Annotated in this window: 45 protein-coding genes; 16 read left to right on the top strand and 29 right to left on the bottom strand. The window is 73.2% G+C overall.

What is annotated here, in order from left to right; genetic code table 11:
- Positions 1–94: 94 nt before the first annotated feature.
- Positions 95–1,201, bottom strand: coding sequence for a Gfo/Idh/MocA family protein (locus tag ACFU5G_RS08465; protein ID WP_377242689.1), 1,107 nt, complete (start codon positions 1,199–1,201; stop codon positions 95–97).
- The gene (locus ACFU5G_RS08460) at positions 1,198–1,944 is read right to left on the bottom strand and encodes a sugar phosphate isomerase/epimerase family protein (RefSeq protein WP_377242687.1); all 747 of its coding nucleotides are present in this window, start codon (positions 1,942–1,944) and stop codon (positions 1,198–1,200) included. The genes ACFU5G_RS08465 and ACFU5G_RS08460 overlap by 4 nt, the downstream gene beginning before the upstream one ends.
- Positions 1,945–2,051: 107 nt before the next feature.
- Here ACFU5G_RS08460 and ACFU5G_RS08455 point away from each other — a divergent pair, with 107 nt between their 5' ends.
- Positions 2,052–2,693 carry a GNAT family N-acetyltransferase gene (locus ACFU5G_RS08455; RefSeq protein ID WP_377242685.1) on the top strand — a complete coding sequence of 214 codons (642 nt, stop codon included), beginning with the start codon at positions 2,052–2,054 and terminating at the stop codon, positions 2,691–2,693.
- A gap of 680 nt (positions 2,694–3,373) precedes the next feature.
- On the opposite strand, the gene ACFU5G_RS08450 is transcribed toward ACFU5G_RS08455, so the two are convergent.
- From ACFU5G_RS08450 to ACFU5G_RS08420, 7 genes are all read right to left on the bottom strand, one after another.
- Entirely contained in the window at positions 3,374–3,601 is a 228-nt protein-coding gene (locus tag ACFU5G_RS08450) for a hypothetical protein (RefSeq protein ID WP_377242683.1), read from the bottom strand.
- 81 nt (positions 3,602–3,682) lie between these two features.
- Complete coding sequence (locus ACFU5G_RS08445; RefSeq protein WP_377242681.1) at positions 3,683–4,492, bottom strand: hypothetical protein; 810 nt, start codon at positions 4,490–4,492, stop codon at positions 3,683–3,685.
- 11 nt (positions 4,493–4,503) lie between these two features.
- Complete coding sequence (locus tag ACFU5G_RS08440; protein ID WP_377242680.1) at positions 4,504–6,591, bottom strand: alpha-galactosidase; 2,088 nt, start codon at positions 6,589–6,591, stop codon at positions 4,504–4,506.
- Complete coding sequence (locus ACFU5G_RS08435; protein WP_377242678.1) at positions 6,588–7,484, bottom strand: carbohydrate ABC transporter permease; 897 nt, start codon at positions 7,482–7,484, stop codon at positions 6,588–6,590. Before ACFU5G_RS08435 ends, ACFU5G_RS08440 begins: the two co-directional genes overlap by 4 nt.
- A gap of 1 nt (position 7,485) precedes the next feature.
- On the bottom strand, positions 7,486–8,391 hold the full coding sequence (locus ACFU5G_RS08430; protein WP_377242676.1) for a carbohydrate ABC transporter permease: 906 nt from the start codon (positions 8,389–8,391) through the stop codon (positions 7,486–7,488).
- Positions 8,388–9,701, bottom strand: a complete 1,314-nt coding sequence (locus tag ACFU5G_RS08425) for an ABC transporter substrate-binding protein (protein ID WP_377242674.1) — start codon at positions 9,699–9,701, stop codon at positions 8,388–8,390. The genes ACFU5G_RS08430 and ACFU5G_RS08425 overlap by 4 nt, the downstream gene beginning before the upstream one ends.
- Before the next feature lie 77 nt (positions 9,702–9,778).
- A complete protein-coding gene (locus ACFU5G_RS08420) occupies positions 9,779–13,327 on the bottom strand; it encodes a DUF5107 domain-containing protein (protein WP_377242672.1) in 3,549 nt (1,182 codons plus the stop codon).
- Positions 13,328–13,457: 130 nt separating this feature from the next.
- Here ACFU5G_RS08420 and ACFU5G_RS08415 point away from each other — a divergent pair, with 130 nt between their 5' ends.
- On the top strand, positions 13,458–14,339 hold the full coding sequence (locus ACFU5G_RS08415; protein ID WP_377242669.1) for a helix-turn-helix domain-containing protein: 882 nt from the start codon (positions 13,458–13,460) through the stop codon (positions 14,337–14,339).
- Positions 14,340–14,594: 255 nt separating this feature from the next.
- Entirely contained in the window at positions 14,595–16,739 is a 2,145-nt protein-coding gene (locus tag ACFU5G_RS08410) for an NPCBM/NEW2 domain-containing protein (protein WP_377242667.1), read from the top strand.
- 117 nt (positions 16,740–16,856) lie between these two features.
- On the opposite strand, the gene ACFU5G_RS08405 is transcribed toward ACFU5G_RS08410, so the two are convergent.
- The gene (locus ACFU5G_RS08405) at positions 16,857–17,741 is read right to left on the bottom strand and encodes a LysR family transcriptional regulator (protein ID WP_377242665.1); all 885 of its coding nucleotides are present in this window, start codon (positions 17,739–17,741) and stop codon (positions 16,857–16,859) included.
- Positions 17,742–17,843: 102 nt separating this feature from the next.
- On the opposite strand from ACFU5G_RS08405, the gene ACFU5G_RS08400 reads away from it, so the two are divergent.
- Entirely contained in the window at positions 17,844–18,710 is an 867-nt protein-coding gene (locus tag ACFU5G_RS08400; RefSeq protein WP_377242663.1) for an aldo/keto reductase, read from the top strand.
- 33 nt (positions 18,711–18,743) lie between these two features.
- Positions 18,744–19,676 carry an aldo/keto reductase family oxidoreductase gene (locus ACFU5G_RS08395; RefSeq protein WP_377221733.1) on the top strand — a complete coding sequence of 311 codons (933 nt, stop codon included), beginning with the start codon at positions 18,744–18,746 and terminating at the stop codon, positions 19,674–19,676.
- A gap of 49 nt (positions 19,677–19,725) precedes the next feature.
- On the opposite strand, the gene ACFU5G_RS08390 is transcribed toward ACFU5G_RS08395, so the two are convergent.
- Both ACFU5G_RS08390 and ACFU5G_RS08385 read right to left on the bottom strand, forming a co-directional pair.
- Entirely contained in the window at positions 19,726–20,133 is a 408-nt protein-coding gene (locus ACFU5G_RS08390; protein WP_377242661.1) for a hypothetical protein, read from the bottom strand.
- A 28-nt stretch (positions 20,134–20,161) separates the two neighbouring features.
- Positions 20,162–21,580, bottom strand: coding sequence for an FAD-binding oxidoreductase (locus ACFU5G_RS08385; protein ID WP_377242659.1), 1,419 nt, complete (start codon positions 21,578–21,580; stop codon positions 20,162–20,164).
- A gap of 104 nt (positions 21,581–21,684) precedes the next feature.
- Between ACFU5G_RS08385 and ACFU5G_RS08380 the strand changes: the two genes are divergently transcribed.
- Complete coding sequence (locus ACFU5G_RS08380) at positions 21,685–22,224, top strand: MarR family winged helix-turn-helix transcriptional regulator (protein ID WP_377242657.1); 540 nt, start codon at positions 21,685–21,687, stop codon at positions 22,222–22,224.
- Positions 22,225–22,322: 98 nt separating this feature from the next.
- Positions 22,323–23,759 (top strand): MDR family MFS transporter, encoded by a 1,437-nt coding sequence (locus tag ACFU5G_RS08375; protein ID WP_377242655.1) that lies wholly within the window; start codon positions 22,323–22,325, stop codon positions 23,757–23,759.
- 103 nt (positions 23,760–23,862) lie between these two features.
- On the opposite strand, the gene ACFU5G_RS08370 is transcribed toward ACFU5G_RS08375, so the two are convergent.
- Positions 23,863–24,291: a MerR family transcriptional regulator gene (locus ACFU5G_RS08370; protein ID WP_377242653.1), complete on the bottom strand. Its 429-nt coding sequence runs from the start codon at positions 24,289–24,291 to the stop codon at positions 23,863–23,865.
- 62 nt (positions 24,292–24,353) lie between these two features.
- Between ACFU5G_RS08370 and ACFU5G_RS08365 the strand changes: the two genes are divergently transcribed.
- Positions 24,354–25,298, top strand: a complete 945-nt coding sequence (locus ACFU5G_RS08365; RefSeq protein ID WP_377242651.1) for an NAD(P)/FAD-dependent oxidoreductase — start codon at positions 24,354–24,356, stop codon at positions 25,296–25,298.
- 517 nt (positions 25,299–25,815) lie between these two features.
- On the opposite strand, the gene dnaG is transcribed toward ACFU5G_RS08365, so the two are convergent.
- Together dnaG and ACFU5G_RS08355 are read right to left on the bottom strand one after the other, a co-directional pair.
- Positions 25,816–27,771 carry a DNA primase gene (gene dnaG / locus ACFU5G_RS08360; protein ID WP_377242649.1) on the bottom strand — a complete coding sequence of 652 codons (1,956 nt, stop codon included), beginning with the start codon at positions 27,769–27,771 and terminating at the stop codon, positions 25,816–25,818.
- A 9-nt stretch (positions 27,772–27,780) separates the two neighbouring features.
- Positions 27,781–28,638, bottom strand: a complete 858-nt coding sequence (locus tag ACFU5G_RS08355) for a helix-turn-helix domain-containing protein (protein WP_377242646.1) — start codon at positions 28,636–28,638, stop codon at positions 27,781–27,783.
- Positions 28,639–28,681: 43 nt separating this feature from the next.
- Here ACFU5G_RS08355 and ACFU5G_RS08350 point away from each other — a divergent pair, with 43 nt between their 5' ends.
- From ACFU5G_RS08350 to ACFU5G_RS08340, 3 genes are all read left to right on the top strand, one after another.
- Positions 28,682–29,134 (top strand): VOC family protein, encoded by a 453-nt coding sequence (locus ACFU5G_RS08350; RefSeq protein WP_377242644.1) that lies wholly within the window; start codon positions 28,682–28,684, stop codon positions 29,132–29,134.
- Between the two features lie 132 nt (positions 29,135–29,266).
- Positions 29,267–29,440, top strand: coding sequence for a DUF4236 domain-containing protein (locus tag ACFU5G_RS08345; protein WP_020014001.1), 174 nt, complete (start codon positions 29,267–29,269; stop codon positions 29,438–29,440).
- A 101-nt stretch (positions 29,441–29,541) separates the two neighbouring features.
- On the top strand, positions 29,542–30,843 hold the full coding sequence (locus tag ACFU5G_RS08340; protein WP_377242691.1) for a deoxyguanosinetriphosphate triphosphohydrolase: 1,302 nt from the start codon (positions 29,542–29,544) through the stop codon (positions 30,841–30,843).
- A gap of 9 nt (positions 30,844–30,852) precedes the next feature.
- Here the strand turns inward: ACFU5G_RS08340 and ACFU5G_RS08335 are convergent, their stop codons facing one another.
- The 3 genes from ACFU5G_RS08335 to ACFU5G_RS08325 are packed head-to-tail and all read right to left on the bottom strand — an operon-like array spanning position 30,853 to position 34,528.
- Positions 30,853–31,737 carry a sugar ABC transporter permease gene (locus ACFU5G_RS08335; protein WP_377242642.1) on the bottom strand — a complete coding sequence of 295 codons (885 nt, stop codon included), beginning with the start codon at positions 31,735–31,737 and terminating at the stop codon, positions 30,853–30,855.
- Complete coding sequence (locus ACFU5G_RS08330; protein WP_377242640.1) at positions 31,737–33,305, bottom strand: ABC transporter permease subunit; 1,569 nt, start codon at positions 33,303–33,305, stop codon at positions 31,737–31,739. Before ACFU5G_RS08330 ends, ACFU5G_RS08335 begins: the two co-directional genes overlap by 1 nt.
- Positions 33,305–34,528: an extracellular solute-binding protein gene (locus tag ACFU5G_RS08325; protein ID WP_377242638.1), complete on the bottom strand. Its 1,224-nt coding sequence runs from the start codon at positions 34,526–34,528 to the stop codon at positions 33,305–33,307. The genes ACFU5G_RS08330 and ACFU5G_RS08325 overlap by 1 nt, the downstream gene beginning before the upstream one ends.
- Positions 34,529–34,723: 195 nt before the next feature.
- On the opposite strand from ACFU5G_RS08325, the gene ACFU5G_RS08320 reads away from it, so the two are divergent.
- Together ACFU5G_RS08320 and ACFU5G_RS08315 are read left to right on the top strand one after the other, a co-directional pair.
- Positions 34,724–35,773: a LacI family DNA-binding transcriptional regulator gene (locus ACFU5G_RS08320; RefSeq protein WP_377242636.1), complete on the top strand. Its 1,050-nt coding sequence runs from the start codon at positions 34,724–34,726 to the stop codon at positions 35,771–35,773.
- 101 nt (positions 35,774–35,874) lie between these two features.
- Entirely contained in the window at positions 35,875–37,656 is a 1,782-nt protein-coding gene (locus ACFU5G_RS08315) for a glycoside hydrolase family 13 protein (RefSeq protein ID WP_377242634.1), read from the top strand.
- Between the two features lie 102 nt (positions 37,657–37,758).
- Here ACFU5G_RS08315 and ACFU5G_RS08310 read toward each other — a convergent pair whose 3' ends face one another.
- From ACFU5G_RS08310 to ACFU5G_RS08285, 6 genes are all read right to left on the bottom strand, one after another.
- A complete protein-coding gene (locus ACFU5G_RS08310) occupies positions 37,759–38,175 on the bottom strand; it encodes a hypothetical protein (protein WP_377242632.1) in 417 nt (138 codons plus the stop codon).
- Positions 38,172–38,609, bottom strand: coding sequence for a hypothetical protein (locus ACFU5G_RS08305; RefSeq protein WP_377242630.1), 438 nt, complete (start codon positions 38,607–38,609; stop codon positions 38,172–38,174). Before ACFU5G_RS08305 ends, ACFU5G_RS08310 begins: the two co-directional genes overlap by 4 nt.
- The gene (locus tag ACFU5G_RS08300; protein ID WP_377242628.1) at positions 38,609–40,150 is read right to left on the bottom strand and encodes a hypothetical protein; all 1,542 of its coding nucleotides are present in this window, start codon (positions 40,148–40,150) and stop codon (positions 38,609–38,611) included. The genes ACFU5G_RS08305 and ACFU5G_RS08300 overlap by 1 nt, the downstream gene beginning before the upstream one ends.
- Positions 40,147–40,776 carry a hypothetical protein gene (locus ACFU5G_RS08295; RefSeq protein ID WP_377242626.1) on the bottom strand — a complete coding sequence of 210 codons (630 nt, stop codon included), beginning with the start codon at positions 40,774–40,776 and terminating at the stop codon, positions 40,147–40,149. Before ACFU5G_RS08295 ends, ACFU5G_RS08300 begins: the two co-directional genes overlap by 4 nt.
- A 210-nt stretch (positions 40,777–40,986) precedes the next feature.
- The gene (locus tag ACFU5G_RS08290) at positions 40,987–42,249 is read right to left on the bottom strand and encodes an arginine deiminase (RefSeq protein ID WP_377242624.1); all 1,263 of its coding nucleotides are present in this window, start codon (positions 42,247–42,249) and stop codon (positions 40,987–40,989) included.
- Positions 42,250–42,295: 46 nt separating this feature from the next.
- A complete protein-coding gene (locus ACFU5G_RS08285; RefSeq protein WP_377242622.1) occupies positions 42,296–43,738 on the bottom strand; it encodes a basic amino acid/polyamine antiporter in 1,443 nt (480 codons plus the stop codon).
- Between the two features lie 231 nt (positions 43,739–43,969).
- Here ACFU5G_RS08285 and dusB point away from each other — a divergent pair, with 231 nt between their 5' ends.
- Positions 43,970–45,142, top strand: a complete 1,173-nt coding sequence (gene dusB / locus ACFU5G_RS08280) for a tRNA dihydrouridine synthase DusB (protein ID WP_377242620.1) — start codon at positions 43,970–43,972, stop codon at positions 45,140–45,142.
- 54 nt (positions 45,143–45,196) lie between these two features.
- Positions 45,197–47,041 carry a serine/threonine-protein kinase gene (locus tag ACFU5G_RS08275; RefSeq protein ID WP_377242618.1) on the top strand — a complete coding sequence of 615 codons (1,845 nt, stop codon included), beginning with the start codon at positions 45,197–45,199 and terminating at the stop codon, positions 47,039–47,041.
- A 22-nt stretch (positions 47,042–47,063) separates the two neighbouring features.
- On the opposite strand, the gene ACFU5G_RS08270 is transcribed toward ACFU5G_RS08275, so the two are convergent.
- From ACFU5G_RS08270 to ACFU5G_RS08250, 5 genes are read right to left on the bottom strand one after another with little or no spacing between them, the layout of a single operon-like run.
- The gene (locus ACFU5G_RS08270; RefSeq protein ID WP_377242616.1) at positions 47,064–47,669 is read right to left on the bottom strand and encodes a response regulator; all 606 of its coding nucleotides are present in this window, start codon (positions 47,667–47,669) and stop codon (positions 47,064–47,066) included.
- Positions 47,666–48,862, bottom strand: coding sequence for a sensor histidine kinase (locus tag ACFU5G_RS08265; RefSeq protein WP_377242613.1), 1,197 nt, complete (start codon positions 48,860–48,862; stop codon positions 47,666–47,668). The genes ACFU5G_RS08270 and ACFU5G_RS08265 overlap by 4 nt, the downstream gene beginning before the upstream one ends.
- A gap of 10 nt (positions 48,863–48,872) precedes the next feature.
- On the bottom strand, positions 48,873–49,652 hold the full coding sequence (locus ACFU5G_RS08260; protein WP_377242611.1) for an ABC transporter permease: 780 nt from the start codon (positions 49,650–49,652) through the stop codon (positions 48,873–48,875).
- Positions 49,649–50,407, bottom strand: coding sequence for an ABC transporter ATP-binding protein (locus ACFU5G_RS08255; protein WP_377242609.1), 759 nt, complete (start codon positions 50,405–50,407; stop codon positions 49,649–49,651). Before ACFU5G_RS08255 ends, ACFU5G_RS08260 begins: the two co-directional genes overlap by 4 nt.
- 45 nt (positions 50,408–50,452) lie before the next feature.
- Positions 50,453–51,739: a hypothetical protein gene (locus tag ACFU5G_RS08250; RefSeq protein ID WP_377242607.1), complete on the bottom strand. Its 1,287-nt coding sequence runs from the start codon at positions 51,737–51,739 to the stop codon at positions 50,453–50,455.
- A 219-nt stretch (positions 51,740–51,958) separates the two neighbouring features.
- Between ACFU5G_RS08250 and ACFU5G_RS08245 the strand changes: the two genes are divergently transcribed.
- Entirely contained in the window at positions 51,959–53,185 is a 1,227-nt protein-coding gene (locus ACFU5G_RS08245; RefSeq protein ID WP_377242605.1) for a hypothetical protein, read from the top strand.
- The last annotated feature ends 55 nt before the right edge of the window (positions 53,186–53,240 follow it).

Below are 53,240 nucleotides of genomic sequence, written 5' to 3'. Positions count from 1 at the left end.
GCGTCGGACGGGCTGCAGCTGCAGTGGCTGCTCGACCCGGAGGCCGTCGACGTCCGGCGGTCGCTGGCCCTGCTGGAGCGGCTCCTGCCCGGCCCTACCCCGTAGCCGCCGCCGGGTCCCAGCCCTCCGGGAGCGGGGCGATCGGGTCGACGGCGGAGCCAATCTTCACCGGCTGCCCCGCCTCCGCCGCGTCCCGGATCCCGAGCAGGATGTCCAGGACGTGCGCCGCGACCGCGCCCGACGCGCGCTCGGTAACACCGTCACGGAGCGAGCGCACCAGGTCGATCACACCGGCGCCGCGACCGAACTCGGGGCCCGTCGCGGGCAGCGCCGTCGGCTCGTCGGAGCCGTACGTCCACAGCGTGGAGGCGCCGTCGAACCCGTTCGGGTCGGGCAGCACGATGGTGCCCTCGGTGCCGTTGACCTCGACGAACCCGCTGCGGGGCAGGGCGTGCTGGAACGAGAACGTCGACTGTGCCGAGCGGCCCTCGCCGAACTCGATCAGCGCCGCGTGGTGGGTCGGAACCTCGACCGGGAACACCTCGCCCGCCCGTGGGCCGCTGCCGATGGTGCGGGTCTGGCGGGACGTGGAGGCGACCGCCTGGACCCGGGTCGCGGCACCCAGCACGTGCACGAGCGTGGTCACGTAGTAGGGGCCCATGTCGAAAAGCGGGCCCGCGCCGTGCGCGAACAGGAAGTCGGGGCTGGGGTGCCACGACTCCGGCCCGGGCACGTGGAACATCGTGGTCGCCGTGAGCGGCTCCCCGATGTCGCCGCGCGCGATCGCCCGCAGCGCCGTCTGGATGCCCGCGCCCAGCACCGTGTCCGGGGCGCACGCGACGCGCAGGCCGCGCGACCCGGCGTCGGCCAGGAGCGCCGCCGCGGCGTCCCGGTCCAGGGCGACGGGCTTCTCGCTCCACACGTGCTTGCCCGCGGCCAGGATGCGGTGCCCCACCTCCGTGTGCGCCGCGGGGACGGTGAGGTTGACGACGACGTCGATGTCGTCCCGGACCAGCAGCTCGTCCACGCTGCCCGACGCCGGCACGCCGTACTCCTGCGCCCGCTCGGCGGCGCGCGCGAGGTCGAGGTCGGCGACGAACCGGACCTCGACGTCGGCGAACCGGGTCAGGTTCTCCAGGTACTGGGTCGAGATGTTGCCCGCGCCGATGATCCCGACGCCCGCCGCGCCCGGCCGGCTCATCGGTCGTGCTCCGACAGCCACGCGAGCGACTGCGCGATGCCGTCGAAGACGTCGCCGCCGTACGCGTCAAACTCGATGACGCGGGTCGCCGCCGGGGCGGCCGCCAGGATGGCGGGCACGTCGACCTCGCCGGCGCCGGCCGGCTGCTGCGCGGCGACGTCGCCGTCGAGCGTGCCGTCCTTGACGTGGATGAGGCGCACGCGGTCGCCCAGCGCGGTCAGCAGCGCCGGGGCGTCCGCTCCCCCGACCGCCGCCCAGTACGTGTCCACCTCCAGCACCACCTCGGGCGCCAGGTGCCCGACGAACACCTCCAGCGCGTGCCGGCCGTCGATGCGGGTGCTCAGCTCCCAGGCGTGGTTGTGGTACCCGAACTCCAGGCCGCGCTCGCTCGCCAGCGCCGCCAGGGCGTTCACCCGCTCGGCCAGCCGGGCCACCTGGTCGGCCGTCTGCCACTCCTCCGCGGGCAGGAACGGGTCGATCACGGTGTCCATCCCCAGCGCGGCCGCCGCGTCGAAGATCGCCGCGGGATCCTCCGCGGCGAGCACGGGCGCGTGGCCCGACGGCGCCGCCACGCCCGCCGCCGCGAACGCCCGCCGGAACTCGTCGGTGCGCTCGTGGAAGGCGTACGGCTCCACGAACCTCAGGCCGATCTCGGCCAGGCGCGCGATGGTGCCGGGAAGGTCGTGGGCGACTGCGTCTCGGACCGAGTAGAGCTGCACGGATGTCGGCGTCGTCGTCGGCATGGAACCCCCTAGTTCGTCGGTGAACCCGGCTCTTCGGTGAGCCGCCGACGATGCTAGCGACGAAATTCTTACAGTGGAAGATTCTGGCGGGGTCTAGCATCACGGCCGTGCTCAACTACCCGCTGCTCGACGTCGCCGTGCGGACACCGGCGCTGGAGCTCCGCGGCGCGTCGGACGTGCTGCTCGACCGGCTGGCGCACGTCGTCCGGCAGGGGCTGGCGGCCGCCGACCCGCCGCCCTACGACGACCCGATGTCCCTCTACGAGAGCGATCCGGACGTCCGCGTCGAGAAGTGGCTGCAGAGCATCTGGCGCGGGCGGGGCCGCGTCTCCCCGGACGCCTGGCGCCTCTACTTCGTCGTCCTGCTCGACGGCGAACCGGTGGGCGTGCAGGACCTCATCGGCGACCGGTTCGCCGACGTCGGCACTGTCACGACGTTCTCCTGGCTGTCCTCCGCCGTCCGACGGCGCGGTGTGGGACGCGAGGTGCGCCAGGCGATCCTGCACCTGGCGTTCGAGGGGCTGGGCGCGAAGGAGGCGAGCAGCGACGCGTTCGTGGACAACGCCGGGTCGAACGGGGTGTCGCGGGCGCTGGGCTACGCGGAGAACGGCACCGACTGGGCGACGCGGCAGGGCGAGCCGGCCCTGCTGCAGCGCTGGCGGCTCACCCGCGACGCCTGGCTGACCCAGCGCCGGGACGACATCGAGCTGGACGGCGTCGAGGCCGCGCGCCGCACGCTCAGCCTCTGAGGTCTTCAGCGAGCTCGTCTCGACCCGACCGCAGCGGCGCGCGGATCGCCTTCGGACGCCTGGCGGGCATCTGCGTCTGTGAGAAGGACTGTCACATCACCACCCGCACCTGGCTCCGAGAAAGCCACAAAAGTGCGGCTACGTGCCACGACTGTCACATCTGCATCCAGGACATCAGTGCCACCGCTACGGAGCCAGTCGCCGAATACACGCTCGATCGGCGAATCACAGCCCTTCTGCGTCAAGTGCGACTTGAGAAGGCGATAGACCGAGGACTTCAGTTCTCCCGCGTCTCCACCAAACCGCTCGTGCGCCGCCTGACGACTTATGCCTAGTGTGCGACCGATAGCAGCCCACGAGTGCCCGGCAGCACGTGCGCCGCCTACCGCAGCCCGAAGTTCTTCCTCGGCACTTCTCATCGCACGCTGGGCGAATCCAATCCTACGAAGCTCGACAGGGTCGACCACTTCCATCTTGTCCGGGTCGAGACTGTCGAGCCAGCTCTCCACCGAATCCAGCTTCGCAGCCTCTTCCCGCTCCGCCGAGGTCCTCCCCCTACGGGCCTTCGACCTGGCCGAAGACTTGAGGTGAACCACATGGTTCTCAGTACTGTCGCGGACGTTTCGCGTCATTGTAATCACCACTCTTTCGAGCCATCGATTGAAGTCGTGAGCACACGGTCATAAGAGGCTCTGAAATTTCTTCCTCATCTTCATGGCATGGATCACGCAAGGATCGTCTGATTCAGGGTCCACCACGACAAGCTCAAGCAACTGCGACGAATGATCGGCCCCGATGACCAGGAGCCGATCCACCCCCTGCCTATATTGCCGATACGGGACCTGCAATGCGGCCATGATCTGTTCGTCCGTAACTCCGTGCTTACGTGCGCTGTCCAAGATGCGCATGTGTCAAGGCTTCCTTGACACCATAACCCTGTCAAGCGGAACCTGACAACCCCCAGGATCCGGCGGGTCCCTGGGCGCGAACTAGTCCAAGCGCGACGCGCGGGCCTCCAGCCACCATCTCATCCGACCGGAACCGTCCAGGTGGGCCAGCCGGTCCGGGACGGCGCGGTCGAGGTTCGTCTCGGCGCCGAGCATGGGCTCGACGCCGATCGAGCGGTACGGGGCGCCCTCCGGCCAGCCGCCCAGGTTGCGCCACACGACCAGGGAGACGGGGGCCGCGAACCCGGGCGCGACGGCCCAGCGGAGCCGGAGCCGGTCGGCGCCGTCCACGACGTCGAGCCGGTCGGTCGCGACGACGGCGCAGCGGGCGGTGCCGTCGTCCGGGCCCAGCACGTCGAGCGGCACTCCCCCGCCGTCGGGCCAGGTGGCGGGTCTCGTCGCGCAAGGCTCGGGCCACTCGACCACCAGGGTGTCGGGGCGGCCGGGCACCTCCAGGCGAGCGTCCGGGCCGACGTCGAGCAGCAGGTGGACGGCGTGCAGCAGGGGCGCGCCCGGTGGGCCGGTGATCGTGTAGCCGGCGCGGACCTCGCCGTCGTGCGTGGTGAGGCGGCGGGTCAGGGTGAGGTCGCCGGCCCGGACCGTCGCGGCCTCGCCGTCGGGAGTCCACGGTCGTGACCACACCTCGCCGTGGTCGCTGGGGCCGCCGATCGTGGGGAGGCACTCCTCGCCGCCGCCCGCGTCGACGAACGGGTCGCCGGGCACGACGCCGGCCCGGGCCGCCGCCGAGACCCGAGGGTTGCGCCAGAGCCACTCGCGCTCCGGCGTCGCCAGCGAGGTCCAGCGGCCACCCAGGGCCGGGTCGGTGCGGACCGTGAGGGGACGGGCGCTCACACCCGGTCCCGTCACACCCGGTCCAGGCGCACGACGTCGCAGTCCCGCCAGGTCCACGGGACGACCAGGCCGTCGGTCGCCAGCTCCTTGCCCGAACGGGCCTCGTCGGTGCCCCGCACGCGGTAGCGGGCGTCCGGGTCGAGGTCGCCGAGGCGGACCGTGAGCGGGGCCTCCCCGGCGCGGCGCCAGGCCAGCACGACCACGGCGTCGGTACCCGTGTACTGCACCGCGCACGCGGCGTCCGCCGGCGCACCGTGCCGCCGGGTCAGCCCCGTGTGCACCACCGACCGGATCTCGCGGTACAGGTCCACGAACGACGCCGCCCGCTCGCGGGTCGCGTCGTCCCAGGCCAGCAGGTCCGAGCCGATGCCGAGCACCCCCGCCATGGCGACCACGAACCGGAACTCCAGGCTCGCCGGCCCGCTCTCCCGGTCGGGGTCGAGCTGGTCGGGCAGGTCGGTGACCCACGAGCTCATGGTCCACGCGGGCAGCACGCCCAGGAACCCGTGCTGGATCGCGAGCCGGTCGCGCGGGCCGGTCTCGTCGCTGGGCCAGACGACGTCGGTCCGGGCGAGCACCGCGTGGTCGATCCGGCCGCCGCCGCCCGCGCAGGCCTCGACGGTGACGTGCGGGAACTCGGCGCGCAGCATCTCGAGCACCCGGTAGTAGGCCTGCGTGTGCCGCCAGGACCAGTCGTCGCCGCCCGGGGCCGTGCGCCCGCCGTCGGCGATCGAGCGGTTCATGTCCCACTTGAGGTAGCTGATCTCGGTCTCGGTGAGCAGGCGGCGCAGCGTGCCGAGCACCCACTCCTCGACCTCGGGCCGGCCGAGGTCGAGCATGTACTGGTGCCGCAGCGTCTCCAGGGGGCGCCCGTCCACGTGGTGCGCCCACTCGGGGTGCGCGCGGTACAGGTCGCTGTCGGGGCTCACCGCCTCGGGCTCGACCCAGAGGCCGAAGCGCATGCCAAGGGCCTTCACGCCGTCGGCCAGCGGCCCGAGGCCGCCCGGGATCCGGTCGGTGTCGACCTCCCAGTCGCCCAGCGCGGCCCGGTCGGTCGTGCGGCCGCGGAACCAGCCGTCGTCGACCACGAAAACCTCCGCGCCCACCTCGGCCGCGGCCTCGGCGAGCCGGAGCTGGTGCTCCACCCGGACGTCGAACGTGGTGGCGAACCACGAGTTGTAGACGACGGGCCGGTGCTCGAGGCCGCGCGTTCGGGCCAGCGTCACCTGGTAGGCGTGCCAGGCGTGGGCCAGGTCGTCGGCGTCGCCCTCGACGCGCACCCCGGCCAGGACCGGGGTGGTCAGGGTGTCGCCGGGCGCGAGCGTGAGGACGCCGGACTCGTCGTCCGGCCCGGCGGCGACCCGGACGTGGTCGGCGAAGGGGACGGCGTCGAGCGCCATCCGCCAGGAGCCGCTCCAGGCGAGCGCGACGCCGTAACGGACGGGGGCGTCCGTTCCGGCGGAACGGAGCGCCCCGTCCGTTCCGGCGGGCACGACCGTCACCACCGGCGCGTACGTGTGGCTCGTGATGCCCTGCCGGCTGCCGATGCTCAGCGTGCCCGCCCCGAGCGAGGCGCGGAACGGCGTGAACTCCCGCGACCACGCCCCGCCGAGCAGGTCCACGTGCGCCGCGCCCGACGTCGGCACGTTGAACGCCCCGCCCCAGCCGCGCAGCAGCTCGATCGGCTGCTCCGAGCGGTTGCGCAGGTCGGCCCACTTCTCCACGACGTCGTGGGCGGGGTGGGTGCGGACGTGCAGGGTCACGGCCAGGCCCAGCACATCGTCGGCGAGGGGGCAGACCAGGTGGGTGCCGCCGTCGGCGTCCTGAGTCAGGGAGACCTCGCCGGTCCGGGCGAGGCGGGCGCCGCGGACGCCGTCGGCGCGGCGCACCACGAGCTCGGCGCCGTGCACGTTGCGGGTGCCGAGCGCGGTGGCCTCCAGCGGGAGCAGGTCGAGGTCGGCCTCGAAGGAGGACGTCGCCGCCACCGGCGGCACGGCCTCATCAGCAAGAGGCCCCCAGCCGACGGCGACCAGGCCGGCCCCGCGCGGCGCCTCGCCCACGACGTACTGACCCGTGCGGGTCGGGAGAATCCAGGTCACTTGTTGGCTCCTACGAGAAGTCCGGACACGAACTGCTTCTGGAACAGGAAGAACACGATCGCCGTCGGCACCGCCGCGATCAGCGCGCCCGCCGCGACCACGTTCCAGGCGCTGGCGAACCCGCCCTGCAGGTTGAGCAGGGCGGCGGTGATGGGGAACTTGGCCTCGGTGCGCAGCACCGTCATCGCCCAGATCAGGTCGTTGAAGATCCAGGTGGTGGCCAGGGCCGCGAGCGCCGCCAGCGACGGCCGCGACAGGGGCAGCACGATGCGCCAGAAGATGCCGCCGGGGCCGGCGCCGTCGAGCCGCGCGGCCTCGAAGACCTCGTTCGGCAGGCTGCGCATGAACCCGTGCAGCACGAAGGTGTAGAAGCCGATGCCGAACCCGACCTGGACCACGACGAGCGCGGTGAGCGTGTCGCCGATGCCGATGGCCTCGGTGATGGACGAGACGGGGACGAGCAGGATCTGCGGGGGCAGCAGGTTCCCGGCGAGCATGGTGAGCAGGATGGTCCGGCGGAACGGGATGTCGAACCGGCTCAGGGAGTAGGCGGCGAACGACGACAGTGCCAGGGAGAGCACGACGGCGCACACCGTGACGAGCACGCTGTTGCCGAGGGAGCGCAGCACGCCGCCCTGGGTGAGCGCGGTGGCGAAGCCGTCGAGGCTGAACGACGCGGGGAACGCGCCCAGGCCGCGGCCGGCGATGTCGTCGTAGGAGCGGATCGCGACGAACAGCACGAACACGATGGGGCTGAGCCACAGCAGCGTGACCGGGACCATCGCGACGTGCAGCCACGGCGAGCGAGCAGGCTTGGGCCGGCGCAGCCGGGGGGCGGGCCGGTCGCGGACCGCCGCGGGCGCGCCGGCGGCGGGTGGGGCGAGTGCTGACATGTCAGTCCTCCGTCCGGGCCTGGCGGGCGAGGTAGGTGATGATGAAGCCGATCGCCAGGGCGAAGATGACGACGGCGATGGCGGAGGCGTACCCGAGGTTCCCCGTGGTGAACGCCTGCTGGAACATGTAGGTGCTCAGGAGCTGGGTCTCGTTGTAGGGCCCGCCGCGGGTCATCGCCCAGACGATGTCGAAGGTGCGCAGCGAGTCGATGACGGTGACGGCGAAGACGACCATGTTCACGCCGCGCAGCTGCGGCATGACGATGCGCCAGAACCGCTGCCACGCGTTGGCGCCGTCGACGGCGGCGGCCTCCTCCAGCGAGCCGTCGGTGCCCTTGAGGCCGGCCAGGTACAGCACCATGATGTAGCCGACCTGGCGCCAGACGGCGGCGATCAGCACGGCCCAGAGGGCGACCGTGGGATCGGCGAGCCACTGGCGTTCCAGGTGCTCGAGGCCGAGCAGGCCGAGGGTGCCGTTGATCGGCCCGTCGGGCGCGTACATGACGCGCCAGAACAGGCCGCTGACGGCGAGCGAGACGACCATCGGCAGGTAGATGGCGCTGCGGTAGATGCTCACCATCGGGCCGGGCTTGTTCAGGGTGACCGCGAGGGCGAGGCCGCCCACCACGGACAGGCCGCCGAACCCGAGCACCCAGATCACGTTGTTCTGCAGAGCGGTCAGGAAGATCGGGTCGGCGGCCAGGTCGCGGAAGTTCTGCAGGCCCACGGGCTCGGCCAGGCCGATCCCGTCCCAGCGGGTCAGGGCGAGCGAGAACGAGTTGGCCGCCGGCCAGAACACCCAGAACAGCTCGACCACGAACGGGACCAGCAGGAACACCCAGACGAGCAGCGGGACGCGCGCGAACCGGTTCGGGCGGCGGGTCGCGGTGGACGGCTGCGCGCTCACGACGCGAAGACCCCCTCGGCCGCCGTCTGCCACTCGTCGAGGATGCTCTTCATGGAGTCCGGCTGGGCGAGGAACTTGGTCAGGGCGGTGTCGGCGGTGGCCTGCAGGGCGTCGGAGGAGTCGCGGTTGAAGAACTGCGTGATCTCCTCGGTGTTGTTCAGCAGCTCGATGCCCTTCTGCACGAGCGGGCTGAACGACGACGTGTCGACGTCGGGCGAGGTCGGCAGGTTGGCGGACTTGGACTGCTCGATGTACTGCTGCTGCGAATCGGCGGAGGCGAGGTAGCTCAACAGGTCCAGTGCGCCCTGGTGGTTGTCGCTCCGCGCGGCGGCGAAGAACCCGTCGGTCGGGGCCTCCTCCGCCGTCGGCACCGAGTCGTTGATGACCGGCACCGAGAAGAAGTCGAGGTCGTCGCGCTGGTCCTCGGGGAAGTAGCCGGAGACGAACGCCCCGACGAGGTACATGGCCGACTTGTCCTGGGCGACGGGCGTGGCGGCGTCCTGCGCGGTGTAGGACGCCGCGTTCTTGTCGAAGTACGGGATGAGCCGCTTGTACTCCTCCATGACGGCCACCACCTCGGGGTCGTTGAAGGCGTGCTCCCCGGCCAGCAGCTCCCGGTGGTACTGCGCGCCGTTGATCCGCAGGTCCAGGTAGTCGAACCAGCCCGACGCCATCCACGGCGTGGACGACAGGCCGTTGGTCAGCGGCACGATGCCCTGGCCGCTGAGGTTCTCGCACAGCGCGTGGAACTCGTCCCACGACGTGGGCGGCTCCACGCCCCACTTCTCGAACGCCGACTTCTTGTAGAAGACGCTCCACCAGTAGTAGCTGGTCGGCACGAAGATCTGCTTGCCCGCGGCGTCGGAGGACAGGCTGCGCAGCGCGTCGGAGTACCCGGCGCACGCGCCGTCGCCCTCCCACAGCGACGACACGTCGAGCAGCAGCCCCTCCTCGGCGTAGGACCGGGCCACCGACCCGGCGTACCAGCTCAGGACCTCGGGCGAGTCGCCGGAGCGCAGGTAGTTCGTCAGCTGCGCCCGGAACTGCTCGGTGGCCACCGAGTTCATCGTCACGTCGCCGCCGGGGTAGGCCTTGACCAGCGCCTCCAGGGCGGCCTTGGGGTCGGCGTCCTGGATCGAGTTCTGCAGGGTGATGAGGCCGGAGCTCGTGCCGCCCCCGCCTCCGCCGCTGCCGCCCGACGTCGTCCCCACGCACGCGGCCAGCAGGCTCGCCGCGCCCAGCGTCATACCGCCCGCGAGGAGCTCGCGGCGCGTCAGTGCCCACTTCTCAGACGTGGTTCGCTTGGACATCTTTGTTCCTCCTTCGTGCGCCCTCGTTGGCGCACCTGGTACCTCTGCGATCACGGGCGCGGGTAGGTCCGCGCCCGTCAGATTCCCGGGGCCTGGTCCACAGCCTCCCCGACGACGACGGCAGGCCGGTGCAGCAGCGCCTCGCCCCGGCGGGCGACGGCGTGCCGCAGGTCGGCCGCGTGGCGCGACGCCGCCAGCTCCGGCCGGCGCAGCAGGGCCCCGGCCGTGGCGGTGTCGTCGGCCAGCAGCGCGAGCTGGGCGTCGAGGAACAGCACGCGCCGGTCGCGCACGCGCAGCGGGTCCTCCTCGAACAGCAGCAGGTCGGGCAGCGACGTCGCGAAGTAGTCGACGCGCGGCACCTCGACGGCGTACGCGTCGCGGTAGGCGCGCAGGGCCGCCGTCAGGTCGTCGGCGGCGGCTGTCTCGCCCGTTCGGCGCAGGGCGAGGACGGTCCAGAAGGTCTGCTCGCCGTGCTCCTGCGTGCTCATCTCGACGAAGTCGCCGCGCTGGGCGGCGGCGGTGCGCCAGGCTTCGTCGGCCTCTGCCTGGTTGCCGGACTCTGCCTGGTTGCCGGCGGCCGCCGCGAGCGCGTCGCCGAGCAGCAGGTGCAGGTTCGCGGTGCTGGCCAGGGGGTGGCGGGCCTCGCCCAGGTTCGACGGCGGCGCGAGGGCGGCGCGCACGTGGCCGACGGCGTCCGCGGCCCGGCCCTCCGCGAGCGCGTCCAGCGCGCGGTGGGTCTGCGCGCGGTCCCAGGCCAGGAGTGCCTGACCCTCGCCGCCCTCCCAGGGGTGCAGCCGGCGGCCGCCGAGGATCGTCAGCGCCTCGTCGGCACGGCCCTCGGTGACCATGAGATGCAGGGCCTCGACGGCGAGGTCGTCGCGGTCGAGGGCGGCGGCCTGCTGGCCGGCACCCCGCTGGTCGGCACCCCGCTGGTCGAGCCTGTCGAGACCCCCGTCAGCCGACCATGCACTTCCTGCCAGATCCGCCCCCGGACTGGCAGCAGGTGCATGGTCGCTACCAAGCAGCGCGGCGAGCCGCTCCCCCGGGCCGACCCCCGTCAGCGCCGCGAGCTGGTCGGTCTCGTACCGCAGCCTGGCGTCGTCCGGGGCGGCCGCGAGCGCGTGCTCGTAGGCCTCGCCCGCCGCCGCCAGGTCCCGCTCGTGGTTGACGGCGGCCACGCCGATGTTGCGCCAGGCCACGGCGTCGGCCGGGTCCAGGGCGACGGCGGACCGCCACAGGGCCAGGGCATCGGCCCGGCGGCCGGCGGCGTAGGTCCAGTGGCCCAGGAGCGACCGCGCGCGGGCGTCGGCCGGGTCGGCGTCGGCCGCCGCCCGCAGCACGGCGGCGTCGGCGAGCCGGCCGGGGAAGCACCACGTGGCGTCCAGGCCGCGGGCCCGGGTCCGCTCGGCGGCGGCCTCGTCCGCGCGGCCGGCCAGCGCCAGCACGTGGGCGCGGTGGTAGGCGAGCAGCGGCCGCGCGGCGGTCTGCCCGGCGGGCCGGTGGTCCTCGCGCGCCTCGGCCTCGTCGAGGCAGGCCAGGGCGGTCTCGTGCTCCCCCACCCCGGCGAGCTCGATCGCGACGTCGAGCAGGATCTGGGCGTCGCCGCTCGCGGGCTGCCCGTCCAGGTGGCGCAGCCAGGCGTCGAGCGGGTCGAGCGCGCGGGCCGCCGCCAGGGCCGACGTCGCCGCCGCGTGCTGCCGCAGCCGCCCGTGGCACACCACGGCCAGCGCGAGCGCCTGGAGGTGGTCGGGCTCGGTGCGGCGCACGTCGTCGAGCCGGGAGAGGGCCCGGTCATGGCGGCCGGCGCGCGCGTCGAGGCGCGCCATCCGGTACCCGGCGGGGGCGCGCCAGGCCCGCGACCACGCGGCCTGCGCGTACGCGTCGTAGGCGCCCGCGTCGTCGCCGAGCTGCTCGCGCACCAGGCCCAGCAGGTAGAGCGCCGTCGTGTCGCGGGGGCTGCGGTGCAGCCGGGTCAGCCGCTCGACGGCGCGCTCCAGGTGGTCGCGGGCCCGCTCCGGGTCGCCCGCCACGTAGGCGCGGCGGCCGAGGCCCACCAGGCTGTCCACGTGCCCGGGGTCGCGTCGGAGGGCCTCGTGCCAGTACGGCTCGGGGGCGCGCGTGGCGTGCCGGTACAGGTCCAGGTGCGCGGCGATCAGCCCCAGCTCCTCGACGGTGCCGACCTGGTCGGGGGCGGGCGGCTCCTCGGCGGGGTCAGGCTCGGGCACGGCTCCCGCAGCGGCCTCGGTCCAGGCGACCAGTACCCGGTCGCCGTGGGTGACCGTCACCGTGAGCGGGCCCGTCCCGGCCGGGACCGCGTGCTCCAGCAGGGCCGGCCGCGTCGGGTCGACGTCGACGACGTCGGCCCGGAGCACCACCCCGCCGTCCGACAGCGTGACCGTCAGATCGTCCAGGGGGCGCGGTACGACGACGCCGACGCGCGCCGTCGTCCCCGCGCCGTCGGAACCCGACCGTTCCAGCCGCACCGCGGCGTCGAGCGTCGCCCGGTCCACCGGGCCGACGTCGCGCACGGGGTACCAGAACTGGGAGAACACCTTGGTCTCGCCGGGGGCAAGGTAGGCGAAGTCGGGCTGGTTGTCGGTGAACACCCCGGCCATGAGCTCCACGTAGTGCGAGCCGTCGTCGGCCAGGTTGGCGTCCCAGGCGTGCCCGAACGGGGCGTTGCCCCAGGTCCACTGCTTCTTGCCCGGCGAGATGGCGCGGTCCGCCACGTGCACGAACCCGAGGCCCGACGCGTGGTCGTACCCGCCGAAGAACTCCTCGTCGCTGCCCAGGCACATGTACGACGTCGGCACCGGGATGTTGCGGTACCAGTCGAGGCGGTCGCCACCCTGGCTCGCGAGCGCCGGGTAGTCGACGCCGTAGTAGGGGCGGTCGGCGTGCGGGAACGCGGTGATCGCGCGCCGGGCGTGGTCGGCCACGTAGGTCACGTCGTGCGGGAAGAACGACTGGTAGTCGTCGTCGACCTTGGCGGCCACGTTGGCCCACCAGAGGAACGACTGCGGCAGCTCGCTGCGGTTGTACAGCCGCACGGTGAGCTCCAGCACGGCGCTGTCGGGCCGCAGGCGCACGCCGTGCATGCCCTTCATCCGCGTGAACGGGTCGTGGTCGGAGCACCAGACGACGACGGCGCCGTCGGGCTCCTCCTCGATCTCGACGTCCACCGGGAGGTAGGTGGCGGGGCGGTGGTGCTGCGGCCAGTTGAGCTCCACGCCGCCGGCCACCCACGGCCCGGCCAGCCCCACGAGGGCGGGCTTGATCACCGGGTTGGTCCAGAACAGGTCGCGGCCGCTGCCGCGCTCCCGGGCCACGTGGATGCGCCCGCCGAGCTCCGGCAGCACGACCACGCGCAGCCACTCGTTCTCCAGGTGCACGGCGCGCCAGGCCCGCTGGTGGGGCTCGTCGGCGATCTGGTGGTGGAACGGCAGCGGGTACACGCGGCCGGACGACCCCTGGTACACGCGCCGGTCCAGGTACGCCGGGAACCGGTCGGGGGGCAGGGGCGCATAGGTGGTCAGGTTGAGCGGCGCCTCCCAGGCGGCCGCGGCGCGGCCGGCCAGGTCGCCGGGCCGGTCGGGCAGTTCGAGCACGGACTCCACATCGAGCATGGGACCGACGCTACGAACCTCCCGGGCACCCCGGGAAGCGACGTATCGACTTAACTGCCTGGACGATCCGACGATTCACCGGGCGCGACGTCGGCTGACGCGGGCGAGCCGCCGGGTCTACCCTCCAGGGGTGCGCATCCGTGACGGCTTTCCCGGACAGCGCCTGCGGGTGCTGCCGACCACCGTGGTCCGCGCGACGTCGCAGGCGGGCCCCACCTCGCGCCTGCTGGTCACCGACGCGGGCTATTTTCCGCACGCGACCAACCACGGGCGGGTCCGGGCGCGGGGCGCCGTGGGCACCATCGTCATCGTGTCCTCGGCGGGGCGCGGCTGGTGCCGCACGCCGGGCGGTCTGCATCGTATCGGCGCTGCTCAGGCGCTCGTCATCCCCGCGGGCGTGCCGCACGAGTACTGGGCGGACGACGACGATCCATGGACGATCTGGTGGATGCACGCCCGGGGTGAGGACGCGGGTGAGTTCGAGCGCGACCTGGCCCGGCACGCCGGTCCGGACGACGTCGCCGTCGTCGAGGTGCACGACCTGGTGCGCGTCGTCGCCGACCTCGAACGTGTGGTGAACGCCCTGGAGACCGACGAGACCTACCCCAGCCTGCTGCGCTGCGCGGGTGCCGCCTGGTCGGTGCTCGCCCAGCTCGGGGCGGACGCCGCCGCGGGCAGCCCGGTGCGCGGCGAACCCGTCCGGGCCGCCCAGGAGTACCTGCGCACGCACCTGGACGCCGTCGTCGAGGTGGCGGCGCTGGCCCGGCGGTTCGGCCTGAGCACGTCGCACTTCTCCGCGCGCTTCCGGGCGGCGACCGGCGGCGGCGTGGTCGAGTACGTCAAGCGCCTGCGGATGGCCCGGGCGTGCGAGCTGCTCATCACCACGGAGCTGCCGGTCGCCGACATCGCGCGCTCGGTGGGCTACCCGGACCCGTTCTATTTCTCGCGGCAGTTCCGCAGCGTGCACTCCTGCAGCCCGACGGACTTCCGCCGGGGGCTGCACGACCGCTGAGGTCTCGGGTGGGCCGGCGCTGCTGCTGCCGCCGGCCGATTCGGGTGGTCGGCAGAATGCCAGATGGTCGGCATTCCGAGGTGCCGACCACCTGACATTCTGCCGACCGCTCGTCGGGGCTTCGTCAGCCCGCGCGTCGGATCGTCCAGGCGGGTGCGTCGTCCTCTGCATTCCGTGCCGCCCCGGCGGGCGCTTTGCTGGGCGGGTCCCCCTTCGGCAGCGCGCCGAACCGACGACGACGTCAGGAGACCCTGGATGTTCACCGTACGAACCTGGGCGGCGAGGACGAGTGCCGCCCTGCTCACGACAGCCCTGGCCGCGACCGGCCTGGCGGCGGGCGCCTCGGCGGCACCGGCGGCACCGACCGCCGTCAGCCCCGCACCCGCCGGCCCCGCCGCCCCCGCCCCCGCGCCCGCGCCCGCGCCCGACAGCCCCAGCCCCAGCCCCAGCCCCAGCCCCACGCCCTACCAGGGCTGGAACACCTACTACGGCCTGGGCGGCGACTTCACCGCCGACGAGGTGCTGGACGTCGCGGACTTCCTGGTCTCGTCCGGCCTCGCGGACGCCGGCTACGACATCGTGTGGCTCGACGGCGGCTGGCAGGACGAGATACCCCGCGGCGACGACGGCCGCCTGCAGGGCGACGCCGAGCGCTTCCCCGACGGCATGGCGGCCCTGGCCGACGAGATCCACGACCGCGGCCTGCGCGCCGGCATCTACACCGACGCCGGCCCGTACATCCCGGGCACGTGCGGCCTGGGCAGCGGCGGCCACTACCAGACCGACGCCGACACCTTCGCGGCGTGGGGCTACGACGCCGTCAAGGTCGACTTCCTGTGCGGCATCACCGCCGACCTGGACCCGCAGGAGGCGTTCACGGCGTTCGCGCAGGCGCTGCGGAACAACAGCTCCGGCCGGTCCATGATCTTCAACCTCTGCAACCCCGTGACCTCGCCGGACTGGGGCGACTACCCGGAGGAGCAGCAGTCCACGTGGTCGTGGACCTACGCGCCCGACATCGCGGAGTCCTGGCGCACCTACACCGACGTCGGCTTCGTGGGGCAGATCCAGTTCAAGGACGTGCTGCGCAACTTCGACGCGAACGCCCGGCACCCGGAGGTCGCCGGGCCGGGACGGTTCAGCGACCCGGACTACCTGGGCCCGGAGCTCGGTATGACCACCGAGGAGTTCCGCACCCAGATGTCGCTGTGGACCGTCGCGGCGGCGCCGCTGGTCATCTCCAGCGACCCCCGCACCCTGAGCCAGGAGTCGCTGGACATCCTGCTCGACGAGGACGTGCTGGCCATCGACCAGGACCGGCTCGGCCTCCAGGGCACCCGGGTCGGCGCCGCGGGCACCACGGAGACCTGGGCCAAGCCGCTGGCCGACGGTTCGGTCGCCGCCGCGCTGCTGAACCGCGGCGACCGGGCCGCCGAGGTCGCCACCACCGCCCGCGACCTGGGCCTGCGCGGCCGCTCGTTCGAGGTGCTGGACACCTGGACGGACGCCCGCACGCAGTCATCGGGCACGGTCCGCGCCGCGGTCCCGGCGCACGGCGCGGCGCTGCTCCGGGTCACGCCGTCCCGGCCGGGCGGCGCACCCCGCCTGGTCGCCGCGCCGCCCGCCTTCACCTCCGTCGGGGCGGATGCCGTCGCGCCCACCACCGACCTCCTGGCCGCGGCCGGCGACCGGCTGACCACGCAGGTGACGCTACACAACGACGGCGGCACGGCCGTGCGCGACCCGCGCGTCGCACTCACGGTTCCCGAGGGCTGGACGGCCCGCACGCTGGGCGCCACCCCGCACGTGGTGCGGCCCGGTGACTCGGCGACGGTCGCGTTCGCGGTGTCCGTCCCGGCCGGGACCGAGACCGGCGGGTACGACGTCGCCGCGACGGTCTCGTCCGGCTCCGGGCGCCTCACGACGCCGCCGTCGAGCGTGACGGTCGCGCCCGGGGCGCCGGCCGGCGGCGACGTCGTGCTGTCCCGGCACCCCTGGGTGAGCGCGACCAGCGGCTGGCTGACGCCCACGGTGGACCAGAGCGTGGGCGGCGGCTCGCCCCTCACGGTCGCGGGCACGGTGCACGAGACCGGGCTCGGCGTCGCCAGCCCGTCCCGGGTCCGCTACTACCTCGGCGCCGCGTGCACCACGCTGACCGGGAGCGTCGGCATCGACGACGTCGTCGGCACGGTCGGCCCGGAGGGCGGCACCGCGACGTTCGACGTCGTCGGCGACGGCGAGACCCTCTGGAGCAGCGGCACGGTGGAGCGGGGCGAGGCAATCGCGTTCGAGGCGGACGTGACGGGCATCCGCGACCTGAGCCTCCGCGTCGATGACGCGGGCGACGGCGGCTACAACGACCGGGCCGACTGGCTGTCGCTGAACCTCACCTGCGCCTGATCCAGAGCCAGAGCCAGAGCCACCGAACGTAGGGTTGGTCGGCGTCCCAGCGCTGACACGCCGACCAACCCTACGTTCGCCTCCCTGCCTGGGCCGGCCCCGGCCGGGCCCGAACAGTCAGCATGCCGGCGCGTCCGACAGGAGCTCGGCCAGGTGGGGGGCCGGGGAGTCCGCGCGGTCCGGGGTGGTGACCATCGAGACCACCCAGTCCGCGGCGCCGTCGGCCGCGACCGGGACGGAGACCAGGCGGGCGGCCTGCGGCTTGGCCGCGACGTGCCGCGGCACGACGGCGACGCCGAGACCCCGGTCGACCAGGTCCAGCAGCGTGTGCACGTCGTTGACCGTGAACCGGACCCGACGGCGCACGCCCCGCGCCGCGAACGCGTCGTCGTTCAGCTGGCGGATCGCCCAGGACGGGTGGAAGTCGATGAAGCTGTCCCCGCCCAGTTCGGCGCGGTCCACGGCGGCGCGGGCGGCCAGCGGGTGGTCGGGCGGGCAGAGGAACACCACCGGCTCCTCGCCCAGGACGACGCGCGGCAGCACGCCCACGTGGTCGGCCGTGGCGACGAACGCGGCGTCGAGGTCGCCGTCGCGCACCCCGGCCAGGAGCTCGTGCGAGCCCGCCTGCGTGAACGCGATCTCCACGCGCGGGTAGCGCCGGTGGAAGCGTTCCAGCAGCGTGGCGACGTCGACGAGGCCGAGGCACTGCTCCGCGCCGACCCGCAGCGTGCCCGCGAGCTCGCGCGAGACCTGGACCACCGCATCGCGAGCTTCCGTCGCGGAGGAGAGCATGGACCGGGCGAAAGGCAGGAGCGCCAGGCCCGCCTCGGTGGGCTCGACCCGGCGGGTGGTCCTGGTGAACAGCTTGGTGCCCAGCTCGACCTCGAGGTTACGGATGGCGGCGGACAGCCCGGACTGGGAGACGCCGGTGAGCTCGGCGGCCCTCGTGAACTGGCGTTCTTCCGCCAGCGCCACGAGGTATTCCATCTGACGCAGTTCCATTAAGAAATACCAGTTCTGGGAATGATGATGAGGAGTTGTTGGACTTCTAGGTTATCGCTTCCTAGTCTCTGGTCCGAACCCGTTGCGACACGAGGAGAAACCATGCAGCTCCGTTCCATCGGCGGCCGTCCCGTCTCCGCGATCGGCCTCGGCGGCATGCCGATGTCCATCGAGGGCCGGCCCGACCGCGAGCGCTCGATCGCCACGATCCACGCCGCCCTCGACGCGGGCGTCACTCTGATCGACACCGCCGACGCCTACCACCAGTTCGCCGACGAGGTGGGGCACAACGAGGAGCTCATCGCCGAGGCCCTGCGGTCCTACGGCGGCGACACCTCCGGCGTGCTGGTCGCCACCAAGGGCGGCCACCTGCGGCCCGGCGACGGGTCCTGGACCAAGGACGGCCGGCCCGAGTACCTCAAGGAGGCCGCGAAGGCGTCGGCCAAGCGGCTCGGCGTCGACGCCATCGGCCTCTACCAGTTCCACCGGCCGGACCCGAACGTGCCCTACGGCGACTCCGTGGGCGCGATCCGCGACCTGCTCGACGAGGGCGTCATCGAGCTGGCGGGCATCTCGAACGCGAACCCGGACCAGATCCGCGAGGCCAACGACATCCTGGGCGGCCGGCTCGTGTCCGTGCAGAACCAGTTCTCGCCGCGCTTCCGCTCCTCGCTGCCGGAGCTCGAGCTGTGCGCCGAGCTGGGCATCGCGTTCCTGCCGTGGAGCCCGCTGGGCGGCATCTCGCTGGCCCGCTCGGGCGAGCTCGGCGCCGAGTACTCGGCGTTCCGGGAGATCGCCGACGCGCACGGGGTGTCCCCGTTCCGTGTGACGCTGGCGTGGGAGCTCGCGCTGGCGCCCGTCGTCGTGCCGATCCCCGGGGCGTCGCGCCCGGAGAGCATCACCGACTCGGCCCAGGCGTCCGAGCTGACGCTCACCGCCGACGAGGTCGCCCGCCTGTCGGCGGCCTGAGCCCTACCGCATCAACGACTGGAGAGAAACCCCGTGAAGACCTTCACCCTGCCCGGGACGGAGCTCACCGTCCCGAACGTCGTCCTGGGCCTCATGCGCATCCAGGAGAAGACGGACGAGGAGGTGCGCACCCTGGTCAAGACGGCCCGGGACGCCGGCATCTCGTTCTTCGACCACGCCGACGTCTACGGCTCGGCCCTGCACGGCTGCGAGACCCGGTTCGCCGAGGCCATGCAGCTCACCTCGTCGGAGCGCGAGCAGATCGTGCTGCAGACCAAGGCCGGCATCGTGCGCGAGGGGCCGTACTTCGACTACTCGTACGAGCACCTGGTCGAGTCGGTCGAGGGCTCGCTCGCCGCGCTCGGCACCGACTACATCGACATCCTGCTGCTGCACCGCCCGGACGCCCTCGTGGAGCCGGACGAGGTGGCGCGCGCGTTCGACGAGCTGTCGGCGTCGGGCAAGGTGCGGGCGTTCGGCGTCTCGAACCACACGCCGGGCCAGATCGAGCTGCTGCGCAAGTCAGTGACGCAGCCGCTCGTGGCCAACCAGCTCCAGCTCTCGGTGACGCACGCGCCGCTCGTGGCGCAGGGCGTGGCCGCGAACATGCAGGGGCTGGACCAGTCGGTCAGCCGCGACTCCGGCACGCTGGACTACTGCCGTCTGCACGACATCACTGTGCAGGCCTGGTCGCCGTTCCAGGCCGGGTTCTTCAACGGCGTGTTCCTCGGCTCGCCGGACTACCCCGAGCTGAACGCCGTGATCGACCGGCTCGCGAAGAAGTACGACGTGCCGGCCATCGCGATCGCCACCGCCTGGATCACGCGCCACCCCGCGCAGATGCAGGTGGTGCTCGGCACCACCAACCCGGAGCGGGTCGCGGGCGCCGCGCTCGGGTCCGAGGTGCCGCTCACGCGCGCCGAGTGGTACGAGATGTTCCGGACGGCGGGCTACACGGTCCCGTGACCCGCTGACCGCGGGCGCCGGCTACGGCCGGCGCCCGCACCCGACGGCGTCAGGCGTCCGATCTGGCCTGCCGGACCAGCGCGGTCCGGCTGTCGTGCTCGTCCCGCGTCAGGAACGGCTCGCCCGCGACGCGGATGACCCGACCCGACCGGGGATCGACCTGGTCGACGGCGGGATGGACGCCCCTGAGCGTCGTGTACCCCGCGTAGAACTCGCGCGCCTCCTTGAACTTCGCCTTGGACTGGGCGAGACCGGCGACGACGACGAGCGCCAGGACCACGACCACGGCGATCCCGAAGGCCACGCTGCCGGCGAACGAGTCGCCGAGGACGAGCATGAGCACGGCCGTGATCACGATCGCCGGAGCGATCAGCAGGGCCAGTCTTCTCGACAGGCGGAAGAACTCGGCCGCAGACCGGCCGGCCAGCATCTCGTTCTGGTCACCGACGCGCTTCACACGCCGATTATCTCGTGCCCGGCCCTGCTCACGGACGCACGTTGTGGTTGGACGCGAAGAGGTTTCCCGGGTCGTACGCCCGCTTGACCTCGCGCAGCCGGGCCAGCGTCGCCTCGGGATAGGCGTTGCGCACGTCCTCCTCCGTGGCGGTGGACATGAAGTTCACGTACCCGCGCCCGCCGACGCCGAGCGTGTCGGCCGTCGAGGTGATCCACTCCCGCAGCCCGGCCAGTCCGTCGAGCTGTGGGGTCATGCCCTGCACCGTGACCATCCAGGCCGCGTCGCGGTGCGCGAAGGCCGTGTCCGCCGGGTCGGCGTTCGCGATCGCGCCGCCCATGGGCCGCAGGTTCACGGCCGCGACGCCGGGCGGCGCTCCGAGCACGGCCCCGACGGCCGCGGTGGCCCACGCCTCGTCGGGCGCCCAGGCGCCGTCCCCGAGGAAACCGGTCCGGGCGTCGCCCGGCATGCCGCCCTCCGGGCCGCCGACGCCCGCGAACATCTCGGGGTAGGCGATCTCGCCCACGCTGTCGTGCACGGGGGCGAGCGCGCGGAGCGGGGCGTAGACCGCCTCGGCCTGGTCCGCCGGGCCGGCGAAGCACACGAGCGCCATGACGATCGGCTTGCCGTGCGCCTCCGCGGGCAGCATCGGCAGGGGCGGGGCCACCAGGACGTTGACCATGCCCGACAGCTCGGCGGGCGCCTCGGCCAGCGCCGTCAGCACGCCCGCGAGCGTGGCCGGCTCGGCGGGCCAGACGAACATGCCGCCGGTGACCACCGGCAGCTCGCGCAGCCGCAGCTCGATCTCGGTGACGACGCCGAAGTTGCCGCCGCCGCCCCGCAGCGCCCAGTAGAGGTCGGGGTTCTCGTCGGCGTCGGCCCGGACCACCCGGCCGTCCGCGAGGACCACCTCGGCGCCCAGCACGTTGTCGACGGTGAGCCCGTGGGCCCGGCTGAGGTAGCCGATGCCGCCACCGAGCGCGAGGCCCGCGAGGCCGACGCCGCCGGTGTCGCCGAACCCGGTGGCCAGACCGTGCTCGCCGGCCGCGGCGATGTAGTCGCCCGCGAGCACGCCGCCCTGCGCCCGCCCGACGCCGGCGTCCCGGTCGATCTCGACGCCGTCCATGAGGCGCAGGTCCAGCACCAGCCCGCCGTCGAGCAGGCTGTGCCGGGCGAGGTTGTGGCCGCCGGCGCGCACGGCGACCGGCAGGCCGGCGCGGTGCGCGACGGCGAGCGCCGTCGCGACCTCGTCGGTGTCGCGCACGCGCGCCACCGCGGCCGGTGTGCGCTCGGTGCCGCCCATGAACACGGCGGCGGCGTCGGCGAACCCGTCGGACGCCGGGGTGAGCAGGCGGTCGCCGAGCGCGGCCGCGAGGGGTGCCAGGGCGCCGTCGAGCGTCCCGGAGGTAGTGGTGGAGCCGGTGGTGCTGGGGGTGTCCTGCGTGGCCATCGTCGAGCCTCCGTGTCGGTACCGGATCTTCCAGGTGACAAACGTTAGGCATCTAAGGATTAGGCGTCAATGCATTTCGGGAAGGGCCGAACTATCCTGCGTCCATGCAACCAAGCGGACGGCCCGGCGGCGATCCAGACGGCCCCGCGCAAGGGGTGAACCCGGCGCAGGCCGGGCCCGTGCCGGTGGCGGTGGCGATGTGGCAGTCCGTGCACCGGGTGATGCGGGCGTTCGACGCGCAGCTCTCCGACCAGGGCGCGAGCTGGCAGGTCTGGCACATCCTGCTCGCGCTGCACCAGGGCACGCCGGCCACGCAGCGGGAGCTGGCGCACGCCGTCGGCATCCGGGAGGCCACCCTCACCCACCACCTGCGCGGCATGGAGGACAAGGGGCTGATCGCGCGCACCCGCCAGGAGACCAACCGGCGGGTGCAGCGCATCGAGGTCACCGACGACGGCGAGGCCCTCTTCCGGCGGCTCAAGGCGGAGGCGATCGACTTCGACCGGACCCTACGGGCCGCGATCGGCCCCGACGCGGCCGATACCGACACCTTCTTCGCCACGCTGGGCCGCCTGGCCGAGGCGGTGCCCGACGGCGGGCGCGACATCCTGCCGGAGGGCTGGCCGGGCAACCGCCGGGGCTGAGCCGGCAACCGCCGGGAATAAAACACCCGGCGACCGGGAATAGGCGGTGCCCCGGGCAACCTTGTAGGTGTCGTGCAGCACACCCCGGAACCCCAGGCATGACCGCGACGTCCACCACCACCGACACGCGGCTCGGCCTGCGCGGCGACCGTGGTCCCATCCTCGGCGCACTCATGCTCGCCACGGCGCTGGTGGCGCTCGACGCCACGATCCTCGCCACCGCCTCGACCACGATCGCGCGCGAGCTCGGCGCGTTCGAGCAGGTCCCCTGGCTCTTCTCCGCGTACACGCTGGCGCAGGCGGTGACCGTCCCGCTGTACGGGCGGCTGGCCGACGTGTTCGGCCGCAAGCGCGTGATCCTCGTGGGCATCGCCCTGTTCCTGCTCGGCTCGATCCTGTGCGCCGTGGCCCTGACCATGCCGGCCCTGATCTGGTTCCGGGTGCTGCAGGGCCTGGGCGCCGGCGCGATCCTGCCGATGTCCATGACGATCACGAGCGACATCTACACGCTCGCCGAGCGCGCCAAGACGCAGGGCTACATGGCCAGCGTGTGGGCGATCTCGTCGGTGCTCGGCCCGACGCTGGGCGGCGTGTTCAGCCAGTTCGTGAGCTGGCGCTGGATCTTCTGGGTCAACGTGCCGATCGGGGCCGTGGCCCTCTTCGCGATCTGGCGCAAGTTCCACGAGAAGCAGCGCGACGGCGCCCGCGAGCCCGTCGACTACGTGGGCGCCGTGCTGCTCACGGGCGGCAGCACGCTGCTGGTGCTAGGCCTGCTGGAGGGCGGCCACGCCTGGGGCTGGGCCTCCGGGCAGTCGATCGCGATCTTCGTCGCCGCCGTGGCGCTGCTGGTCGCGTTCGCCCTGGCGGCGCGCCGCAACCCGCACCCGATCTTCGACCTGCGGCTGCTGCGCCGCCGGGTCGTGGGCGCGTCGACGGCGGCGTCGCTGATGGTCGGCGTCATCACGCTCGGCCTGTCCACCTACATCCCGATCTACGCGCAGGGCGTGCTCGGTGTGGGGCCGCTGGTGGCCGGGTTCGCGCTGGCCGCGCTCACGCTCGGCTGGCCCATCGCGGCCACGCTGTCGGGGCGCGTCTACCTGGCGATCGGCTTCCGCTGGACCAGCACCATCGGCTCCGTGGTCGTGCTGGCGGGTGCGCTGCTCACGCTCCTGCTCGACGCCGACGCCGCCGTCTGGCAGATCTCGGCCGCCGTGTTCGTGATCGGGCTGGGCATGGGCCTGGTGGCCGTGCCGACCCTGCTCGCCGCCCAGCACAGCGTGGGCTGGGGCGAGCGCGGCGCCGTGACCGCGACCAACATGTTCGCCCGCTCGATCGGGCAGGCCGTCGGGGTCGCCGCGCTCGGCGCGGTGGTCAACGCCCTGACCGTCGTCGGCGCGGACGGCACGCCGGAGGGGGCCGGGCTCGCGAACGCGATGCACCTGGTCTTCTGGTGCGTCGTGGCCTGCGCCGCGGTGATGATCGTGACGGTGCTGCTGCTCCCCCGCGACAACCCGAAGGTCACGCAGTCCGCGTGACAGTTACGCGGGCTGCGTGACAGTTACGCGGGCTGCGTGACGGTTACGCGGGCTGCGTGACGGTTACGCGGGCTGCGTGACGGTTACGCGGGCTGCGTGACGGTTACGCGGGCTGCGTGACGACGAAGCCCTCCCGGACTCCATCGAGCACGTCCTGCACGTGCTTGCGGAAGCCGGGGCAGGTCGCGATGTCGTGCGCCCGGCACTGCAGCGCGTGCTCCGTCATCGCGCGGGACGCCGCCATGTCGGCCATCCGGCGGTCCAGGTCGGCGATGTGCGCCTCCAGGACCTGGTGCCGGTCGTACGCCCCGGCGTCGAGCATGACGCGGACCTGCTCCAGGCTCATGCCCGCGGCCTTGCTGCGCACGATGACGCCCACCCGCACGACGTCGTCGCGCCCGTAGCGCCGCCGCCCGGCGCCGTCGCGCGCCGGGCGCAGCAGGTCCTCGTCCTCCCAGTAGCGCAGCACGTGGGTCTCCAGCCCGAACCGACGGGCCGTCTCGCCGACCGACCAGGTCTCGCTTGACTTCATGTCAACATGAAGTCACATCCTGGGGTGGTACCGCAAGACGTCCCGGGAAACGGAGCCCTGCCATGTCCGCCACACCCCCTCTGACCTCCTACGACGCCGTCGTGATCGGCGGCGGCCCCGCCGGCCTCCAGGCCGCCCTCACGCTCGGCCGCATGCACCGGCGCGTGCTGCTGCTCGACTCCGGCGAGTACCGCAACGCGGCCGCCGAGCACATGCACAACGTGGTGACCAACGACGGCCGCCCCCCGGCCGAGTTCCGCGCCGTGGCCCGCGGGGAGCTCGCCGCGTACGCGACGGTGACGGTCCGGGAGGGCGCCGCGACCGCCGTCGTGCCCGACGGCGCCGGGTTCCGGGTCGAGGTGGGCGGCGAGCACCTGACCACCCGCGGCGTCGTGCTCGCGACCGGGCTGCGCGACACCCTGCCCTCGATCCCCGGCCTGGAGCCGCTGTTCGGCACGGTCGCGGCCGTGTGCCCCTACTGCCACGGGCACGAGCTCAGCGGCAGGCCCGTGGCAGTGCTCGGCAACGGCCCGCACGTGGCCCGGGTCGCGTTCCTCCTGGAGCGCATCGCGAGCCGCCTGACAGTCCTGGCCGACGGCGGGGAGCTCGACGCCGACACGCGGGTGCTGCTGGCGGACGCCGGGGTGCCCGTGCGGCCCGAGCCCGTCAAGGAGCTGGTGGCCACCGCCGACGGCGCGCGGGTCGTGTTCGCCGAGGGGCCGGACGAGGAGGTCGGGGGCATCTTCGTCGCGGCCGAGTTCGGTCAGCGGGCGCCGTTCGCCGAGCAGCTCGGGCTGACCCTGCTGCCGTCGGGCGCCGTCGAGGTGGACGCGATGGCCCGCACCAGCCTGCCCGGGGTGTTCGCCGCGGGCGACATGGCGCACACCGCGGCGATGCCGGGGCCGATGGCGTCGGTGCTCATGGCGGCGGCGTCGGGCCAGCTCGCAGCGGTGTCCCTGGACGCCGACCTCCTGGGCCGCGACCACCCGGCGCCGACGGCGTCCTGACGCGCCGCGGGTCGGCAGCCCCCTGACGGCGGGCCAGCCGGGTCGGCAGTTCCCTGACGGCGAGGCCGCCGGGTCGGCAGTCTGCATTGAGGTCGGCACAGGCCTGTGCCGACCTGGATGCAGAGTGCCGACATGGAGGCGGGCACCCAGGAGGCTGCCGACTTCAGCGCTAGCACACCAGGACATGGCCAGGTCGGCCCTCCCCTGACGGCGAACCCACCAAGTCGGCAGTCTCCTGGCCTGAGCCCACCACATCGGCACTCTGCATCGAGATCGGTCCAGGCCTGTGCCGACCTGGATGCAAAGTGCCGACATGGAGGCGGGCACCCAGGAGACTGCCGACCTCGGCGCCAGTGCCCCCAGGACATGGCCAGGTCAGCAGTTGGCTGCCGCCAGGTCGGCATGCCCCTGGCTGAAGCCCACCACATCGGCAGGTTGCATCGAGATCGGTCCAGCGGTGGACCGATCTCGATGCAGACTGCCGAACTGAGGACCAGTGCCTCAGACGAGCCAGCCCTCACGCGCTCTCGCGGAGCGCCCTGCGCTCGCTCTCGATCGCCAGCAGCTCGGCGAACGCCGCGTTGTAGGCGCTCTCGTCGGACGGGTCCAGCCGCTGCAGGCGGCTGCGCGCGTCGTCGATCCGGCGCTTGAGGCCCAGGTCGACGACGCGCCGCACCAGGCCCTCGACGAACGCCGCGACCGCCGCCTCCCGGTCCTCGGGCAGCGAGGCGACCGACAGCTGGGTCACCACGATCGCCACCGACTCGGGGGCCCGCTCCAGCACGGCCGAGACCCACTGCGCGGCCGACTGCTCTCGCCCCACGGCCACTCCCCCGGCCGCCCGGATCGCGGCGTGCACCGCGCGCCACGCCGGCACCGCGAACGCGTCCTCGGCCAGCTCGTCGAACGACGCCGGCACGTGCTGCGGGTACTGCAGCACCGCCACCAGCGCGAGCCGCTCGTCGCGGGCCACGGGGTCGCGCGGGTCGGGCGCCGGCAGCTGCGCCACCTGCGCCGGTCGACCCCCGCCCGGCGCGGCGCCGGCCACCGGGGTCACCCCCGACGGCGGGCGGGCGCCGTCCGGCCGGTCCGCCGGGCGGCGCTGCGCCGGCGTCGACGCCGCGCGCGCCACCTCGCGCCGCACCTCGTCCACCTCCGTGCCGATCCAGCCCGCGACCTGGCGCACGTACCCGTCACGCTGGCTGCGGTCGCGGATGCCCACGATCTCCGGCGCCGCCGCCCGCACCGCGAGCACGCGCCCCTCGACCGTGTTCAGGTCGAACTGCCTGATCTTGGCCTGGATCACGAACGCGAACAGCGGCTTGCGCCCGTCCACCAGCGCCCGCACCGCCTCCGGGCCCTTGGCCATGCGCAGGTCGCAGGGGTCCATGCCGTCGTCGGCGACCGCCACGTACGTCTGCGCGAAGAACCGCTGGTCCTCGCCGTAGGCGCGCTCGGCCGCCTTCTGCCCGGCCGCGTCGCCGTCGAACGTGAAGATGATCTCGCCGCCCACGGTTCCGCCGGAGGCGAGCTGCATGCCGCCGCCCGCGGTCGTGTCGCCCAGCAGGCGCCGCACCACCTTCGCGTGGTCGCCGCCGAAGGCCGTACCGCAGGTGGCCACCGCCGTCGTCACACCCGACAGGTGCGCCGCCATGACGTCCGTGTAGCCCTCGACCACCACGACGCGCTTGCCCTTGGCGATCTCCCGCTTGGCGAGGTCGATCCCGTACAGCACGTGCGACTTCTTGTAGAGGCTCGTCTCCGGGGTGTTCAGGTACTTGGGCCCCTGGTCGTCCTCGAACAGGCGGCGCGCGCCGAACCCGATCACCGCGCCCGTCACGTCCCGGATGGGCCACATGACACGCCCGCGGAACCGGTCGTAGATGCCCCGCTGCCCCTGCGACATCAGGCCGCTGGCCACCAGCTCCGCCTGCGTGAACCCGCGGCCCTGGAGGTGGCGCTGCAGGGAGTCCCAGCCCTTGGGCGCGAACCCCACGCCGAACAGCTCGGCGTCGGAACGGTCGAAGCTGCGCTCCGCCAGGAACGTGCGCGCCGCCGTCGCGTCGGGCCCCATGAGCTGCTCCGCGTAGAAGTCCGCGGCCACCCGGTGCGCCTCCAGCAGGCGCTGGCGCTTGCCCGGCTCCTCCCGCGGGCGGGCGTTGCCGCCCTCCTCGTAGCGCAGCTGCACGCCCGTCTTGCCCGCGAGGTACTCGATGGCCTCGGTGAAGCTCAGCCCGTCCATCTTCATGACGAACTCGATGACGTCGCCGCCCTCGCCACAGCCGAAGCAGTGGTACCGGCCCACGCTGGGCCGCACGTTGAAGCTGGGGCTGCGCTCGTCGTGGAAGGGGCACAGCCCCACCAGCGCGCCCACGCCCGCGGGCTTGAGGGTCACGTGCGCCGAGACGATCTCGTCGATCCGCGCGCGCTCGCGGACCTGGTCCACATCCTCGCGTCTGATCAGCCCGGCCACGTCGGAATTCTATGCCCGGCAGGAACGGGCGTACTCCCCCGGCGGGACGCCGACGGCACGGACGAAGTCCCCGGAGAAGTGCGCCTGGTCGTAGTAGCCGACGGCGGCCGCCAGCCCCGCCAGGTCCAGCCCGGGGTCGCGGCCGAGCATCTCGGCGGCGAGGTGCACGCGGTGCCGCCGCAGCACCCACTTGGGGCTCACCCCCACCCAGTCGGCGAACAGCCGCTGCAGCGAGCGCGGCGTGGTGCCGAGCCGGCCGGCGAGCGCCGTGACGGACGTGCCCGGCACGGCGTCGGCGATGACGGAGAACGCCTCGCGCAGGGCGGCCAGCGCCGCCGTGGACCGGGTGGTGCGGGACCGTTCGACGGCGGCCCGCAGCAGCGGGGTGACGGTGCGGACGGCGGCGTCGGGCCGCCCGGCCGAGGCCTGGGCGAGGGCCTCCTCGCAGGCGAGCGGCGCCGTCGGGCCGAGGAAGGCGGCCGGCCCGACGGCGCCGCGCTCCCCCGGGTGGGCCAGCCCGAGCAGGGCGCGGTAGCCGCCGGGGCGCAGCTTGGTGCCGACCACGGCGCCGGTTCCGGCAAGGGTGCGCTCGAAGAGGCCGGCGGGCATGGCGTAGGCGAGGAACCCCTCGCGCTCGGCGACCACGTGCCCCACGGGGTGCGGCATGACGTTCTGCGTGAACGCGGCCCCGGGCGGCAGGTCCCAGGTGATCACCCAGTGCCAGTCCACGAGGTCGGCGAGGTCGGCAGCCGGCTCCACGCGGGCCAGCGCGAACCGGTCGCGCGCCCGCACGGGGTTCACGATGCCGAGCGTGGGCCCGGACTCCAGGGCGCTGTTCACCGTCTCGCCGTCGAACACCTGTCGCATAATTCCAAGACTGGCACATCCGGCAGGCGCGAGCATCGGTGGCATGAAGAACTCAGCCCTGCACCCCAACATCACCGTGTCCGACGCCCGGGCCGCCATCGCGTTCTACGAGGCCGCGCTGGGCGCCGAGACGCTCGACGTGATCACCGCGGGCGACGCCGTGATCCACTCCGACCTGATCCTGCGGTCCGCCGCGGGTGAGTCGACGTTCACCGTGGCCGGCGCGTTCCCGCCCGACTCGGCGGCGCCCGAGCCGGGCGCGCCGACGCACGCGAGCTTCACGATCCCGGTGGCGGACACCGACGCCGCCTACGCGCGGGCGATCGGCGCCGGCGCGACCAGCCTGGCCGAGCCGGCGGACTGGTTCGAGGGGTTCCGGCAGGCCGCGGTGCGCTGCCCGTTCGGGCACCGCTGGTACTTCGTGACGGTCGCGGAGTCGGTCACGCCCGACGACGTCCAGCGCGCGAGCGACGCCTGGGTCGCGGCCCGCGACTGACGCCCCCGCCCGACGTGTCAGACGTACAGGTCACCCGGGTGATCAGTACGTCTGACACGCTCCCTGATGCGGTTTGCCGGGCTAGCGCGGTTCGGTACGCTTTGCCCCGACTCAGGGAGGAACAGAAGCACCATGGGAATCAGGTATCGCAAGCGGCTGTCGTTCGGGCCGCTCAAGTTCAACATCACGCAGCGGGGCCTGTCGTCGATGAGCTTCAAGGTGGGTCCGTGGACCTGGAACTCCAAGACCAAGAAGCACTCCATCAACCTCCCCGGCGGCCTGAGCTGGTACAGCAACAACAAGTGACGCGGCGCGGCGGAGGCAGTGCCCTGCCTCCGCCGGCGACGATCCCCCTGGTGGAGGCCTGAGAGCCGCGTGATTCCGGGATTCCGGACCGCGTGGCTAGAGTGGCCAGCGTGGAGCAAGCCCTCGGGAAGAGCATCCCGCCGTCGTACAGCGCGCAGGACGTCGAGCGCTGGGTGACCGAACCGCCCAAGTCGCAGGCCCGGACCCCGTTCGAACGCGACCGCGGGCGCGTGGTGCACTCCTCCGCGCTGCGCCGCCTCGGCGCCAAGACCCAGGTGCTCGGCGCGGGGCACGACGACTTCGTGCGCACCCGCCTGACGCACTCCCTCGAGGTGGCCCAGGTGGGCCGCGGCATGGGCCGGTCGCTCGGCTGCGACCCCGACGTCGTCGACACCGCCTGCCTCACCCACGACCTGGGGCACCCGCCCTTCGGGCACAACGGCGAGACGGCGCTGGCCGAGATCGCCGAGCCGATCGGCGGCTTCGAGGGCAACGCCCAGACCCTGCGCCTGCTGACCCGCCTCGAGCCCAAGGTGATCGGGTTCGACGGCGTGCCCGCCGGCCTCAACCTGACCCGCGCCAGCCTCGACGCGAGCGTCAAGTACCCCTGGGCCTACGGCGCGGGCCCCGCCCGGCCGGACGGCACGGCGAGCCGCAAGTTCGGCGTCTACCCCGACGACGCGCCCGTGTTCACGTGGCTGCGCAAGGACGCGCCCGACGGCGTCAAGTGCCTGGAGGCGCAGGTCATGGACCTCGCCGACGACATCAGCTACTCCGTGCACGACGTCGAGGACGGCGTCGTTGCGGGCCGCGTCGACCTGGACCTCATGGCGGACGCCGAGGAGCGGGCGCGCGTCGCCGAGTACGTGCGGTCCTGGTACGGCGAGTGGTACCGGGCCGACGCGATCGACGCCGCCATCGGCCGGCTGCAGGAGTACCTGCGCGGCGAGGGCCATCTGGTGCGGGCCTTCGACGGCTCGCGCGGGTCGCTGGCCTCGCTCAAGGACATGACGAGCCAGCTCATCGGCCGGTTCATCGGCGCGGCGATCGACGCCACGCGCGCCGAGTACGGCGAGGGCGCCCTGACGCGGTACGCGGCCCGGCTGGTGGTGCCCGACGAGACCGAGCACGAGATCCTCGCGCTCAAGGGCATCGCGGTGGCCTACGTGATGGCGCCGCGCGGCCAGGAGCCCCGCTACCTGCGGGAGCGGGAGATCCTGACCGACCTGGTGCGCGTGCTGGCCGACCGCGGACCCGACGAGCTGGAACCACCGCTCGCGGCCGACTGGCGCGCGGCGCCCGACGACGCCGCGCGCCTGCGCGTGGTGGTGGACCAGGTCGCGTCGCTGACGGACCTGTCCGCGATCGCGCTGCACCGGCGGCTGGTGGCCCCGGCCGCCTAGGCCGGGTGCTCAGCCCTTGACGGACCCCGCCGTCAGCCCGCCCACGATGTACTTCTGCAGGAACAGGAACAGCGCGAGCACCGGCACCGCCGAGACGACGGCGCCCGCGGTGAACAGGCCCCAGTTGGCGTCCTGCAGCGACGACACCCAGCCGTAGAGGCCCACCGCCAGCGTCCAGTTGTCCTCGGACTGCAGCAGCACGCGCGCGATGATGAACTCGCCGAACGTGCTGATGAAGCTGAGCAGCCCCACCACGGCGAGGATCGGCGCGGTCAGCCGCAGCACGATGGTCCAGTAGATCTGGGCGTGCGATGCACCGTCGATCTTCGCGGCCTCGTCGATCTCGCGCGGCACGGTGTTGAAGAACCCGTACATGAGGAACGTGTTCACGCCGAGCGCCCCGCCCAGGTACACGCAGATCAGCGACAGCTTGGAGTCCAGGCCGAGGCCGGGCACCACGTTGCCGAGCGAGATGAGCAGCAGGAAGATCGCCACGAAGGCGAGCATCTGCGGGAACATCTGGATGATCAGCAGGGCCGTGAGCCCCACGCGGCGGCCGGAGAACCGGAAGCGCGAGAAGGCGTACGCGGCCGCCGCGCCCATGAGCACGGTGCCGGCGCCGGTCGCGACCGCCACCACCAGGGTGTTGGCCATCCAGGTCCAGAACCGCGTGTCGGCCAGGGCCGCGTAGTTGGCCCCCGACACCGACGCGAACAGGTCGTTCGAGCCGGTCAGGGTGCCGCCGTCGGCCAGGGAGGCGGAGACCACGTAGACGAGCGGGAAGCCCGCGTAGACCACGGCGATGATGCCGACCAGGTGCCGCCAGCCGATCTCGGAGAACCAGCGGGCGCGCTGCCCGGGGCGGCGCGGAACGTGTGCGGTGCGCGGGCTCATCAGGCGATCTCCTCGAGCGAGCGGGTGCGCCGGAACGCGAGGGCGGAGATGGTCGCGACCACCACGAAGATGACGATCGACAGGGCGCTGGCCAGGCCGTAGTCCTTGGCCGCCGTGCCGTCGAGCCCGGAGACCGAGTAGACCATCGAGATGAGGATGTCCGTGTGCCCCAGCGGCACCGAGGCGTCGTCGAACCGCGGGCCGCCGCCCGTGAGCATGTAGATCAGCGTGAAGTTGTTGAAGTTGAACGCGAACGACGAGATGAGCAGCGGCGCCGTCGCGACCAGGAGCAGCGGCAGCGTGATGGACCGCCACGTGCGCCAGCGGCCGGCGCCGTCGATCTTCGCGGCCTCCAGCACGTCGGTCGGCAGGGACTGCAGCGCGCCCGTGCAGATCAGGAACATGTACGGGAAGCCGAGCCACAGGTTCACGCCGAGCACGGCCAGCTTGGCCAGCACCGGGTCGGTGAGCCACGGGATCGACGCCCCGCCGAGCAGCACCTCGTTCACGAACCCGTAGGACCGGTTGAGCATGCCCGACCACAGCAGGGCCGCGAGGAACCCCGGGATCGCGTACGGCAGGATCACCAGGGTCCGGTAGATGCGGCGGCCCCGCAGGCGTGCGTCGTTGAACGCGATCGCCAGGAACAGGCCGAGCAGGAACGTGGACGCGACCGAGAGCACGGCGAACGCGAACGTCCACACCAGGATCTTGCCGAAGGGCCCGGCGTACCGGTCGTCGCCGAACGCGGTGACGAAGTTGTCGAACCCGACCAGCACGCGCCAGCCCACGGGCAGGGTGGTGCCGTCGGCGGCCTCGAACTGGCCGTCGTCGTTGGGCGTGTACGTCACGCCCGTGGCGGTGTCGGTCATGGTGTCCGACGCCGCGTCGTAGGTCAGCGTGGACGTGAAGACGTAGCCGGTGCGGGCGTCCTGGGTGCGGACCGAGCCGTCGTTCGGGTCGTCCGAGACGGGGACGCGCAGCTCGGTGACCTCCTGCTGCCGCTCCAGGACGGCGGCGTACTCCAGCACGTCGTACCCGGGCAGCGCGGTGATCCGGCCGGCGTCGACGGAGGCGCCGTCCACGGGCTCCAGCGGCTGGTCGGCCGTGCCTGCCTGTACCGCGCCGTCCGGCGAGACGATCGCGAAGCCGAGCGTGTCGCCGTCGGCCACCACAGTCAGGGGCGAGGAGGGCGAGCCCTCCACGCGGCGCTCGTTCTGCACCAGGAGGGCCTCGATGGCCTGCTCCTTGGTGCTGTTGTGCCCGTCGCCGTAGTTGGTGAACGCGACGTAGCCGGTGTAGGCCACCACGTAGACCTGGTAGACGAGCAGGAAGGCCAGACCGGGCAGGATGTACTTCAGCGGCAGCGCGCGCTTGGAGAAGTAGGCCCAGTTGGCCACGATCAGCAGCGCCACCATCGCGGCGAGGATGCCACAGGACTCCGCGCCCCACGCGGCGAGCACTGCGTACACGCCGAGGGCGTCGACCAGGGCGATCAGGACGAGCTTGACGAGAAACCCGGGGCTCCAGCCGGTGCGGCCGGAGCCCCGGGTCACGGGTGAGTACATCAACCGATCTCGCCCTGGATGTCGGCGACCATCTTGTCCCAGGCCTTCGCCGGGTCGGACTTGCCGGAGACGATCGCGGCCTCGGTCACGCCCCAGTACGCCCACACGGCGCCCATCTCGGGCAGCGACGGCATCGGGACGGCGTCGGCGCCGACCTCACGGAAGCCCGCGGTGATCGGGTCCTCCGACGCGGTGTCGGCGGCCTCGATGAGGGCCGGCGGACGGTCGCCCGCCTCGTACAGCGCGAGCTGCGCCTCGGGGGTGGCCATGTAGTTGACCAGGAAGTCGTTGGCGAGCAGCGTGTTCTCGCTCTGCGCGCTCACGTAGAAGCCGGCCACGCCCACGAACGGCTGGGCGGGCTCGCCGCCGGCGCTCGGGATCGGGTCGATCGCCAGGTCGAGGTCGCCGAACGACTCCAGCATCCACGGGCCGCCCACGATGAAGGGCGACTCGCCCTTGGCGAAGGCCGCCAGCGCGATGTCGTAGGTGACGTCGGTGCTCAGGTTGCCGGCGTCGCCCTGCTCCGCGAGCCACTCCGCGAACGCGGTGCCGCCCTCGCCGCCGAGCGCCAGCTCGGGCTTGTACGAGCCGTCCTCGTTCTGCTCGAAGACGGGGGCGCCGAACGACGTCTGCAGCGGGTAGAAGGTGTACGGGTCACCCTCGGTGGAGGTCTGGATCAGCAGCGGGTACTTGGTGCCGGCGTCCTTGCCGGCCGCGATCGCGTCGTCCCAGGTGGCCGGGGCCTCCGGGGCGAGCTCCGTGTTGCGGATCAGCGCGATGTTCTCCACCGCGTAGGGCAGGCCGTAGACCTGGCCGTCCTGCGTGAACGCCGAGACCGAGACGGGCTCGAAGGCGTCGGCGGTGTCGCCGAGCTCGATCGGGGCCACGACGCCGTTGGTCGTGAGCTCGCCCAGCCAGTCGTGCGCGCCGACCGTGATGTCCGGGCCCTTGCCCGTGGGCACCTGCGCCAGGAAGTCGGGGCGGATGTCCTCGAAGTTCTTCAGGACCACCTCGACGTCGGCGCCCGTGGTCTCCTCGAAGCCGACAGCGGCCTCCTCCACGGCGGCCTGGCGGGTCTCGTCGACCCAGACGGTGAGGGTCGCACCCTCGCCGTTCGGTGCGGCCGACTCCTCGCCGCCCGCTTGCTCCTCCGCGCCGCCCGCGCAGGCGGCCAGCGCCAGCGTCGTGGTCAGGACAGCGGCGGTCAGGATGCTCCGTCGCATCGTCACTCCCGATGGTTCGCGGCCCGACGTCGGGCCTGGGTTTCGATGCCCGAACCGTACGGGCACATCGGCCAATTATGCAAGAAGTTGCGATAAAGTTTCAGCATCGCTTGCAGCCGTTACCAGGACGACGGCGCAACCACGGGGCGCGACAGGGTCACGACACCCGTGGATCAACCGGGACGAGGAGGTCACATGTCACTTAGGCTGCCAGGCGTGCGCACCCGACTGACCGACCTCGCCGAGCAGGCTGGGGTCTCCACCGCGACCGTGTCGCGCGTGCTCAACGGAAAGCCCGGCGTGGCCGGCGAGACCCGGCAGGCGGTGCTCGCGGCCCTCGACGTGCTGGGCTACGAGCGCCCGTCCGCGCTGCGCGCCCGCCCCGCCGGCCTCATCGGCCTGGTGGTGCCCGAGCTGTCCAACCCGGTCTTCCCCGCGTTCGCGCAGGCCATCGAGTCGCAGCTCGCCTCGCGCGGGTACACGCCGCTGCTGTGCACGCAGTCGCCGGGCGGCACCACCGAGGACGAGTACGTCGAGACCCTGATCGACCACGCGGTGGACGGCATCGTGTTCGTGTCCGGCAAGCACGCCGACACGCGCGCCTCCACGGAGCGCTACCAGCGGCTGCGCGGCCGCGGCCTGCCGATCGTGCTCATCAACGGCTACGCGGAGGGCATCGACGCCCCGTTCGTGTCGCCGGATGACAGCGCCAGCATCGAGCTCTCGGTGCGGCACCTGGTGGCCCTGGGCCACCGCAGGATCGGCATGGCCATCGGCCCGGACCGGTTCGTGCCGGCCAAGCGCAAGATCGAGGCCTTCGTGGCCCAGCTCCTGCGGCACGGCCTGGCGGACACCGAGGAGGAGGCGCGCGCGCACGTCAGCCTCACGCTCTACACGCTGGAGGGCGGCCAGGCCGCGGCCGGCGAGCTGTTCGACGCCGGGCACACCGCCGTGGTCTGCGGGTCCGACCTGATGGCGCTCGGCGCCGTGCGCGCGGCGCACTCCCGCGGCCTCTCGGTGCCCGACGACGTGAGCGTCGTGGGCTACGACGACTCGCCCCTGGTGGCGTTCACCGACCCGCCGCTGACGACGGTGCGGCAGCCCGTGGCCGACATGGCGCACGCGGCCGTGAGCGCCCTGCTCACCGAGATCCAGGGCGAGCGCGCGCCGCGCTCGGAGCTGTTGTTCACCCCCGAGCTGGTGGTGCGCGGTTCGACAGGCGCGGCCCCGCACGCCACCGCCTGAGGGCTGTCTGACGCAGCACACTGGCCGATCGGGGGCGATTCCTCCCGTACGCTTGCTGCAAGCGTTACAGCCCCTTTTCCCGACCCCTGAGGACGCCACACGTGACCAGCACGACCTCGCTCAGCACCGTCGACCTCACCGCCGGCGCGCCCGCGCACAGCCCCGCGAACAGCGGCGAGTGGTGGCGCGACGCGGTGATCTACCAGGTCTACCCGCGCTCGTTCGCGGACGGTGACGGCGACGGGACCGGCGACCTGCCGGGCGTCACCGCCAAGCTGGACCACCTGGCGCAGCTCGGCGTCGATGCCGTCTGGCTGAGCCCGTTCTACCGCTCGCCCCAGAAGGACGCCGGCTACGACGTCGCCGACTACCGCGACATCGACCCGCTGTTCGGCACGCTCGCCGACTTCGACGAGATGCTCGCCGGCGCCCACGAGCGCGGCCTGAAGGTCATCGTCGACCTGGTGCCCAACCACTCCTCCGACCAGCACGTCTGGTTCCAGGAGGCGCTGGCCGCCGCCCCCGGCTCGGCCGAGCGCGAGCGGTACATGTTCCGCGACGGCCGCGGCCCGGCCGGCGACGAGGTGCCGAACAACTGGCAGTCGATCTTCGGCGGCCCGGCCTGGACGCGGCTGGCGCCGCGCGAGGACGACGGCCCGCTGGGCCCGCAGTGGTACCTGCACCTGTTCGACTCCACGCAGCCGGACCTCAACTGGGACAACCCCGAGGTCCACGCCGAGTTCGAGGGCGTGCTGCGGTTCTGGCTCGACCGGGGCGTGGACGGGTTCCGCGTCGACGTCGCGCACGGCATGATCAAGGCCGCCGGCCTGCCCGACTGGGACGGCCAGGTCGCGATGGTCGAGGGCACCGTCGAGGAGGCCAGCGAGGCCTCCGAGGCCGACCCGAGCGCCCCCGAGGACGGCTCCACGGGCGCGGGCAACCGCGGCCCGATGTTCGACCAGGACGGCGTGCACGACATCTACCGCGCCTGGCACAAGGTGCTCGCCGAGTACGACGGCGACCGCTGCCTCGTGGCCGAGGCCTGGGTCGAGCCGCTGAGCCGCTTGGCCCGCTACGTGCGCCCGGACGAGATGCACCAGGCCTTCAACTTCTCGTTCCTCACCGCGCCGTGGGACGCCGCGACCATGCGCACCGTCGTCAACGCGTCGCTGAGCACCATGGAGGCCGTCGGCGCCCCCACCACCTGGGTGCTGTCCAACCACGACGTGGTGCGGCACGCCTCGCGCTTCGGCCTCGAGGAGATCGGCGGCCGCCAGCTCAACGGCATCGGCGCGACCGACCCGCAGCCCGACGCCGCGCTCGGCCTGCACCGCGCCCGCGCCGCGACGCTGCTCATGCTCGGCCTGCCGGGCTCGGCGTACATGTACCAGGGCGAGGAGCTCGGCCTGCCCGACCACACCGCCCTGCCCGACGACGTGCGCCAGGACCCGTCGTTCTTCCGCACGAACGGCGCCGAGCCGGGCCGCGACGGCTGCCGCGTGCCGCTGCCGTGGGTCGGCGGCGCACCGGGCAACGGGTTCGGCCCCACGGGCAAGACCTGGCTGCCGCAGCCCGACGTCTACGCCGAGCTCGCCGCCGACCGGCAGTACGGCGTCGAGGGCTCGACCTTCGAGATGTACCGGGCGGCCCTCGGCCTGCGCCGGGCCGAGAACGTCGGCGCGGGCACGCTGGCGTGGGTCGACTCGCTGGCCGAGCACCCGGACGTCGTCGCCTTCCGCGTGGCCGACGTCGTCGTGGTCGCCAACCTGGGCGCGACCCCGTTCGCGCTGCCCGCCGGGGCGCAGGTGCTGGTCGCCTCGGGCGAGCTCGACGCCGCCTCGGGCGAGCTGCCGTCGGACACGACGGTCTGGCTGCGGGGCTGATCTGGCGCGCTGTCCGCGTTGCGGCAGTCGCTGGTCGAGCTTGTCGAGACCCCTGGTCCCGACGAGCTCGACCGGCGGTGGGCCGGCTCGACCGGCGGTGGGTCAGCCCGGCGTGATGCCGTAGTGCTCGCGGACCTCGTCCACGTTCGGCACCGCGTTGAACCCGACGTCGCCGGCGCTGACGATGATCGACCCGTCCTCGTTCGGGTACGCCTGCGGGGTCTGCCAGCCGTCGTCGAGGTCGGGCGACGCTGCGATGGCGCGCAGGACCGCGTCGACCGTCTCGACGGCCTCCTCCTTGGTGGTCGCCTCGAGCACCACGTCGGCCCGCTCCCAGCCGCCGCCGAAGCTGTCGCTGCACTCCCACTCCGCCGAGGCCACGCCCGGCACCGACAGCGCCGCCGCGGCGAACGCCTCCTCGCACCTCGCGGCATCACCCGGCGAGCACGCCGTCATGGACAGCACCAAGGCCGTCACCAGGACCACCGGCGCCGTCCGCATCCGCAGGCGTCCTGTCATTCCTCAGTCCTTCCATAGTGCTCGCGCACCTGTTCGATGGTCGGGACCGCGCGGAACCCGACGTCGCCCGCACTGACGACGATCGACCCGTCCTCGTTCCGGTACTGCTGCGGCGTCGACCACCTGGGTTCGAGGCCCGGCTCCGCGGCGAACGCCTGGAGCAACGCGTCCACGACCCGGGCGGCCTCGTCCCGGGAGGACGCCCGGAGGACGACCGTTCCCCGCTCCCAGCCACCGCCGAACATGTCGCTGCACTCGAACTCGGCCGACACCACTCCGTCGACGGCGAGCGCCGTCGAGGCGAACAGGTCCTCGCAGTCCGTGTTCCGCGACTTCCCCAGGCCGAGCACCGCCGCAAGCGTGCCGCCGACCGGCCCGGCCTGTGACAGCCGCTGCCGGAGCCGACGCCTGCGGCGCTCCCAGCCCTTGCCCATCAGTTCTTCCGGCCGACGTGGACGTCCACGGCCGAGACCCTGCTCTGGTCGTCCGTGAGGAACCCGCTGTCGCGGAGTCCCTGCTCGTAGGCCGCCAGGCCGGGGTCGTTGCTCTTCGCCATGGAGTCGGGGTAGTTCTTGCTGTGGTCGTGGTTGCCCGCCGCGTCCCACGCGGAGCCCGGGTCGTCGAACGTGACGCTCGTGTGGTTGGCGCTCTCGTTCTGCCCCCCGGGCAGGAACGGGAACCGCGAGTCGCCGAGGTCCAGGCGCGGGACGACGTCGTGCTGGTGCTGCATCTCCAGGACGCTCACCGACGGGTCGATGTGCGCGCTGTCGATCGGCGAGCCGTAGGTCATCGCGTGAGTGACGTTGTACTGGCTGACGAACCCCGGGTCGGACGTCAGGTCGGCCACGGTCATGCCGCCCTGGGAGTGGCCGACCATCATGACCTCTGCCCCGGGCGGGATGTCGGCGTTCTGCATGGCCAGCTCGACGGCCTGGCTCATGGTCGAGCGGGAGCCGCCGGCCGTCACGAGGTTGCCCGTCAGGTCCATCGCGTTGTCCCCCGCGGACGGGTTCCACGCCTCGGTGCCGGGGACACTCACGATGACCCGGGGACCGTTCGGCCCGTCGACCGTGGTGATCCGGACGTTGCCGTCGTCGATCTTGTAGGAGTCGGTGACGCCCAGCGCCAGCTCGGAGACGCTCGACGGCGGCCGCGGCAGCGGGACGGACTTCGGGTCCCCCGCGTACGGGTCGCCGTCGTCGAAGACCTTGGGGTCGAACATGCCGAGCGAGCCGGCAGTGAGACCCAGGCCGACCGCGGTACCCGCGAGCCGGATGCCGGACGCGAGCACCTCCGTGGTCCGTGGCCACTCGCCGTCGAGGATCGCCCCGCCGGTCGCGTCCCAGAGCTGCAGGCCGGCGTCGCCCACGTTCATGAAGGCGCCGCCGATCGCACTGCCGCGGTCGCCCAGCCAGCCCAGGACGTCGGAGCCCCGGTCGCCGAGCCAGCCCAGCGCGTCGGAACCCTTGTCGCCGATCCAGTCGACCGCGTTGCCGCCGGCGTCCCAGAGGTCGTTCGCCCGGTCGCCGATCCAGCCCGCGGCGTCCCCGGCCTTGTCCCCCACCCAGTCGACGGCGTCGCCGCCGGCGTCCCAGAGGTCGCCCGCCTTGTCGCCGAGCCAGTCGAGCACGCCGCCGCCGTCGTCGTCCCCGCCCGTGTCGCTCGACCCCTGGGTCGAGACCCCGGCGAAGCCGCCGCCGTCGTAGGTGTTCGAGGTCTGGTCCTGGGCGTCGGCGTTGGCCCGGGCCCGCTGCGCGTAGGTGGTCAGCGACTCCGCGACCGTGCCGAGCATGGGCGCGTGCTGCGACTCCCACTCGCCACGCATCTGCTCGACGTTGGGCCCCGCCCCGTCGAAGCCCCAGACGGCGACGGAGGTGATCGACTTGACCGACTCCAGCTGCGACGCGCCGTCCTCGAGCATCTTGGCGAGGGCCCGTACCTGTTCCGGGTCCTGCCCCTGCATCGTGTCGCTCACTGCCCGGCCTCGCCGTCGGCACCGGTGCCGGGCTCCGGCGTGGTGGCGTCCACCGCGCCGACCAGGGCCCACTGCAGCTCCGCGGCGACCGAGCCGGCCGGCCGCTCGACGGGCGCCACCGCGCCGTCGTCGGTCCGCACGTCCAGCAGGCGGCCGTCCACCACGGACCAGAGCCGCGGCCAGACCACCTCGGGGGCGTCCGAGTCGCCCCATGCCTCGACGCTGACCTGGAGGTTCGCCTGCTCGTCGTCGAGCAGCCGGACCAGCTCGGCCCGGTCCACGACCGGGCCGGTCGACGGCGCCGAGCCCTGGGCCGGCCCCGGCACGGCCGACGCCGGGGCCCGCAGGGCGTCGAACGGCGGCAGGGCGGCGGTCAGCGCGGGCCACAGCTGGTCGGCCGTGGCGAACCGCAGCTCGGCACCGGGCGCCAGGAAGGTCTCCCCGTCGCGCTCGGCGATCACCTGGATCACCAGCAGCGCGTGGTCGCCGATCAGGGTCAGCCGGGTCACCGTGCCGCTCGAACCGGACGTGGCGATCAAGGTCGCGCGCACGGGCGCGCCCAGGTGCTCCGCGAGCGCCGTGCCCACGGCGGTGGTCCCGCCGCCGTCCCGCGCCTCGGCCGTCACCGCAGCCCACTGTTTTGCGTCAAGCTCCAGAATCCGGCCGGCCATGCGCAACTCCCTTTTCGACACCCGTCAGCAACCCTCGGCATACCGCAGCCGAACCGTATCCCCGGGCACGGTGCCCGTCCACGATTGAACTACCCATGGTCAAAGGTCAGGTCAGGCCGTATCTTGCCCGGCCGAGGGCGCCGGGGCGAACCGGGGCCGCGCCGCTCAGAAGGCCGGGTCGCGGACGATTGGGCAGGTCATGCAGTGGCCGCCGCCGCGACCCCGCCCCAGCTCGGCGCCGTTGATCTCGATGACCTCGATGCCGGCCTTGCGCAGCAGGTCGTTGGTGGTGGTGTTGCGGTCGTACGTGAACACGACCCCGGGCTCCACCGCGACCGCGTTGTTACCACTGTCCCACTGCTGGCGCTCGGACTCGTACACGTCGCCGCCGGTCTCGATGACGCGCAGCTCGCCGAGCCCGGTCTCGCGCGCGACGACGTCGAGGAACGGGGTGTCGCCCTCGTCCGTGACGACGACCTCGCCATCGCTGCCCGGCCGCAGCACGAACGCGTGGATCGCCTCGACGATGCGGGGGTAGACGGTCACGGTGTCGACGTCGGCGAAGGTCATGACGGTGTCCAGGTGCATCGCCGAGCGGAGCTTCGGCATGCCCGCCACGACCACCCGCTGGGCCGCGCCGCCCGCGAACAGGGCCGCGGCGACCTGCGTGATCGCCTGCCGGGAGGTGCGCTCGCTCATGCCGACCAGCACGGTGCCGTTGCCCACGGGCATCACGTCGCCGCCCTCGAGCGTGGCCCGCTGGTGGTCGGTCTCCGGGTCGCCCCACCAGACGGTGGACCCCACGAAGTCGGGGTGGAACTCGTAGACCGCCTTCATCAGAAGGGTCTCGTCGTGCCGGGCCGGCCAGTACAGGGGATTGAGCGTCACGCCGCCGTAGAGCCAGCAGGTCGTGTCGCGGGTGAACAGCGTGTTCGGCACCGGCGCCATCAGGTACTCACGGGCGTCCTGCGTGTACTCCGCGAGCGAGCGGTACGCGGCCGGGAGGTCGGGCACGTCCTGCGTGGCCAGGCCGCCGATCAGGTGCTCGGCGAGCCGCTCCGGGGCCAGCGCCTCCACGAACTCGCGGGTCGCGTCGATCATGCCGGTGCCGACCACGCCCGGCACGATCTTGCGGTCCAGCAGCCAGTCCCGCGCCCCGGGCACGCGCATCGTCGCGGCGAGCACGTCGTGCAGCTCCACGACGTCGACGTCCCGGGACCGCAGGTCGGCGACGAACCCGGCGTGGTGCTCGATCGCGCGGTCCACCCAGAGGACGTCGTCGAACAGCAGCTCGTCCGAGGTGGTGGGCGTGAGCCGCCGGTGGGCCAGGCCCGGCCGGCAGACCAGCACCTTGCGCAGACGCCCCACCTCCGAGTGCACCCCGTAGGCCGCCGAGGGCCGCGTCGCGTCGTCGCTCTGGATCGTCATGGTCTTCCCTTTCGGACGGAGATCGGGTCTCGGACGGAGATCGCGTTCAGATGGAGATCGCGCCCGTGGCCAGGGCGACGACGCCGATCACCGCGCCGATGACCGACACGACGAAGATCACCAGCTCCCGCCCGCTGAAGACGCGCCTGCCCTGCTCCCTGCGGGTCATCGCGAAGAGGATCGTCGCGGGGGCGTAGATCACGAACGACAGCAGCACGAACGTCAGTCCGGCCGCGAACAGCAGGAACGCCGTGTAGAGGACGGCGAGCGCCGCGATCACCAGGTCGCCCGTGGTGCGGTGGCCCTCCGCCGGGCCGCCCCGGCCCAGCGCCAGCTTGAGCGCGTACCCGGCGGCGAGCAGGAACGGGATGAGCGACAGCGCACTGGTCAGGTCGAGCGCGAACGTGAACGCGTCGTCGGACAGCAGGGTGACGAACAGGACCACCTGGATCAGGGCCGTCGTCAGCAGGAGGGCGGCGCGGGGCACGTCGTTCGTGTCCGACGTCGCGAGGAAGCGCGGCATGTCCCGGTCCTTGGCGGCGACGAACAGCACCTCGGACGACATCAGGGTCCACGCGAGGTAGGCGCCGAGGACGGAAACGATGAGGCCCACGCTCACGAAGACCGCGCCCCAGCCACCCACGGCGGCCTCCAGCACGCCCGCCATCGACGGCTGGCGCAGGTCGGCGAGCTGCTCCATCGGCAGGATGCCGTAGGACACGATCGTGACGGACGCGAAGATGGCGAGCACCATGAGGAAGCCCAGGACGGTGGCCCGGCCGACGTCCTCCCGGCGGCGGGCGTGCCGCGAGTAGACGCTCGCGCCCTCGACGCCGAGGAACACGAAGACCGTGGCGAGCATGGTGCCGCGCACCTGATCGAACAGCGGGCCGGTGATGCCGTAGCCCTGGAAGTTGGCCGCGAGCACCTGCGGGTCCAGCAGGAAGACCGCGATGAGCACGAACATGATGATCGGCACCAGCTTGGCGACGGTGACGATGCGGTTGATCGTCGTCGCCTCCTTCACGCCGCGGCGCACGAGCAGGTAGAACAGCCACACGCAGGCCGAGGACGCGAGAAACGCGACGAAGGTGTCGCCCTCGCCCAGCACGGGCAGGAGCGCGCCCAGCGTGGACATGATGAGGATCCAGTAGGTGACGTTGCCGACGCAGGCGCTCGCCCAGTACCCGAAGGCGGAGAAGAAGCCGAGGTACTCGCCGAAGCCGGCCTTGGCGTAGGCGTACACCCCGGAGTCGAGGTCGGGCTTGCGGATCGCGAGCCGCTGGAACACGAAGGCCAGCATGAGCATGCCGGTACCGGCGATGGTCCAGGAGATCAGTGCGCCCAGCACGCCCGTCTGGCCCGCGAACCGGCTCGGGAGCGAGAACACCCCGGCGCCGACCATGGAGCCCACGACCATGGCCGTGAGCGTGGCCACGCTGATCTTGGCCGTGCGCCCCTGTGTGCTGTTCTCCGACTGCTGCGCCATCGTGAGACCCCCATGCTGCCGAGCGCGGTCCGCTGGTCCGGTTGCACGTCTCCGCAGCGCCGCGTCCCGCCGATGCTCCGGCAGTGCAATTACATACATGGGGGTAAGTAGTCGGCAAAAGATGCTTCGGGGCCCGAAACAGGAACCCCGGCCGGAACGGGCACGGCGCCGGCCGGCGGGTGTGGCCGACGTCGCAGGCAGGCCCCCGCCGGCGTACGCGACAATGGAGCCGTGACCTCGCTGCTCAAGCCCCTCCAGATCGGGCCCATCACGGTGGGCACGCCGGTGGTGCTCGCACCGATGGCCGGTGTGACCAACCGCGCCTTCCGCACGCTCTGCCGCGAGGCCGGCCGGTCGGCCGGCTTCGACCCGGGCCTGTACGTCGCGGAGATGGTGACCAGCCGCGCGCTCGTGGAGCGCAACGTCGAGGCGCTGCGCATCGTCACGTTCGGCGAGGACGAGACGCCGCGCTCCGCGCAGGTGTACGGCGTGGACCCGGCGACCGTGGGCGCGGCCGTGAAGATCATCGCAGGCGAGGACCGGGCCGACCACGTCGACCTGAACTTCGGCTGCCCGGTGCCCAAGGTGACGCGGAAGGGCGGCGGCGCCGCCCTGCCGTGGAAGAAGCAGCTCTTCACGGACATCGTCCGCGCCGCGGTCGAGGCCGCCGAGCCGCACGGTGTGCCCGTGACCGTCAAGATGCGCAAGGGCATCGACGACGACCACCTCACCTACCTCGAGGCCGGCCGGATCGCGGAGTCGCTCGGCGTCGCCGCCGTGTCCCTGCACGCCCGCACCGCCGCCCAGCACTACTCCGGCCAGGCCGAGTGGGAGGCCATCGCGCGCCTCAAGGAGACGGTGCGCACCATCCCGGTGCTCGGCAACGGCGACATCTGGGCCGCCGAGGACGCCGTGCGCATGGTCGAGGAGACCGGGGCCGACGGCGTCGTCGTGGGCCGGGGCTGCCAGGGGCGCCCCTGGCTGTTCGCCGACCTAGCCGCCGCGTTCAACGGCTCCGACGTGCGCGTGCGGCCCGGCCTGCGCGAGGTGGCCGACACGATCTACCGGCACGGCCTGCTCATGGTCGAGTACTTCGACGGCGACGAGGGCAAGGGCATGCGCGACCTGCGCAAGCACATGGCCTGGTACCTCAAGGGCTACGCGGTCGGCGGGGAGAAGCGGCACTCGCTCGCCCTGATCGACACCCTCGCCGAGCTGCGCGAGCGGCTCGACGCCCTGGACCTGGACGCGCCGTACCCCGGCGAGGACGCCGAGGGCCCCCGCGGCCGCGCCGGCTCCCCCAAGACCCCGCACCTGCCGTACGGCTGGCTGGACTCGCGGGACCTGTCCGAGGAGTTCGAGGCCAAGCTGCGCGAGGCCGAGCTGAGCGTCAGCGGCGGCTGAGCGGCGGCTGACCTCCGGGTCCGGCACCCCGACCAGGTCCGTTACGCTCCTTCCGTGCTGTCCGACGTCACGCGCCGTGTCAGCGCGCCCGAGATCAAGCCCGCCACGCCCGACGACCCGCGCGAGATCGGCGGCTACGAGATCCGCGGCCGGCTGGGCCAGGGCGGCATGGGCGTGGTGTACCTCGGGGCGACCCGCAGCGGACGCCTGCTCGCGATCAAGGTGATCCACCCGGAGCGCACCGGTGAGAGCGAGTTCCGGACCCGCTTCCGCCGCGAGGTGTCGGCCGCGACCCGGGTGCGCAGCCGCCGCACGGCGGCCGTCGTCGACTTCGACGTCGACGCGGCCATGCCCTGGCTGGCCACCGAGCACGTGCCCGGACCCACCCTGGCGCACGCCATCGCCGAGCTGGGCAGCCTGCCCGAGGAGGCCGTCCGCGAGCTCGTCCTGGGTCTCACCGAGGCCCTCGACGCGATCCACCGCGAAGGGCTCGTCCACCGGGACGTGAAGCCCACCAACGTGCTGCTCGGCCCCGACGGGCCGGTGCTGATCGACCTGGGTGTCGTCGCGGACTCCGACGCCACCTCGCTCACCACCACGGGAGCCCAGCCGGGGACGCCGCAGTTCATGTCGCCCGAGCAGGCCCGCGGCGAGGCCGTCACCACCGCCACCGACGTGTGGTCGCTCGGCGCCGTCACCCACCTCGCGGCCAGCGGGACCCCGCCGTTCGGGACAGGCAGCCTGGCATCGGTCACCTACCGGATCGTGCACGAGCCGCCCGCCCTCGACGTCGTGCCGGCCGGCCTGCGCGGCCTGGTGGCCGCGTGCCTGGCCAAGGACCCGGCCGCGCGCCCGACGACGGCGGCGGTGCTCGCCTCGCTCGCCCACCTGCCCTACGTGGAGCCCGAGGTCACCGGCCTGACGAGCGCCCGCCTGACCGGCGCGGACACGGTGCTGGGTGCGGGGTCGGAGCCGGGCGAGGGGCCGGCTGCTCCCGCGGCCGCGCCGGATCGTCCGGAGGAGACCGCGCCGGGCCGGGTGCGCCGCCGGGTCCTGACCGGCCTGGTCGCGCTCGGCCTCGTGCTGGCGGGCGGCGGCGTCGCGGCGGCGCTCGTGCACTTCCTGGGCCCCGACGACACGTCCGGCACGGTCGGGACGCCCCAGGCCGAGGGGTCTGCCCCCGCGGAGCCGTCCGCCACGCCGAGCCCCAGCCCCAGCGCGACGGAGCCGTCGAAGAAGCCGTCGCCGTCCCCCAGCGCCCCGGCCGCCACGCCCGGCGACGAGCAGGAGGCCGGGCCCGCCGAGGAGCAGGCCGCCGCGCCCGCCCGGTTCCGGCCGGGCACCGTGTCGATCCCCGCATCGGTCCAGGTGGGCCAGAAGATCACCGCGGAGGCGACCGGCTGGTCGCCGGAGCCGGCCGGCACCACGTGCGTGTGGAGCATCGGCGGCGAGGAGCGGGACAACCTCGGGTCGTGCAGCTACACCGTCGCGCTCGGCGACGTGGGCAAGCCGGTCCAGGTCCGGCTGACCGGCACCCGGCGGGGGTACGCCGAGGCCGCCGCGCTCTCCGACGCCACCGGCACGGTGCCGCAGCCCGGCGTGCCGCAGCCGAGCTGTTCGATCCTGCTGAGCCCGGGCGAGGAGAACTCCGGCTGGTTCGCCCACTGCGACGTCGACCAGGACCCGAACGTCACGTACACGTGGTCCTGGGTGGACGTCACCCGCGACGAGACCATCAGGTGGGGCAACTACACGCCCAGCCGGCGCATCTGGATCGGCGGCGGCCGGGCCGGCAACCAGGCGCGGGTGACGGTGACGGCGGAGCGGGACGGCTACCGCACGGCCGAGTTCAGCAAGAACTTCACGCTGCCGGACGAGTGGGTCCCGGCCGGCCAGTAGCCGGCCCGGGGCCGCGCCGGCCTCACAGCCAGCCGTTCTCCCGCGCGAGCCGCACGGCCTCGGCCCGCGTCCGTGCACCGGTCTTGCCCATGGCGGAGGACAGGTAGTTGCGCACCGTGCCCTCCGACAGGTGGGCCTCGCCCGCGACCTGGGCCACGGTCCCGCCGTCGGCCGCCAGGGTCAGCACGCGCGTCTCCTGCTCGGTGAGCGGGCTGGACCCCACGGTCAGCGACGCGACCGCCAGGTCGGGGTCCACCACGCGCAGGCCCGAGTGCACGCGGCGCACGGCGTCGGCGAGCTGGCCCGACGGCGTGTCCTTGACGACGAACCCGCTCGCCCCCGCGTCGAGCGCGCGCCGCAGGTAGCCGGGGCGCCCGAACGTGGTCACGATCAGCGACCGGCAGCCGGGCACGTCCGCGGCGAGCGCGGCGGCCGCGGCGATCCCGTCCAGGCCGGGCATCTCGACGTCGAGCAGGGCGACGTCGGCCGCCGACCCGCGCGCCGCCGCGACCACCTCGTCGCCGCGGCCCACCTGGGCCACGACCTCCAGGTCCGGCTCCAGGTCCAGCAGCGCGGCGAGCGCGCCGCGCACCAGGGCCTGGTCGTCGGCGAGCAGCAGGCGGATCATGCGGGGTCCTCTCCGTCGACGTGCAGCGCGGGTCCTTCGACGTGCACCGCGAGGCGGAGGCCGCCCAGCGGGCCCGGCCCGGTCTCGACCACGAGCCCGGCGGCCCTGGCCCGTTCGGTCAGCCCTCGCAGCCCGTTCCCGCCCGACGACGCCGGCCGGTCCGGCGACAGGCCGCGCCCGTCGTCGTCCATCACGAGGCTCGCCGGGGTCAGGGCGACCACGACGCGGCGCGCGGCGGCGTGCCGCAGCACGTTGGTGGTGCCCTCGCGCAGCGCCCAGGCGAACACGTCGCGGTACTTCTCGGCGACGTCGTCCACCGTGCCGGGCAGCTCGGCGGCCATCCCCGCGGCGTCGAAGGCCGAGCGGGCCGCGGCGAGCTCGCCCGCGAGCGTGACCTGCCGCTCGCCGGACACCATGCCGCGCATGTCCGCGAGCGCCGACCGGACGAGCGCCTGGATCTCGGTGAGCTCGGCCTCGGCGCGTTCGACGCCGGGGGCGCGGGCGGGGGCGCCGTCCTCGGCGGGCCCGCCGCGCAGGAGCCGGGCGGCGAGCTCGCCCTTCACGGACACGACGGTCAGGGAGTGGCCCAGGATGTCGTGCATGTCGCGCGAGATGCGGTCGCGTTCCTGGGCGACGGCGAGCGCGGCGACCTCCTCCTGCGCGAGGTGGAGCCGGCGGTTGCGCTCGGCGGCCCGGCGAAAGGCGTACATGGCGAGGGCGGCGAGCACGGCGGTGAGCACGAGGCCGTCGTCGGGCCGCCAGCCGGGCACCACGCGGGGCAGCACCACCAGCGCGAGCACCACGGCGACGACGGCCGCGGCGGCGACACACGGGGAGGCGAGCGTCACCAGCGTGGTGCAGACGAAGACGAGGCCGATCAGGCCCGCCTGGCCGGCGGCGACCGCGACGAGCGCGACGCACACGAGCTGGGCGAGGACGACCAGGGCGGCGGTGCGCCGCGCCGTCGGCCGGCCGGACCAGTGCCGCACGAAGGACCAGGCGAACAGCGCGGCGAGGCCCGCGACGCCGGCCACCCCGGCCACGCGCAGCGGGACGGTCGCCGCGGCGGCGGCCTCGCGCAGCGGCACGGCGAGAAAGATGATCCAGATCGCGGCGAGCACCGGGCCCACCCAGGGCCGGCGCGGCGCCCGGCTGGTGACGCGCCCGCCCGCGGGTTCGTTGTCGGTCGTCACGCGGTCATCCTCACACCCGGGCCGTCTCGGTGCGGAACCGCCAGGCGGCTCCGGCGAGGAAGATCGCGGCCCAGGCCACCACGTTCGCCACGGCGACCAGCTCGAAGGACCCGCCGCCGAGCGGGGCCCGGGCGAGCTCGGCGAGGCCGTAGGTGGGCACGGTCCGGGAGATCGCGGCGAGCACGGTGCCGTCGGTGAACGGCATGAAGAGGCCCCCGGCGAAGGAGAGCACCGTCAGGACGGGTCCGAGTACCCGGACCACGCTCTCGGTGGGCAGGAGGTAGCCCATGAACAGGCCGAACGCGGCGAACACGAGCGAGCCGCCCCAGGCGATCAGCGCGCACAGGACCCAGGCGGCCGCCGGCATCGTGGCGCCCGCGAACGCACCCGCCGCGAACGTGACGAGCACGGAGGCCGCGCCGACCGTCATCGAGGCCAGCACCTTGACCAGCACGTAGGCCCACGGCGCCAGAGGGGTGAGGCGGAGCTGCCTGGTCCAGCCCTGGGCGCGCTCCACGGCGACCCCCGCCCCGCCCGTCGTCGCCGTCAGCACCGCGCCGTACAGCGCGACGGACACCAGCAGGGAGGCCGCGAGGTTGGTGCCCGGGCCGATCTGGGTGGCCCGGTTGTCGGCCGAGGCGCCGAACGCCAGGAAGAGGAGGGGCGGGATCAGGAGCGAGAAGACCAGGGTGCGGCGGTCTCGCAGCATGCGGCGCAGCTCGAGCCGCAGGTAGACGCGGATCGCGGCGGCCTGGGACACGGCGGTCGGGTGGGTGGCGGTGGCGGTCATCGGGTGCCTCCTTCGGCGGGGGTGACGGGTTCCGCTGTGAGGTCGAGGAAGACGTCCTCGAGGTTGCCGGACCCGGCGAGGGCCTTGACCTCGGCCACGGTGCCGTCCGCGACCAGGCGGCCCTGGCTGATCAGGACGACCCGGTCGGCGTAGGACTCGGCCTCCTGGAGGTAGTGCGTGGCGAACACGACGGTGCGCCCGGCCTCGGCGTCGTGCCGGATCGCGGTCCAGAAGTCGCGCCGGCCTCGCACGTCCATGCCGGTGGTGGGCTCGTCGAGCAGGAGGAGGTCGGGCTCGGAGACCAGGGCCATCGCGAACCGCAGGCGCTGCTGCTGGCCGCCGGAGCACTTGCCGACCGTGTGGTCGGCGAGGTCCGCGATCCCGGCGCGCTCCAGGAACGGCCCGGCCGGGCTCGTGCGGCCGAACAGGGCGGCGGTGAGCTCGACGCTCTCCCCCACCGTGATGTCGCGCAGGAGGCCGCCGGTCTGCATGACCGCGGCGACCTGGCCGTCGGCGATCGCCCGGGCCGGCTCCTTGCCGAACACGCGGACCGTCCCCGCCGTGGGCGCGGCCAGGCCGAGCACCAGGTCGACGGTGGTGGTCTTGCCGGCGCCGTTCGGCCCCAGGAAGGCCACCACCTCACCGGGCCGGACCACGAGGTCCAGCCCGTCGACGGCGCGCACGGTGCCTCCGGCGCCGCGGAACTCCTTGACGAGGCCCCTGGCCTCGATGGCGTAGCTGCTGGTCGGTGTCATGCCTCCACCCTGCTGCGGCGCCGCGGGCGGTACTGCTGCCGGGTGTCACGAGGTCGGGATGACATCCGTCATGCCGCCCTCCGGCGGCGGCGGGACCCGGCCCATGATCGACGAGGCCATGACGATCCCCGGCTCGTCCCGGCCCGCCGCCGGCTCGCGGTCCCGCAGGAGCGCGGCGCCGTCCCGCGCCCACACGAGGCCCGGACGGCCGGACGCCGCCCGGTACAGCGCGTCCAGGTGGTCCGGGTGGCGCTCGGCGAGCAGGGCCAGCACCCACGACGGCGCGTCCGGGTCGGCGAGCACCTGCGCGAGCCGCCGGGGCTTCCACGGCAGCAGGGGCGCGGTGTGCACCTCGCGGAGCTGCGCGTACCAGTCGAGCATCCGCAGCCCCCGCACCGGGTGGTGCACCAGGGCGAACGTCACGTCGTCGGGGTCGGCGGCGTCGTCGGGCAGCCAGCGCACGTCGCGCAGGGCGCCGAACAGGGCGAACTCCTCCGCGGGGGCGCCGATCCGGTCCTTGAACCGCAGGCAGCAGTCCAGGACGTGCGACGCCGTGCCCTCCACCACGACGTCCCCGAACAGGCCCTGGAAGGCGCGGTGGTGGTCGGCGACGAGCTCGCGGGCCCGGGCCAGCGTGCGCGGGTTGCGGTAGGCCGGGCACGGCGACGACGTCAGCAGCGCGACGACGGCGCGCACCACGCCCTCGATGACGTCCGGCGAGAAGACCGCCGGGGTGCCCGCGAAGATCCAGACCGCGCCGACCGGCAGGATCCGCCCGGACAGCGGCAGCCCCGGGACCAGCGCGACCGAGCGGATCGCGGAGCGACCCGTGAAGACGCGGTACTCCAGGTCGTCCTCCAGGTTGTGCAGCACCGCGTGCTCGTCCACCAGGTCGGCCACGACGAAGTAGCCGAGCACCCCGCCGTCGCGCCACTGCTCCAGCAGCGCGCGCTCGGCGTCGTCGATCACGAGGCCCGCCGGGGCTGTACCGTCGTCCCCGGGAGCGGGGCCCGACCCGGCGGCCGGGGCCTCCCCGAGCAGTCGCCGGACCAGGGAACCGCCCGTCTCCCGCGGCCCGGCGTGCACCAGCATGTCGGTGGCGCAGTCCCGCGTCACGTCGTCGTACTGCTCGGGGTCCACGTCGCTCACGCGCACGGGCGACTCGGTACGGACGTAGGCGACCTGGCGCGCCACGGCGTCGGCGTTGCCCGGCCGGAGCACGTGCCGAACCAGCCGGTGGGTGAGCCGCGTCGCGAGATCGAGGCGTTCGCGCAAGGTCAGCAGGCCGAGCGCGGCGGCCGGTTCCGGGGCTACGGAAAGCGTTGAAGTCATAGCGCCATCATTCGACAGGAACTATGATCCTGCTTGATCACCCGGGATCATCTGTGGATAACTTTTAGCCCCGATTCGAGCGCCCGGGAAGATCGTTCGATAAAAGATTGAGGTCGATCTTCGGCGTGAAGAGCGCATAGGACGCAAAGTAGACGAAGATCAGCCTTGCACCATCCCAACCGTCACTCACCTGTTCTGACCGAAAGGGACTTACCCAACATGGCATCGGAGAAACGTCCCCGACGCGTTCCGGCGGTCATCGCCGACACGCGGAGGAACCCGGGCTTCGCCCTGGGTGCCTTCGGGCTCTCGGCCTGGGCCTACATCGGCATGTCGCACACCATCGCCGCCTATGAGGGCCCGCGGCTCGGCTACGCCCTCGGCGTCGCCTACGAGGCACTGGTGATCGGCCTGGCCTGGGAGGGTCGCCGCCGCGCCGACCGCGCGCTCGAGACCGGCCGCCCGGTGTCCGGGCACGCCCGCTGGCTCGGCGGCGCGATCGTCGTCGGCATCCTCTCCGGCGCGCTCGCCGCCTGGCACGGCTGGCTGCTCGGAGAGGGCATCTTCGCCATCTCCCGCGCCGTCGCGCCGGTGCTGGCCGCGGTCGCGGTCCACCTGTTCTTCCAGTCGGCCTCCAGCTCGCGCGCCCTCGACCGGGCCGCGGAGATCCACAACGACCGGCAGACGGCCGTGCTGGACATGCTCGACGCGGTGCGGCTCGCGCAGATCGCCCCCGAGCACGAGCGGGCGGCCCGCATCGCCGACGTGAACGCCGCCGTCGGCCGGGTCCACCGGCACGTGCCCGCGGCCGTGACCGCGGAGGTGACCCGCCCGCACCTGGAGTCGGAGCGCACCATCCGCGACGTCGTCCAGGAGGCCGCGACGCTGGCCGGCGAGTGGATGCCGGAGCCCAACGCGCCCCGGCGGACGCCGGAGGAGGCGGCGGCCGCGGCCGCCGCGCTGACCGACATGGTGCTGCCGAAGCTCGCGCTGCCCATCGACCCGGAGAACGGGAGCCCGGTCGAGGAGGCCCCCGTCGAGGAGGCCCGGGTCGAGGAGACCCCCGCGCAGGCCGAGGTCGCCGAGACGATCAGCGCCGAGCGGCTGCACCTGCAGGACAAGTACGCGCCCGTCAAGGCGGACCGGACCGCCCTGCCGGTGAGCCAGCCCGTCGAGGCGCCCGTCGCCGACTGGGAGGAGCTCGCCACCGAGGCTGTCTCGTCCCCGGCGCCCGCGCCCGTCGCGGCGCCCGCCGAGCCGGCACCGGCGCTCACCACGGCGCAGATCAGCGAGATCCGCGTGCTGCGGTGGGCCCAGAACCTGAGCATCGAGGAGGTCGCCGCGCGCCTCGGCGTGCCCATCGCCTCGGTGAACCGGTACGCCCCGAGCACGGACCCGACCACCGAGACGGGTTCCCTCATGGCCATCCAGGCGGCCGCCTCCTGAGCGGCTCCTGATCCGGCCCCTGCGGGGCCTACGACGACGGCCCGGCCCCACGCGC

Source organism: Promicromonospora sp. NPDC057488, assembly GCF_042802395.1.
GTDB lineage: Bacteria > Actinomycetota > Actinomycetes > Actinomycetales > Cellulomonadaceae > Promicromonospora.
This window is presented reverse-complemented; position numbering and strand designations above follow the sequence as displayed.

Bases quoted from the DNA above. Each gene is read 5' to 3' on its own strand.
- ACFU5G_RS08465 (WP_377242689.1), bottom strand. From the start codon at position 1,201: ATGAGCCGGCCGGGCGCGGCGGGCGTCGGGATCATCGGCGCGGGCAAC.
- ACFU5G_RS08460 (WP_377242687.1), bottom strand. From the start codon at position 1,944: ATGCCGACGACGACGCCGACATCCGTGCAGCTCTACTCGGTCCGAGAC.
- ACFU5G_RS08450 (WP_377242683.1), bottom strand. From the start codon at position 3,601: ATGCGCATCTTGGACAGCGCACGTAAGCACGGAGTTACGGACGAACAG.
- ACFU5G_RS08435 (WP_377242678.1), bottom strand. From the start codon at position 7,484: ATGTCAGCACTCGCCCCACCCGCCGCCGGCGCGCCCGCGGCGGTCCGC.
- ACFU5G_RS08425 (WP_377242674.1), bottom strand. From the start codon at position 9,701: ATGTCCAAGCGAACCACGTCTGAGAAGTGGGCACTGACGCGCCGCGAG.
- ACFU5G_RS08420 (WP_377242672.1), bottom strand. From the start codon at position 13,327: ATGCTCGATGTGGAGTCCGTGCTCGAACTGCCCGACCGGCCCGGCGAC.
- ACFU5G_RS08410 (WP_377242667.1), top strand. From the start codon at position 14,595: ATGTTCACCGTACGAACCTGGGCGGCGAGGACGAGTGCCGCCCTGCTC.
- ACFU5G_RS08405 (WP_377242665.1), bottom strand. From the start codon at position 17,741: ATGGAACTGCGTCAGATGGAATACCTCGTGGCGCTGGCGGAAGAACGC.
- ACFU5G_RS08400 (WP_377242663.1), top strand. From the start codon at position 17,844: ATGCAGCTCCGTTCCATCGGCGGCCGTCCCGTCTCCGCGATCGGCCTC.
- ACFU5G_RS08385 (WP_377242659.1), bottom strand. From the start codon at position 21,580: ATGGCCACGCAGGACACCCCCAGCACCACCGGCTCCACCACTACCTCC.
- ACFU5G_RS08380 (WP_377242657.1), top strand. From the start codon at position 21,685: ATGCAACCAAGCGGACGGCCCGGCGGCGATCCAGACGGCCCCGCGCAA.
- ACFU5G_RS08375 (WP_377242655.1), top strand. From the start codon at position 22,323: ATGACCGCGACGTCCACCACCACCGACACGCGGCTCGGCCTGCGCGGC.
- ACFU5G_RS08370 (WP_377242653.1), bottom strand. From the start codon at position 24,291: ATGAAGTCAAGCGAGACCTGGTCGGTCGGCGAGACGGCCCGTCGGTTC.
- ACFU5G_RS08365 (WP_377242651.1), top strand. From the start codon at position 24,354: ATGTCCGCCACACCCCCTCTGACCTCCTACGACGCCGTCGTGATCGGC.
- ACFU5G_RS08355 (WP_377242646.1), bottom strand. From the start codon at position 28,638: ATGCGACAGGTGTTCGACGGCGAGACGGTGAACAGCGCCCTGGAGTCC.
- ACFU5G_RS08350 (WP_377242644.1), top strand. From the start codon at position 28,682: ATGAAGAACTCAGCCCTGCACCCCAACATCACCGTGTCCGACGCCCGG.
- ACFU5G_RS08345 (WP_020014001.1), top strand. From the start codon at position 29,267: ATGGGAATCAGGTATCGCAAGCGGCTGTCGTTCGGGCCGCTCAAGTTC.
- ACFU5G_RS08335 (WP_377242642.1), bottom strand. From the start codon at position 31,737: ATGAGCCCGCGCACCGCACACGTTCCGCGCCGCCCCGGGCAGCGCGCC.
- ACFU5G_RS08330 (WP_377242640.1), bottom strand. From the start codon at position 33,305: ATGTACTCACCCGTGACCCGGGGCTCCGGCCGCACCGGCTGGAGCCCC.
- ACFU5G_RS08325 (WP_377242638.1), bottom strand. From the start codon at position 34,528: ATGCGACGGAGCATCCTGACCGCCGCTGTCCTGACCACGACGCTGGCG.
- ACFU5G_RS08320 (WP_377242636.1), top strand. From the start codon at position 34,724: ATGTCACTTAGGCTGCCAGGCGTGCGCACCCGACTGACCGACCTCGCC.
- ACFU5G_RS08310 (WP_377242632.1), bottom strand. From the start codon at position 38,175: ATGACAGGACGCCTGCGGATGCGGACGGCGCCGGTGGTCCTGGTGACG.
- ACFU5G_RS08305 (WP_377242630.1), bottom strand. From the start codon at position 38,609: ATGGGCAAGGGCTGGGAGCGCCGCAGGCGTCGGCTCCGGCAGCGGCTG.
- ACFU5G_RS08290 (WP_377242624.1), bottom strand. From the start codon at position 42,249: ATGACGATCCAGAGCGACGACGCGACGCGGCCCTCGGCGGCCTACGGG.
- ACFU5G_RS08285 (WP_377242622.1), bottom strand. From the start codon at position 43,738: ATGGCGCAGCAGTCGGAGAACAGCACACAGGGGCGCACGGCCAAGATC.
- ACFU5G_RS08270 (WP_377242616.1), bottom strand. From the start codon at position 47,669: ATGATCCGCCTGCTGCTCGCCGACGACCAGGCCCTGGTGCGCGGCGCG.
- ACFU5G_RS08260 (WP_377242611.1), bottom strand. From the start codon at position 49,652: ATGACCGCCACCGCCACCCACCCGACCGCCGTGTCCCAGGCCGCCGCG.
- ACFU5G_RS08255 (WP_377242609.1), bottom strand. From the start codon at position 50,407: ATGACACCGACCAGCAGCTACGCCATCGAGGCCAGGGGCCTCGTCAAG.
- ACFU5G_RS08250 (WP_377242607.1), bottom strand. From the start codon at position 51,739: ATGACTTCAACGCTTTCCGTAGCCCCGGAACCGGCCGCCGCGCTCGGC.
- ACFU5G_RS08245 (WP_377242605.1), top strand. From the start codon at position 51,959: ATGGCATCGGAGAAACGTCCCCGACGCGTTCCGGCGGTCATCGCCGAC.